Raw genomic sequence first — 44,924 nt, 5'->3', positions numbered from 1 at the left:
CTCTATTTGCTGGGAAGTTAAATGATTTTTTGCTGGCATTATTCCATTTTTTGACTGAATTCGGCTTTTTATTATACCCTATTTAAATGCTGAACAGCTTATTGTCGGTGGCGAAACACATCTATACATTGCTAACCAGGAAAAGCCTATTTTTAGTAAAATTCTCAATCCTGGAGAACTTTTATTAGTCAATGACCATGAATTTCTCCACTATACTGCTCCTATTAAACCAGAGATTGATGGTCAGGGCACAAGAGATGTTTTTGTCCTAACTTCTCCTAGTTTGCTTGCTAATTAATAGTATTAAATAATAGAACCAAAGATAAACATATATAACTATTTGTGTTTATCTTTGGTTTTAATTTTCAACTACTGTAATTCATTAAATGAAGTTGGATTTTGACATTTTTACAGATTATTTGACTGACTCAAATCCTACCAATAATTTTAGTTAACTTTGGCAGGAAGCCAATCATCATGTGTGGCTTGGTCAATATTTGGGGATTGAATACACACGAAATAACATTGTCCCTCGCCTTGTACAGTAAAACCATGAGCAACATTCGTGGGATTGTAAACTCTATCTCCAGCATTAATAGGAAACCATTTACCCTTACCTGCTGCTATACCCATACTATCTGACTCTGAAACTGGCGACCAATTCTCTTCTACCAAAGCGTAAGCATTAACTGGGTTAGGAAAACCTTCCACTTCTCCAAGTATTGGGCACAAAGCATGGGCTATTGGATGAACATGTACAGAACCAGGGTAATTACTTTTAATGCGAACTATGGAAATTTCTAGTGCCTCTGGTGCTAGGTTGTATTGTTCTATAAACGGCTGCAATATGTCTTTGCGTACCAAGGTTTTTTCAAATCCATGATAATCTTTTTTTGTTGACCAATCAAATACGTCTGGGCCTGGTTTTCTCCTTAATATATTGATAAATTCATCGGTAATTCTTTCTAAAAGGTCGTTTGATACTTTTGATATCTTTTGAGTTGGCTTTCTAGAACTAATACTTGTCATTGTTTTGACTCCTCAAATTTATTTATTAACAGTTATTTGTCTTATTTTCACGCTTAATGTTAGCAACGGATGAGCTAGTGATTATCGCAAGTATTCATCCGCAGTTGCATTTAATAGTATTAGCGATCGCACAGAAGATAAGACGCGATCGCTTCTCCGTCTTCTTCACTTGATACGGGTTATTTACTCACATTTTATCTTAAAAATTTCCGACCGTGTATTGACTGAAATACCTTAATATGATATTGATTTTTCCCAAGGCTCAGGTCGCAGAAGTTTTTTCAGAGAGTTTGATAACTTTTGCGATCGCGCTGTGCAACGCCTGATACTTAGTTCAAGTTATTAACATAGGAAATAAGCTAGAGTCACGGTGAATACTTACCATAGCCATAACTGACTGAGTTAGGTGAATCACAGCTATGAATAATGAATTTTATAATCGAGGCTTGGAAAAAGCTAAGCAAAAAGACTACGCTGGCGCAATTGAGGAATTTAATCGTGCTTTACAGCAGATACCCTACTTTCCTGAGGCTTATTTTCAGAGAGGGTTGGCATATTATGACTCAGGGGCAATTCTCCAAGCTGTGTCTGATTACACCGAAGTCATCAAGCTAAATCCTGAAAATATGGAAGCATACTACTCTCGCGCCTTGGCTAGGGTGGCATTAAAAAATTTGCCAGGGGCGTTGGAAGATGTTGAACGTGCAATTCGCCTGAATTCTCATTATGCCGCAGCTTATAGTTTGCGGGGGATGGTACGCCGCAAACAAGGGTATATTCATGATGCGATCGCTAATTTTAAACAAGCCGCAGAATTGTATCTCGCACAACAGGATAAAGAAAATTGTCGTCTGTGTTTAGAAAGAATTAAACAACTACAATCACCAGCAGCAAAACCAGCGGTTGAGCAGATTAGTTCGCCTAGCGTCACTATCACATCCCAAAAGGAATATTTTCGGCAACTATTAGAGAAGGCAGAAAAGGGAGATACCCAAGAAGCGATCGCAGATTTAAACTGGGTATTAAAAGCCGATCCTCAAGATGCACAAGCTTATTGCTGTCGGGGGGTAGTGCGTTGCAAAATGGGTAACTATCAAGACGCGATCGCTGATTTTAATCAAGCCATTAAATTAAATTTTATCGATGCTATTGTTTATCGTAACCGAGGTAAAGCCCGCTGTGCCTTAGGCGATTATCAAGGTGCGATCGCTGATTATAACTCTGCACTGCAAATTGAACCCGAAGATGCCTTAGTCTATGTTGCTAGAGGTAATGCTTATCGTGCCACCAGCAACTATCTTGGTGCAATTACTGACTATTCCCAAGCCATACAAATTAATCCCCAAGATGCCCAAGCTTACTATAATCGGGGTATTGCCCATACTCATTTAGAAGAAATGCAGCCGGCTATTGCCGATTATCAAAAAGCTGCAAGTCTGTTTCTCGAAAAAGAAGATTGGGATAACTATCAAATAGTTCTAGATAGTCTGAATAAAATTCAAAAGTCATTCCCAGAAAATACAAACCAGAAATATAATCTTCTCCGCCAGCGATTATTACACCTAGTTGGTGGACAATGGGAAATAGCCCAAAGATTAATTGAGCAAAAGAAAGACTACTATCCGCAAATGCCCCAAGAGTGGTATTTGCAAAAAGTGATAGCCGATTTAGAACGCGATCGCGGAATTTAATAGCATTGCCAGAATCCGAAAAAACCAGGTATTCTTACTTTTGGGTTAGATGTACCCTAAATATTTTTTTATTACGGCAACAAGCTGCCATATTTAGTGAATGCGATTTTTTTCCCGGTTTTTAACTACATTCATTGCAGTATTGCTACTACCTATTCTCATGGTTTCCGCGCAAAATCCTACTGTTAATCCTGGAGAGAACCTTGTTACTGATGGTATTCCCCCAATACCTGCATCTATAGCCGAAACAGTAGATCGTTATACCCAGTTTCGTGCTGCTAGCCTTGCTAGTTGGCATCCTAGTCGCCGGGAAATGTTGATTTCCACCCGCTTTGGTGATGTTCCCCAAATACACTTAGTCAAATTTCCCCTAGGGAGTCGCCAGCAGTTAACATTTTTTCCAGAACGAGTGGGAGGTGGAAGTTTTCAGCCGACTGCGGGAAGTTATTTTGTCTTTAGTAAAGATACTGGTGGTAATGAATTTAACCAAAATTACCATTATGAATTAGCCACGGGGGAAATTACCCTGTTGACTGATGGGAAGTCGAAAAACAGTCGGGGTGTGTGGTCAAATCAGGGCGAACGCATGATCTACACTTCCACTAGACGCACGGGTAAAGATAATGATTTTTACATTATAGATCCGCAAAATCCGAAAAGCGATCGCCTGTTAGCACAGGTTGAAGGCGGCGGTTGGGGTGGTTTAGACTGGTCGCCAAGCGATGGGCAATTTTTGGCACTGGAATATATTTCTGTCAATGAAAGTTATCTGTGGTTAATTGACACTCAATCAGGTGAGAAGAAATTAATTACACCTAAGGGTGGTAAAGAAAAAGTCGCCTATTATGGTGGCTTATTTAGTAAAGATGGTAAGGGTTTGTATGTCATCACTGACCGCGACTTTGAATTTTCCCGCTTGGCATACGTTGACTTAGCTACATTAAAACATACATACCTCACAAGTAATATCCCTTGGAACGTTGAAGACTTCGACCTTTCCTATGATGGTAAACTTATTGCCTTTGTCACTAATGAAGACGGGGCTAGTGTATTACATCTGTTAGAAACAGCCACAGGTAAAGAAAAACCACTGCCAAAGTTACCAGTAGGTAATATATATGGAGTCAATTGGCATCGCAATAACCAAGATTTAGGCTTTACTTTAGTATCGTCCCGCACACCCGCTGATGTTTACTCCTTAAATATTCTCACCAACAAAATCGAACGCTGGACAGAAAGCGAGACAGGCGGCTTAAAGACAGATAATTTCCCCGAAGCCCAACTCATCCGCTGGAAGAGTTTCGATGATAGAACTATCTCTGGCTTTTTGTATCGTCCCCCTGGTAAGTTTAAAGGTAAGCACCCAGTCATTATTGATATTCATGGAGGCCCTGAAGGCCAATCTCGTCCATCATTCTTGGGTCGGAGTAACTACTATCTCAATGAATTAGGTGTGGCGATACTCTATCCTAATGTCAGGGGTTCGACTGGTTACGGTAAAACCTTCTTAAAGTTAGACAATGGCTATAAACGAGAAGACTCTGTCAAAGATATCGGTGCATTATTAGACTGGATTGCTACCCAACCAGACTTAGATAAAGACCGGATTTTAGTTACAGGCGGAAGCTACGGTGGTTATATGTCCTTAGCCGTTGCCACTAAATATAGCAATCTCATCCGTGCTTCTATTGATATAGTTGGTATTTCTAACTTCGTCACTTTCCTTGAAAAAACCGAAGGTTATCGGCGTGATTTGCGACGAGTAGAATACGGTGATGAACGCGATCCCAAAATGCGAGAATTTTTGCTGAAAATTTCCCCTGTGAATAATGCCAGTAGCATTAAGAAGCCGCTATTCGTGATTCACGGTAAAAATGACCCCCGCGTTCCTCTCAATGAAGCCGAACAAATTGTAGCAATAGTTAAAAATAATCAAGTTCCAGTCTGGTATTTGATGGCTAAGGATGAAGGACACGGTTTTAGCAAAAAGAAGAACATCGACTTCCAATTCTACGCAACTGTGATGTTTATCAAAGAATTTCTGTGAATTTTTTTGAACAATTCTTGACATTTAGCATTTATCAAAAATGTAGTCCGTAATCTTTCCCAATGGATGACCAATGATTAATTATCATTGGTCATTTTTCTATATTCCCTATTTTATTACTATAGATTACTTGTCAATTAATCATGACAAGAAAGCAGAATGGTTAAAAAAGCGATCGCAATTTTTAACCTTAAATTAATCTTTGATTTTTCCCACACTTTCATATAGCAATTCATCAATTACTGATAAATCGACTAACTTTTTCCTAGTTATTGCTAATTTATAAAAGTGACTTCATGTTAAAATCCAAAAAATACTGAATTTTCTTTTCCTAATTAATTTCTGAGGATTAGATAATCAATAAATTCACTCGGTGCAACGAAATATATATCAGGGGCAATTAGATATGCAAAATTTCAGAGATATTGAGTATCTTAACTTGACTTAAAATTAGGAATTTTGGTGTAACAAAAAACACCTGAATAATTGATATAAATACACTTTCAGCAGTTTTAGCGAGGAATAGCAATAGCTGCTGAAAGCAAGTAACACTCTAATTGAAAGTCAACACAAAAACGATAATGATACACCAGCAATCTTTACTAATTCTTATTAAATCTGACTACTTAAGTATATATAATTATCTATATTCTCTGTAAAAAATTATTATCATCAGAGACTGAATTGTACGTAATGTTGATGGGGCGATATACAAATTTAACCAGAATATACAGAGGTAAGTGTTGTTAATTAATAACATAATATCTCAATTTTGCACCCCAGACAACAATGAATTACTTACACACTTTTAGTGATAGCAGATATATATTTATATGGTTAGTGTATTGCTGGTCGATGACCAAAATTGTATTAGAAGATACTTGGAAGCTCTACTAGATCCAGTTTTGGATTTACAGGTAATAGCTAAGACTCCAAAAGGAAAAAATCCGATTGAGCAAGTAGCCACTTTACAGCCTGATATAGTCCTGATAGATATAGATACACTCCGCCTAGATGGAGTGCGGGTAACTCAGACTATCTGTCAGCGATTTCCACTAGTTAAAGTCCTGTTGTTAAGTAGTGACGATCGCGACGAATATATCCATGAAGCCTTGGATGCAGGAGCAATGGGCTATCTGCTCAAAGATGCATCGGCTGAAGAATTTCGCGATTCCATGCGTTTTTTTTGTGAAAGTTATAGTGAGTTAGAAGCTCATTTTCCAGAAGAGTCACTGGTGAAAGTTCCTGTAGCTAGCTCAGTCTCTGCAAACTCAGCTTATGGAGAATCTACAGTTAAACTTCCTGTAGCAGAAAGAAAATTCGCCTTACCAGCAGATCATCCATCTGATTTGAAGTCAGTCGGAAAATTAACCCTACTACCAAGCAAGCAAAAAGAGGTTCCTAGTGAAGTCCATCCACCATCACCTAAACAAATAGGTTGGCAGCAATTATTCATCTTACTCATGATTGCTGTAGGCGGAACAACTGGTATATATCTGATCCGCCAAGCCTTGAGAACGCCGCTACCATCTTTGAGTCATTTGCAACAGCAATCAGCCTTGATGGGTACGGAATTTAGCGGTAAAGTGAAGCCCGCAAAGATAGTCAAAATCGCCGCTTCTAGCCCTTCAATCGTAGAAAAGATTAATATCAATATTGGCGATCGCATACAACTCAATCAACCCCTCATGCTGGTAAAAAATCCAGAGGGTGACAGGGAAATTGAACAAATTTTGCAGCAACGCCAAAGCCTGCTACAACAAGAACAAACAGCACTCCAACAACAGCAGGCAGCGCAACAAAAAGTATTGATCTGGGAACAGAAAATTAGCGATATCAAGCAGAACGAAACCCCTCTAGCGGAAAAGATAGCCGATGCAGATTTAGAGCTATCCTTATCGCAGAGCGAAGCTGATAAACTACCTTTACCCCAAAGACAAGATTCGGTAGAAAGAACCAAAGCCATTTACGAAAGAGCGCAATCACGAGTGCGTCGGTTTAGACAATTATATCAACAAGGCGCGATCGCCAAAGATCAGTTTGAGCAAGCAGAAGCAGATATGAAAGTCGCTAAAGCAGATTATCAAGTAGCTATAACTGCTGCGGCTACTGCAAACGATTTAGAACGCGCCAAAAAGCAGAAATCTCAGTTACAGCGTCAAGTTTCCCTAGAACAACAAAAACTCAAGCGCCAAGAACTAGAGCAACAATTAAAAAATCTGCGTTTAGAATCGCAACAAGCCACCGAACGATTAAAATTAATTCGGCAACAAGCAACTCAGCTATTCCAACGACAAATGCCATCGACAAATACCATAGTCAAGGCAACAACATCAGGCGTAGTGGTACAAGTACCAGTGAAAATAGGCGATCAAATCTTTACTGGCAATCCCCTATTAGAATTGGCTCAACTTAAGTACCTCAACGTGGAAGTATTGGTGAATGCACGCATCATTAATGCTCTACGTCCAGGTCAAAAAGCCACTGTGAAAGTCGGTGTCGGTAAAACTGCGCAGAAATTTACAGGAAAAATCATCACGATTAATCCTATACCCGCAGAGAATATGAATCACAGTGTTGAGATCCAGTTTGAAAATCCTGAAGATGCTTTACTAGTGGGGCAAATGGCATCTATCCAGTTTTTAAAAGAGTAATATTGATGAAGAAACTCTCTGTATTATTAACTACGGAAGGGACGTATCCGTATCATAAAGGTGGTGTTAGTACCTGGTGCGATGTTTTAATCAGCCAACTACCAGAGATAGATTTTCATGTATTTGCGATCGCGGCTAATCCATACCTAGAGTTACGCTATAAATTGCCTGATAATATCAAGCAACTAGTCAAAGTACCCTTGTGGGGTACAGAAGACCCTGTAGAATACTCTTGGCGCTTTCCCTTTTCTCAAGCCTTCAAAAGCAAAATCGCCACTAACAACAGAGTAATTTCCAGCCAATTTATCCCTTTATTTGAGAGTTTTTTAACAGCCATCCTCTTTGGCCAAGCAGATATTGAAAAATTAGGCTACCTCATCCTAGCTATTTATAAATATTTTCAGCGTTATGACTACCACAAAACAATGGAGTCAAAACAGGTATGGTCAACTTTTCAACAATTAACCTCTACTCATTGGCATCCTTTAGTAAATCCTAGCACCGTCACCCTTCTAGAACAGACGGAGGCCATGCGCCTACTTTATCGGTTTCTCATCCCTATTCATCTTCCTGTCCCCAAAACAGATATTACCCATGCTTCATCTGCTGGTTTTTGTAGCTTACCTTGTGTCATTGCCAAGTTAGAACGAGGCACGCCTTACTTGCTAACAGAACATGGTATCAATATCCGAGAGCAGTATCTCAACTTAAACCGCAGTATTCCCTCCCTCTTTGTACGACAATTTTTATATCGCTTAATGGGAGCCGTAGTTAAAGTTAACTACCACTACGCCGATCAAGTTTCTCCCGTGTGCGAATACAATGCTCGTTGGGAGCGTTGGTGGGGTATACCTGACCATAAAATCAAGGTAATTTATAACGGAGCCGATCCGAATATTTATCATCCTACCCCGCCAGTGAAAAAAGAACGTCCTCAAGTCATGAACATGGGCTTGATTTTCCCCCTCAAAGGACAACTAGATTTGATCGCCGCAGCTGCTATTGTCCGCGAGAAAATCCCCAATGTGGAATTTCGCTTCTATGGTCGTCCTTCCGATGAAAAGTATTTTGCCCAATGTCAAGAACTGGTTCGCACCCATAAATTAGAAGAAAATATTAACTTTGCCGGATTCACCAGCGAACCTTGGCGCGCATACAGTGAAGCCGATGTGGTGGCGATGTCGAGTATTTCCGAAGGTTTCCCTTACGCGCTTATTGAAGCTATGCTTTCGGGTGCTACCATTGTTTCTACTGATGTGGGTGGCGTGAGCGAAGCATTAGATAATACAGGATTGATGGTACAAGCCCATCGCCCACAAGCCCTAGCTGCGGCGATTTTACAGCTACTTGAATTACCTGAAGAAGAAAGGCGAAAATTCGGTCAGCGAGCCTATGAACGCGCCATAAAGCTATTTACACAGCAAAAATTCTTAGATGCCCACCTAGATACTTATTATCATCTCACACAGGGAGTAAGAAAAGACACAACACCCAAAAAAGAATTGGCGATCGCATCTTCTAAGTAAATTCTAAGTAAACAAGTGCAACAACCGCAGTTTTCCCTCTGCTCACTTCGACTTCTCTGCGAGACGCTACGCGAACTTTCAGTAAGCAGAGTCGAAATAACAAAACGTAAATAGACTTCAACCTCTTACCAATGAGAAATAACACCTCCCGCCAGCTATCTTTAATTCCACGTAAATTAATTATGAGTACTTTATTGACAGCTTCTTTAGCTTGTAGTGCCATCAAGCAAGAAACTGCCACTGCGCAAACCAAAATTCTCATTCCTCTCTATTCTTACCCTACTTGGTATAATCCCCCTACCTATACCTGGCCGAAAGTCGCTGCGGCTGCTAGTCAAGTACCAATTACTGCAATTATTAATCCCAATAATGGCCCCGATAATGGCCCACCAAACAGAGATTATAAAAGAGGTATTCAAGACCTCAAACAAGGAGGTGTAACAATCCTGGGTTATGTAGCGACAAATTATGGTAAGCGCAATATTAATGAAGTCAAAGCTGATATTGATATCTACGCTACCCATTTTCATCTTGATGGAATTTTTTTAGATGAAGCTGCAAGTAGCCCAGATAAGCTCAACTACTACCAGGAAATTTACAAACACATTAAAACTCAGCCTAAACTGCAAATGGTTGTACTCAACCAAGGGACTCAAACCGATCCAGGTTACCTAACTCGACCGGCTGGTGATAATTTAGTAATTTTTGAAAATTATTCAAAGGCTTGGAATCAATACCAACTTCAGTCCTATGTCAAAAATTATGAGCCGAAACATTTTTCCTGTTTAATTCACACCGTTCCTGATGCAGCAACAATGAAACAACATATCAATCAAGCTGTGGCACGCAATATCCAATATATCTATGTCACGGATGATAGTCCAGATAATCCTGACAAAGATCCTTGGAACAGCTTACCCTCTTATTGGGAAGAGGAAGTAAATCATATCCGTTCTTTAAATCAAAAAGTTCAGAGGTCTTCAGGAAGCTGAACTTGATAGATTCTCAAGTCCCGATCTTCATAATAAATAGCCACATCTTGTGGATGGAGGTGACGATAAGTTTCACACATCTGCAATGCCGTAAATTCTAGGCTTGCACGCCCTGCGGATGAACGATAATGACGATAGGTAGGGTCAGATAAAACCGAATAGGGAAGTGTTTGATTTTCACTAATTCCCGTCGCCAAGGGTCGTTTTTCCACCACAATAAACATATTTGCTACGGAATAACGAAAGTGAAAATCAGAATTGCTAACTTTAGCAGCATACTTCTCGACAAATAAACCCAGATCCTCATACCAACCCGCACCATAACTTTCTGCTAGTTGTTCCACGGGGGCGACAATCATCCAGCGCTTAATGGGAAATCTGACTCTTAATTCTAGGGTTTTACGTGCAGCCATCTCATATTCTAGATAGGTAATTTTAGGCGGATTTGGCAACAAAAAATTAACTGCGATCGCAAATACCAAAATCAAGCAGATAATCTCAGACCACAAACCCAATACCAAACTCAGCAACCAGATGATGGGGATTAACGCCAATCCCCAAAGCCAGCTAAGTCCTATGGGTAGGGTGAGTAAAAAACTGTTTTCCCATCCTAAGGGATTTTCCGGCAAAGCATAGACTAAAGCCAAGACTATCCAACTGGTAGTAATAATAGTCAATGCTAATCTCCCGCCAGCGAAAAAGCTCATTCCGCCGATCAATGCCAAAATTAACAAGGTTGGTTTTGCGATCGCTACAATCGTCAAGCAACAAACTGTATCAATCACAGCATCTCGACGGTGTGAACTTCTCGATGCTTCCCAACCTCGTGCTAATCCTAAAACTAGAAATATCGCGCCTATTTCTAAGTTACCCCCAGCCCATTGACGAATTAAGGAGGAATTTAAACTTTCTGTCACCGTTGTCAGCCATTGTTGTAACCATAGCGGCGTCACCTGAGATAATTCTAGATGAGAAGTGAACAGATAAGCCCCTAAGCTATACATAGCACCAAAGGCTGCTGTTCTATTTTGAGAAATTACGCCCAGACTATAGCCAACACTTAGCACCAACACACAACCTAACAGGGGGTTGAGAAAGCGAATAACTTGCATAGCATCAATCGCCCCTAACAGAGATAAGACACTCCCTAAAGTAGACAACATGGGAAAAGAGTGAATTTGTCCCGGCCAATCCCCAGCGATAATTTGTCTGGTAGCTAGTAACACCCCATAACTATCAGGATTACCAAACCGTAGTTCTCGTAAGGGATGCTCAAACCGCAATAATACAGCAAAGGTCAGGATCACTGTGATTAGTAGAACCTCTAGGATATTTCGTGAAAGTGCGATCGCGATTAATTTCTCCACCATCGCTAATTCTTCTTTCCCAAACTGGAGAATTCTCTGCCAACCCTGACGAATTTTTGGTAAAAAGCCTTGATCGAGCGCATCTAAAACAATACATCCTACCCTCTGGCTTATCAGATGCAACTGTTTTTTAACACGCCAATTATGGTGATGTAACCAGCGCAGTAAAAAACAACCACCATATAAAAATACCAGCGTAAACCAGCTAAACAAATGCAACGCACTCAGTAGCCAAACCCCAAATAAAGTAACTAACACTATTCGCGAGCAGCTACCAACTATTCGACTATCCCAAGATATTTTATCTGAAAAAATAAAAACTTTGCTGGGGAGCCAAATAAAGACCATTACAAACAACATCACTACCCATATAGTAGTGAGTACATCAAAAATAAAAGTTTGCAGAAATATCACAATTATTTACATTAATCTATATGGAAATTTCACCAGCCTAAAATCAGTTAACAGTAAATTTGAATGTCACAGCGCCCAATGTCCAAATTTAGGCTAGTATTGGCACCTGAATGATTATAAATTGATTAGTCAATAATATTAATAAAGCTATCATGAAAACCGATGAAAAAATCCTTTCATAATAGTTTTTTAAATTTACCAGAGTCTTACTATGTTGGCGATATAGCTTGATTACAACATGCTAATTAGCTGTTCAAAGGCAAGCCATCACAAAAAAATGAGGAAAATCTGAAGAAAGTTAAGTTAGTATTTTTACTGCTCTTAACGAATACTTTATAGATAGTTTATTGATTCTTTATATGAATTGTAATATCTTAAATAGCGGCAATTGATATTATGAAAACTGCCAAGCCTAATTTTAATAGAACTTGCTTAAACAATACTTAACCTAGTTCAATGTTCTCCTAAAATTAGGAAATAATGATGCTGAAAAGTAATAGCATAAAATCAACAAAATTATTGTGAAGAACAGAATATTTTTTTTTTGCTGAGCAATAACATATAATTTGCATTTTCAACACAAAATCAAAAAACAAACATTGAAAAATTTACCTGTAGTTTATGGTCTAATAAGTATTTACGTAAGACAATAAAGGTATGATATCAACCAAATTAATAATTAATCTCAAATTGTCGTAAAATTGCAATTTCTTGCTCAAAACTTGCTACTAGAACCTGAAATTCTAGAGATGCACTAAAAAACTCTAAATACTCTAAGTGATTGGTTGAGAATCTGCTGTTAAAACAAAATTTTGGCATAGAAGACAAACAATTTGCCTTCTAGCCAAATTTTTGATGCATAAACAGAAAAATTTATTTATTGGTTTTAAAAATTATGTTTACTTTCATTCAGGTAAAAAACAATGTCTAAAAAAGTATTAGTCACTGGAGGCGCAGGTTATATCGGCTCCCATACCGTCCGTCAACTAGGAGAAGCTGGTTATGATGTAGTGGTTTATGACAATCTCTCTAGTGGTTCTGCTGCATCGGTCATCTATGGAGAATTAGTTATTGGTAGCCTTGACGATCAAAAACTATTAGCTCAAACTTTTAGTCAACATAAATTTGATGCAGTCTTGCATTTTGCAGCCTATCTATCTGTACCGGAATCAATAGTAAAACCTCTGGATTACTATAAGAATAATACTTGTAATACGCTGAATTTATTACATTGTTGTCAATTATTCGATGTTAAAAAAATAATTTTTTCTAGTACGGCTGCGGTTTACGGTCAACCTGATGAAAATCTCGTCACAGAGTTATCATCGACCAAACCGATGAACCCCTATGGTCGCTCCAAACTCATGAGCGAACAAATTATCCAAGACTTTGCGCAAGCATCAGAATTAAAGTACGTAATCTTGCGTTACTTTAATGTCGCTGGTGCAGATACTACAGGAAAGTTAGGTCAATCTGCAAAGAAAGCCGAACACTTAATTAAAGTAGCTTGTGATGCAGCTTTAGGTCGTCGTCCCTCCGTCAGTATCTTTGGGACAGACTTTCCCACTCCAGATGGAACTGGAATTAGAGATTACATTCATGTAGAAGATTTAGCTACAGCCCATGTAGATGCATTGCGCTATCTAGAAGCAGGAAATGAGAGTCAAATATTCAACTGTGGCTATGGCCAAGGCTATAGCGTGCGGGAAGTTTTAAAGATGGTGCAGAAAATCTCTGGAGTAGACTTTCCTGTAATAGAAAACCAACGCCGCACAGGAGATCCAGCTTGTGTGGTTGCAAGTTCTGATAAAATTCGCAATATTTTAGGTTGGGAACCGAAATATAACAGTTTAGCAACCATTGTCTCTACAGCTTTAAACTGGGAGAAAAAATTAATTGCTTTGGCTACATTAGAAAAACAGCTAGCACAAGAGAATTTCCGGCTAGGTGCGCTATTGCTAGAAAGCAACAATATTTCAGCTACTCAATTAACACAAGCTTTACAAGAGCAAGCACTTACTCAGCAAAAATTAGGGGAAATATTAGTACAAAAATCAATTATTTCCCCACAAATGCTAGAGAAATTTTTGCTAGAGCAAACTTGGAGAAGACAAGGAATTTGGTTACAAGTATAAGAGGGTAAACCCATTCAGATTTATTCTGACTTGTTAATCACTTGCCAATATAGAAATTTGATTATTTTTTGGAAAAATTGAATATTTACAGTTTGATTTGGTGTTTAAAATACCTAAAAAATCCAGATGTGTTAGCTAAAAGGACTGTAAATGAATATATTTCAAAAATTATATATCAATTCTATAAACACAATTTTTGCAACATCTACCTTTTGGAGAATGAAATACAATGCCTAACGAACTATCTGTGATCGATTTGGAAGAATTGCTGAAAAGAGCAATAAATAATATTAGTGAATTCTTTTCATCTGCTGATTATTCACAAAAAATGAATTTAGCATTTGGTGAAAACTGGGATCAAGAAAAAGCTCAAAAAGTAATTAATGAAATCATCAATTATTCCAGCTTACCCACCATTAAAATGGTTAGCTCAAAGGATATTAATGGTGGACAAGGAGCTTTTGGTATTTTCAATAATACGGTTTATTTATCAAAAGCACTGTTAAACGCTCCCGCCAAAGGTGTTGATGTACTAATAGAAGAACTCGGACACTATATAGATTCGCAAATAAATATCCAAGATGCACAGGGCGATGAAGGTGCAATTTTTTCAGCCCTAGTTCAAGGTAAAGAGTTAACGCCAACTCAACTAGCAGCATTGAAAAGCAAAGATGATACTACAACAGTCATCATCAATGGTCAAAGCAGAACACTAGAACAAGCAGCAGCACAGTACGGAAATATCAGCCTAGACGGAAACTTACAAGATTGGACAGCAAGTGAGAGATTAGATTTCTTACCTGGAACAGGAGTACAAGGAGTTGAAATCTATGGAAAGTATGCAGTTGATCTCAATGTAGGTGATGCCTATGTTTTCGCCTTAAAGACAGATGACCTGGCAATAGGTACGTTCACAACATTATGGCTGAATACAGATAGGAATTCCACGACAGGCTATCAAGTAAATGGTCAATTTGGGGGCGCAGAGTATAACGTCAACTTCGCAGCAGACGGGCTTCCCTATCTTTACACAGGAGCAGATGGAGAAAATTATCTTACACCATTAGACTATGGCTTTAGTCCAGATAAAAAAATAGTCGAATTTGCTGTGCCAATATCGTTGCTCAATGGGGCACCACAAGCAATTGACATTATAGGGGATATTAATAACACGGCATTTATACCGGGAGATTATGCTACCCAAAAATACACAGTATATGGGGCACAAAATCTACCAACAAGAACAGATTTGAGTAAAAAGGTAGGGATAGTTTTTTCCGCAACTACGGCGAAACAATTTTTTAGCGAAACAGCATATCACCAACTGTTCTTGTCGATGCAAAGCCAAGCGATGCAGGCAGGCATTCCCTTTGATATTCTCACAGAGGATGACTTAACTGATATCAATAAACTTGTCAATTATGATTCGCTAATATTTCCCTACTTTGCAAATGTACCCCTGGCGAAACTAGATGCCATTCAAGAGACACTAACACAGGCAGTTTATCAATATAACATTGGTCTAATTACCGCCGGAAATTTCTTAACTAACGATGAAAACGGTAATGCTTTACCCGGAAATTCCTATACCCGGATGGAGCAGTTGTTGAATCTCAAAAGAATTGGTGGTAGCACCACACCGGTTAATGGTGTTCTCAACGCTGAAATTACTACTCATCCAGTTATGCAAGGATACAATCCGGATGAGGTAATTCGCAATTACAATAACATTACCTATGACACTTATGGTGATGTTGACCCTAATGATAATAAAACACCCATAGTTCTCGCAGATTTTCTGGTAAATGGGCAGAAAGAAAATGCTGTGTTAGCGACACAAACCGGAGGCAGAAATGTCCACTTTAGTACTCCGGGATTCATGGCGGATAACAATTTATTGTGGAAAGCATTGCAATGGGCTGTTCTGGATGAGAAACCCAAAGTCGCGTTAAATATGAGTCGGGATGCGAGTATTTTTATTTCTCGCAATGACATGGATCAGTCTCAAGAAGCTGATGATGTGAATCCAAATGGAAATACTCCAGGAGTTTACGATAAACTGCTGCCAATTCTGGAGCAATGGAAAAATGACTATAACTTTGTAGGGTCATACTACATTAACGTCGGTAACAATCCAGCAAATGGGCAATTTACTGATTGGACTGTTTCCAAGCCTTACTATGACCAAATCCTGGCTCTACAAAACGAAATTGGTACCCACTCTTACACTCACCCAGAAGACACAAATCAGAGTACATATAAAGAAAATAATGCGTCGGCTCCTGTAAGTCCCACTCTTACTGATGCACAATATGCTACCAAGTTAGAGTTTGAATTTAACCAATCACAATTAGTCATTGAGCAACAATTAGGAATTACCGTTACAGGTGCAGCGATTCCCGGAGCGCCAGAAGGTATAGGAGTTTCCAAAGAGCTTCAGAAATACTTATCCTATGTTTCTGGTGGTTATGCAAGTGTGGGTGCGGGTTATCCTAATGCTTTTGGCTTTTTGTTTCCGGAGAATAAGGATTATGTTTATCTTGCGCCGAACATGTCCTTTGATTTTTCGCTGGTGCAGTTTCGCCAGTTAACACCACAACAAGCGGAAGCAGAATGGCTCAAAGAATATACTGGCTTAACCAATCACGCAGCCCAAGCCATCATCCATTTTCCTTGGCATGATTATGGCCCTACAGAGTGGGATACAGATCCAACGGATAACTCAGGCTCGCCTTACACTCAGGCAATGTTTACTAATTTCATTGCCAGAGCATACAACGATAATACAGAGTTTATTACGGCTGAGGAGTTAAGCCAGCGCATTAGAACTTTTGAGAAATCACAATTAACTCTTGATTATCCCAGTGCAAATACTATTACTGCTACTGTTGCCGGAGTTACTGATGTAGGCGCTTTTGGTTTGAATATCGATCCCTCTCAAACAATCAAAAGTGTTAATGGTTGGTATGCCTACGATAAAGATACGGTATTTTTACCACGTAATGGCGGTCGATATACCATCAATTTGGGTACAACTCAAGATGATGTGACTCGGATTATTGACCTACCAATGCGTGCCGAATTAACTTCAGTTGTTGGTAATGGTACAGATTTAGAATTTTCATTCTTTGGTGAAGGTAAAGTTGTCTTAGATATCAAAAATCCCGGTGCATTGAGCGTAATAACCGAAGGTGCAAGCAGTACGACTCGTAACGGTGAGATTGTCGAGATGACTTTTAACGATCTTGCCCAACATACTGGTAGGGTGAGATTAGTTGTAGATGCGCCACCAACTGTTGCTAACCCAATTGCTGATGTCAGAGTACCTGAGGATGCAGCAGATACTGTAATTGATTTAAGTAACGTCTTCGCAGATATTGATAACCCTCTTACTGGCATTACCAAGACAGTTAAAGCTAATAGCAATAGTGGCTTAGTTAATGCCAGCATTGTTAACAATAATTTGACTCTGGATTATCTACCTAACCAATTTGGGACTGCGACAATTACTATTACTGGTACATCTAATGGCAAAACTGTTGATGATACCTTTACAGTCAATGTTGATGCTGTAGATGATGCACCAATTGTAGTTGCACCAATTGCCGATGTTGTGGTTAATCAAGGTTCTGCTAACAACATTATCAATTTAAGCGGTGTATTTAATGATATTGACAACCCTCAAGCAGCGATTACTAAGTCGATTGTCGGCAATAGCAATAACACCTTGGTGAATGCCTCGATTGTGGGTAATTCTTTAACATTGCAATATTTACCCAATCAATTTGGTAATGCACAAGTGACTGTGCGTGGTACATCTAATGGTTTAACTGTTGATGATACTTTTAGCGTCACTGTTAATCCAGTAGGGAATGTGATTAACGGTAACTCTTTCGGTAACTTCCTTACAGGTACTTTAGGTAGAGATATCATTAACGGATTTGGCGGTAATGACACTATCAATCCGAGCGGGGGTAATGATGTTGTTTATGGTGGCGATGGCAATGATACTGTTTTGGCAAGTTCAGGGAATGATGCGATTTTTGGAGATTCTGGTAACGATACGTTATACGGTGGCTCAAATAACGATACCCTGACTGGTGGTAAAGGTAATGACCGATTATTTGGTGACGGAGACATTGACACTCTAATTGGTGTCAACCCCAACGATACTTTAGCTGGAGCAGGAGAAATTGATACCTTAACTGGTGGTTTTGGAGCTGATTTATTTGTTCTGGGTGATAGAACTAAGGCTTACTACAATGATGGTAATAATTTAAGTTCTGGCACAGGCGATTATGCGCTCATTGAAGACTTCAGTACCTTTGATGGTGATAAAATTCAACTCTATGGTAGTGCCGCTAATTATAGCCTCAGTAATGGATTATTTAGTTTCTCATTGGGCTTCTATAGCGCACTTTACTTAGAAAATGGCAGTCAAGATGAGCTAATTGGAGTAATTGATGGATGGAATAATCTGAGTCTTACTAGTAGCAGTTTCAGCTATGTAAGCTAAGAAATATTTAGCTTTGAATTCGCGCCAATTTGTGAGATAAAAATAATCTTAAGGGCACAATATTTTGTGCCCTTAATAGTGTTCTTCAGATTTGATGTAAATATAAAATTATGATTTCGCAAGATGATAAACTATTTGAGTTAGTTAGCGCTATTGAAGAAATAAGTTCTGCACCTGCTGATTTTTGGCAAGTTACGGCAATTATAGAATCCTTAGGTTATACAGATAGAGTTCTTCAGCAGGAATTTGGTTTTAGTGATGCTTTATCTTTGGGTAAGTATGTTTATGAAAATCATAACTTTTCTTTAGCAGCGAAAGTCACCAAACCGCAGAAAAAGATTTGGCGTAATCTTCTGAAAGAGATGCAAATATTTATTGAGCAATTTTCCCAAAGTTTTGTTTTTGCTCTACCGTTGCTGTTGATATTACTTTTAGAATCTCTCCACATAGATAATCAATCTCAACTATTACCGCCGGAACTGGCTTCATTAATTACTCTCGCAACTATGGCAAGTCTGACTATTAGTGGTGGATTTGTACAAATGATTAGCCGGAGGGGAGAATTTTATCTAAAATTGGGCGAACCGATGCAAGCTCGAAGAGTTTGTTTGCCGATTATTTATTTAGGTGCAGCTACTAGTATTATTGTAGGTTTATTAGGGCTATGGTTTGGGTTTTATCAAGGTCAGTTTGCTGATGAATATTTAATACTGGCTGCTTTATATTATCTGGTTTTGAGTTTACTTTGGATGCTATTAGCAGCTTTGGGGATTCAGTTACGCTGGTGTACACCATTAATTATGTTGGGGTTAAGCATACTATTTGTGTTTTTAAGGGTTTGGGTGAATTTAGATGCCCTAACTGCCCAAATTATTAGTATGTTTGCCACTTTATTAGTAGTAGTTTGCTTAGTTGGTTTTAGATTTGGTAAAGATAAAAAAACAGGTCAGAGTAGTGGCGCGAAAGTTCCCTTACCTCGCTTGAGTGCGTTGGTATATTTATTAGCTCCTTATTTCTTTTATGGTATAGCTTATTTTAGTTTTATTTTTGGCGATCGCATGGTGGCAGGTTGGGCTGTCAATCCGGCTTCTGGGCTAGTTTTTGCGATAAATGCTGACTATCAACAGGCGATGGATTTAGCTTTGGTAAATTTTCTGTTACTGGTGCCACTGGTAGAATATTTGAGTTACCGATTTATGCGTTACTGGTTTGGTAATTCAAAAAACTTAAATGTGGAAAAACTTGCTAAATTCTCGCAAAAAATATTGTATCGCTACTGGTTAACTGTTGGTTTAACTGTGATATTTTTTGGGCTATGCGTGTCTAGTTCATTTCTATTTCTCAAACCCGCAACATGGAGCGTACAGACAACTTTACAGTCTTTATTTGGCTGCTTAGGTTATTTATTTTTTGTCATCGGTTTATTGAATGCAATATTGCTGTTTAGTCTAAATCAAGCAGCTATGGTAGTTAAAAGTATTATCCCTGCTTTGCTAGTTAATTTGACTTTGGGCTATATTTTAGCAAATGTCATTAGTCCAGATTGTGCGGTAATTGGTTTAGTCACGGCTGCTGTGTTGTTTATGCTGCGCTCCACTTATAAGGTTTTGCAGGCGATGAAACAACCAGACTATATCTATTATGTTGCTGGATATTAAGGAGGGTAAAGCTTAGGGGCTAGGGGGTGAGGATTTTTATAGGTGCATTGTAAGTGCGATCGTCAAAGACGTTACCCTTCAACGCAGTCGATACCGCAGGGTATACATCGCACATGGGGATGTATGTTAATAAAAATACTTGGCTAAACATTTATCAAGTGCTACCGTCTACAGGTGATATTGGATTTGAAGGGATTCTCCAAAATGAAGTGTAGACGAAAATTAGCTTATGGAAAGAAATCACTGATTAGTTTCAGTTTAATATCTGTGGTGCTTGCGCCATATTCGGCTATATTTGCCACACCACCGAGAACTCCAGATCAAACTGTAAATTGTGAGATTTTAGTTGTGGGTGGTGGACTTTCTGGTGCTGCGACAGCTTATGAGGGTTTGCTAGCTGGAAGGAATGTATGTTTGACAGAAATTACCGACTGGCTAGGGGGACAAATTTCTGCACAAGGAACTTCTGCGTTAGACGAACGCCCTACCCAGCGATCGCGTCAATTCTATTCTCGCGGTTATCTGGAATTGCGCAACCGCATTGAGCGTAAGTATGGTGAACTTAACCCTGGGGATTGTTGGGTGAGTGATTCTTGTTTTCTCCCCCGTGATGCACACAACATTTTAGCTCAGATGCTCAAAGATGCAGAAAAAAGGGGGAAAGGTAAATTACAATGGTTCCCCACCACGGTAATTAAGGATTTAGAAATTAGCGCTGATGGCAAACTAATTAATAGTGCGATCGCGATTCAACATCAACCAGTCAAAGGTGCAGCACCCCTCAATACTTATCCTTTGTCTCAAACCATTGAAGATGCTTATACCTACGCCAATTCATCACGCCTAACTAAAACTATTATCCGGTTTGTACCGCAGCAAAATCCCAAAACAGCTACAAAAAATTGGTATGTTGTAGATGCCAGCGAAACTGGGGAAATTATTGGTTTGGCTGATGTTCCCTACCGCTTAGGTATTGATGCACGTTCCTACTTAGAACCTTCTGCATCTAGCACGGAAAATGACCCCTATTGTACTCAGGGTTTTACTTACACCTTTGCAATGGAAGCGACTAAGGATGCGCAACCGCAAACTATGCCTTCCTATTATCCCCAATACGCCCCATATTTCAGCTATGAATTGCAGCGGTTGGCAAATTTTGACCTAGTTTTTACCTATCGTCGCATTTGGAGTCCGAAGAAAGGACAGCCAGCAAAGTTTGGCGGTGTTAATTTTACTGCTTCTCAGCCTGGGGATATCTCCATGCAAAACTGGACTTGGGGCAATGATTACCGTCCGGGAACTGCTGCTGATAATTTAATTTATACTCGCCAACAGTTGCAAAGTAGTGGACAGTTGCAACCCGGTGGCTGGATGGGGGGACTGAGCACAGATGCTTTACGTAAAGGTGAAGAAAATGCTCTTGCCTATTATTATTGGCTAGTGGCGGGAACCACAGATTCTCAATTAGGGGATGGGGTGAAACAGCCGCAACCAAATCACCGCCTGTTATCAGGAATAAATTCCCCAATGGGGACGGTGTCTGGTTTATCGAAATATCCTTATATGCGGGAAGGAAGGCGGATTATTGGTCGTCCTAGTTGGGGACAAGCTTCTGGCTTTGGGATTTGGGAAATTGATATTTCTCGCCGCAACTATAATGATGAATATTATCGTAACACCCTGCCCGCAGATATGTATCGGCAGTTAAGAGCAGCACTAGCAGGTTTAGAGGCGACTTCGGTACTGACTGGGCAAATTGACCCAAACAAAGCTTTACGACGGACTCGTTCTACGATCTTTCCGGACTCTGTAGGTATCGGTCACTACGCAATTGACTTCCATCCTTGCATGACACAAAGCCCACCGGAAACACCTGGGAATACAGAACGTGCTGGGGAAAGACGCGGCGCAGGTCAGGCTTATCCCTTCCAAATTGCCCTCAGAGCCATGATTCCCCAGAAAATTGACAATTTAATTGTCGGCGGTAAAAGTATTGCAACTAGCCATATTGCAGCGGCGGCTTATCGAGTACATTCCTTTGAATGGTCTGCTGGTGCGGCTGCGGGGACTGTTGTGGCTTTTGCTTTGAAAAATGCGATCGCACCTTATCAATTAGTAGACGATTTACCCAAATACGAACCGCAATTAGAAGCGCTAAAACGTCTTTTAAAGGAAAATGGCAATCCTACTGCTTTTCCTGATACTTCTATTTTTAACCAAAATTGGGAAGATTGGAAGTAGTTGGTAAATTTATAAAGTCCGCTGCGGCGGACTTTATTTTCAGTTAATAGCGTCCATCAACTGCTAACTTTTGTAGCCAATTCTGAGCTTCTGCGTATAGTTTGAATTGACTTTCATCAGCGCGAAACTCTGGAGTATGTACCATTCTTTTTCCATTTACCAATTTGGTACCGTGATATTTGTGTAGTAATTCATGAAATAAAACAAACTCGGTCACAAACTCAGGTATTCTGCCATCATCGAGAGTTAAACTCATGACTACTCTATCTCTGGCTGGTTCATAATGTCCAAATTTACGATAAGTATTAATTTTGCTCCATACTAGGCGCGGTTTCGCAAGATTTGCCGCAAAATATTCTTTATTTAATTTGGTAAATAAATTATCTAAATTATAAAATTTACCTTGGGGATTTTCGGAAATTACTTCAGCTATTAAATCCACCATTAGCAGTACGCTACTATATTCTTCGGAAGTTGCAAAAGAACGAATAAGTTGTGTATGTGCTTGACTTTTAGCAAAAAGTGCTGATTTTACCACAGCATGTAAAACTTCATCTGGTGCATTAATAAACCCTTCGCCAATTACCAAATCGGCAAAGGTGCTTGATTTTCTTCCTTTATATAATCCTGCCAAATTCGTAAATTTAATCTTGAATTGGATGCACTCTTGTTGATGTTTTTTAAACATTTCTTGAGCGATATGTCGCACCCGATAAGTACTTTTGATGTGAAGTTGCAGATTTTGTTCATATGTTAAAAACTTCATCCATGAGTAGATTTGGCGGGATGTTTGATTTAGGTTAGCTGGTGTTGCTTGATGATGAGAACAGAAATTTTCAATTGTGGCGACTGTTTTGACTAAATCCTGATTTATTTGTGCGATTGCAATCGAGTTTGGGTTAGGGATTGAGGCTAAATTAAAAATGTTCTCTAAAATAGTATCTTGTTGTATTTTGATATTTTTAATACTGATATTTGCTACTGGAGTTTGATCAACTTCGGTAGAAACAACGGGTAAATTATCCAAATCAATACTTTTGAGAAAAAAATAAGCTTCGCGAGAACGTTTTGGTAGCTGGTGAGGGGTAATTTTCCCTTGATTGCATAATTTCTCAATTGTTTCTACTGAGGTTTTAATTAATGTTTGAAAGTCAGCAACTTTTTGATTAGATAACCCATTCTGCAATTCTTTTTGTACTGTTTGAGCAGTTTTAAGAATTCCGCGAATTTTAATCATGCTAATTTCTGCTTTTATTTCCAGCTAGAAGACAAAGCACCATTGACTGGTTTATTTTCAGTCTCAATGCTTCATTGCTTACTCATTTTAGTATTTTTCGTCAACAAATTCGATTTATTCTTGTCTGCTCAGGGAACAACCGGGAGTTGAATACTGACTGTAGTTCCTGTTAATGGCTGAGACTGAATACATAACTTACCATGATGAGCGTTAACAATACGTTTGCTAATCGCTAGTCCTAATCCTGTACCTTCAGGTTTTGTGGAAAAGAATGGTTGAAAAAGCTGGGATAGGATTTCCGGTGAAATAGGATTTCCGTCATTATGGACATTAATTATAACTGCATCATGGCGGGAAGTATCTATTGATAATTTAACAAGATCTCCGGCTTGAACTGCTTCACAAGCATTGCGGATAATGTTAATTAAAACTTGTTTGAGCTTATCGCGATCGCCTGCTATTTTTACTGTCGATAATGCTGGAGTAAATTCAATTTTTTTGTCTCTAGCTTCAGGCATTTCACTAGTTGTCAGCAGCCAATCATCAATAAATTCATTAACATTTAATTCCCGCAGTTGTAATACTTGAGGTTTGGCATAAAGCAAAATTTCACTTAATAGACGTTCTAGCCGACTAGCTTCACTGAGTGCTAATTCTAAACGCTCCTGTGCAGCTTCAGCGAGGATAGTTTTTTTAAAGTACTTTAATCCCATGATTACGGTAGTTAAGGGATTACGAATTTCATGGACAATTATCGAAGAAAATTCACCAATTGCGGCTAATCTTTCCTGCTCTAATAGTTTAGCTTGGGCTGCTTGTAACTCTGCTGTACGTTTTTCAACTTCAGCTTCTAATATTTGATTAAATTTACATTGTTGCTGATAAAGATGATAGTGGTCAATTGCTGTAGCTGCACGTTCAGCAAATAGTTCTACAATTTTAATTTCATCATTAGTAAATTCACGCACCTGGCGATGAAAAGAGCAAATTGTCCCAAAGACTTGACCTTCAGTAGTTTGTAAAGGTATTCCTAAATATGCTCGATAACCTGGTGCTGGTCTACCATATTCTGGATGAGCAATTGCATCTTCAACAGCTAATGTGCGCTTAATTTGCATGACTGTACCAGTCAACTGACCGTGTAATGCATAAACATGGGGCGCATCTTGAGCCATTTCTATACTACTTGCTAGTATAGTTTCAAATCCTGCTTGACAATAGGTAACAACTGTCCAATCTATTCCTATTAGTTCGCTAACTCCGCAGGCGATGTTATGCAAATAGGAATTGAGTTCGCCAGTGCGATAGTTTAATGAGGATAAAAGTTCTATTATCCGTTGTTCGCGTTGCCATTTTTGGTTTTGCAACAATGTTACACAATCCTTGCCTTTGCTCATGGATGCTTGATACATGGTTTAGCAAAAATAATTTCAAAAAATTGAATGATAAATTCTGTATCTAATCAAGAAACTTTGATTATCAAACTTAAAAATTTCCATTCAGAAATTTTTAAGTTTAGCTATTGCAACATTAATTTGATAAAAAGATTCTACTAGAGATAGGTGATGTTCGTATACAACAATATTATGAAATTTTCCTTAAATCAACCTAAAATTTAGTCAACATCTGCTGAAAAATTAAATTTTGCTGAGAATGTCCTGAGAAACTGATAGCCGAAATATCAGTTTTATCGACGTTAATTTTTAGATGGATATAATTTGCTGCAACTGAATTCAAGCAAGAATTATTTATAGACAAAGCTCAAGCACAACTGAATAGTGCTGAATTAGCAAATAATGGAGATTATACTAAATTATGAAATTAGCAAACTTATTTATATTAACTACTACTACTTTGACGATTGCTGGGTGTGTTGGACAAGTAGCTAAGCAGCAGGCTGTTGTTAATGCATCTGTTCCTGTATCTTTGACTCCAGCACAGTCTTTAAATAAGTCAGTCGTTGCGCAAAATTCTCTTGCTATTCAGTCGGGTTCATTTGTTTCCGGCGAACACAAAACTCAAGGTACAGTCAGGATTACCACCAAAGAAGGTAAATCTACTTTAGAACTTGGACAGTCGTTTAAAACTTCTGATTCCGGCCCGGATTTAGTAGTAATTTTGCATCGTTCAGATAATGTGATTGGTTCAACTCAGCCACCTTCTTATCCCTTAAAGAAGGGTGATTATGTAATTCTGGCTCCCTTACAAAAATATAGCGGCGTTCAAAGTTATATTATTCCTACTAATATTAATTTAGCTGATTATAAATCAGTTGGTATTTTGTGTCGTAAGTATAATGCTACTTTTGGTGCGGCGAAGTTGAGTAGTTAAGATTATTTGGGGATAAAGATATTATGCTAGATTCGTCTTTATTTATTCCGACGATTCTGGGGACTCCGCGTAAAGGTCGTCAAAGTGAATATGTGGCGAGATTTTTGGTTGAGCAGATAGCTGCGCGCGATCGCCTGTATACTGAATTGATTGATATTAAAAATATCGCCATCCCTACTGATGATGCAGGCGAATCCATCAAAGACCCTCAGTTTTCTGCCACTATAGAACGTGCAGATGGATTAATCATCGTCGTACCAGAATACAATCACGGCTATCCAGGTTTACTCAAGCACGTACTGGATACCTGCTTAAAAGAATATATCCATAAACCTGTTGGACTGTGTGGAGTTTCCTCTGGTTCCTTTGGCGGTACCAGGGTAATCCAAAATCTCTTACCTGTAATGCGGGAATTGGGTTTAGTAACGATTTTTTACGACCTAAATTTTGCCAACGTGCAGCAATTATTTGATGAGTCAGGAAATTTAATTGATAAATCAACTTACATTCGCCGCATGGAAAGGTTTATGGATGAGTTAGTTTGGATGTCAAAAGTCTTGAAATATGGTAGAGAAACAGTTAGCAAATAAAGTGTGAGGTCATAAAAATGACATTTAATTTAACAAGAGTAGTGCAGCAATCCGGACAAGGTGATTCATACTGGGTGCTGGGAGATTTGTACACTTTTAAAGCAGTGGGCGAAGATACTGGACAAACCTATGCTTTAGTAGAAATTATCATGCAACCACAGAGTGGGACACCACCGCATATTCACAGTCACGAGAACGAATCTTTTTATATTCAAGAGGGAGAATTGGAAGTTCAGCTAGGGGAGGAGATAGTGGTAGCAACGCCTGGTACTTTTCTCCATTCTCCCAAAGGTCAACTCCACAGGTTGATAAATAATACTACCCAGCCTGTCAAGTTGCTGTGCTGGGTAGCGCCTGCTGGTGCAGAAAAATTTTTCATGGAAATCGGTGTACCCGCGATAGATATTAAGCACTCACCCACTGTTAGTCCCGCAGATATTGAAAAAGTTATAGCTACTGCTCCCAAATATGGTTTGCAGATTATTTTGCCGCCTTCACAATAATGCTGCATCTAAATTTCTTAATTGCAAATTGGGATTACAAGTTCATAACCGCTTGCTATCTCTTGTAATCAGTTTCCAACCTTCTGCTTGACCGATGATTTTTACAGAGTTGAGACGCAAACTTTTGTAAGCCGATTCATTGATGAGGAAATAAGATTGCCCCTTGTAGTGCCAATAGTATTCTAATTCTCCTAAGGTAGCGGGAGTAATTTTGCGATCGCTATAAAAATCTAAGGAAGGACGGCTGTAGGGAAATGAAGTGTAAATTTGTTTAACGCTCGGATTTGCCTGTAATATCATGCTGGCAACGGGTTTGACTGGGTAAGCATTCCCTAATTCCCACACCCAATAGTTGGTTTTCATCAACAACAGTAGGGAAATATAAGTTCCCCAAAAGAGAATCTTCAGGAATTGTCCATCACCTCGTTCTGCGTAAATGGCTGCTAGGGTCATAGTTAAGGCAACCGCTGCGCTAATTACTTGTAAGTCTGTTTTTGGCGTTGCACCAGCACTAAAAAAAATACTCCCCGCAGAACCAGCTAAAGCCATTAAGGATAACCCCGCAATCCACGACCGAGGATAGGATGTGAGTAAGGGTAAGTTTTCTGTTTCTGTGATTTGCGCACCTAAGGCTAAAGCTAAACCCGGATAAATGGGTAATAAGTACCAGTGAAGTTTGCTACCCATACCAAGAATAATCACCAGGTAAACGCCAATCCATACCAATACGAGTTTTGCCCAGCTAAGATTGCGATTTTCCCAGGTTAAACGTAAGCTTTGGGGTACAAACAGTAGCCAAGGCCATGCACACAGGGCAATTTCTTGGAAATGAAACCAGGAGAGTTGAAAATTGTCTTTTAAACCGATGCCAATTTGATTGATGGTTGGATTGATAAAAGCCATCTTGAGAAAAGTATGCCCGTAATGTAGAAGCTGGGCACCATACCAACAAAAGGCTGGTAAAATACCGATGCCAATAGCTATCCACAGATAGTAACAAGTGAGCAGTCGTGGTGTGTCCCACAATAAAAATACAACTGCGATCGCACCTAACAATAAACCAAAAATTCCTTGGGTTAGGCAAATCAAGCCTAGGCCAATACCAATGCCCAAACAGTAACGCAAATCTCGACGCGATCGCAAGACACACAACATCATCACCATCAAAAAGCTGACGACTGCACCATCTAAAATCGCCAACCGTCCGTGACGCACCACAGGTAGCATTGTCAAATAAATCAACGCGCTATAGATAGCTACCCAACGTTGACGGAATATCTCTCGCCCAATGCAATACAGTAAAGGTACGGAACAAGCTGTTAAAATTGCCCCTGGTATCCGCGTACTCCATTCATTCACACCTTTGAGGTGATAAACCCAAGCAACTAGTAAATGCATTAAAGGCGGTTTGTATGGATAAGGTTCACCTCCGAGTGTTGGGTAAAGCCAAGCCATAGAACCTGCTGGGGCACGAAAAATTTCGCGAGCGACTTGTGCCACAATCCCTTCGTCTCCATCGCGCAGTGCAACTCCTCCCAGATTGACGCTAAACAGTAACACTGCTGCCAATAACAAGAAAATTAGCCAGACGCCATCAATCAATCTGTCAACTGTGCGATGTTGTTTTCCTAGATGACCCCAAATAAAGCTTCCTTCTTGCATATTCTATGATAATCATTTTGCTTGCTGGTTTGATTACATAGAGATCAAAGCGAATCTCTCATGTTGCCACCCAGTAATAACCTGTGTGTTTAGCAATTGCTAGATTCCAAATTAACTCATTTTTTCCGAATAGTAATCTTTTTTTTTAAGAAACTTGCCTAAGTTTTTTTACTCTATTTTTATCTAAAATATTTTGCGGCAGAAAGATATAAATCATACAAATATTCTGGTCTGAAGTTCTCTGGGTATCCTGTGTTTGCAACTTTCAAAAGTATCTTCAAAGTCTTTAAATGTTGGATATTTATTGAAGCAACTAGAATATTTTAATGTTTTCTTGTTTCAGGAACTGATAATTACAGTGTTGCAAAGATTAACTGTCAATATCAGTTTATCAATTAAACTTCTCTGACTTGTAGTTTGAAAAACTCAAAATTGGCTAATTTAATTACAAAGTGCAGATTCTATCCATGATAAATCTGGAGCAGGACTTCGGCTCACTTCGACTGCGCTCAGTCAGTGAAGGGATAAGTAGGATAAATAAAAAATGACTTAGTTTCTCTGCCCAATGCCCCATGCCCAATAACAAATAACTTAAAATATAAAAATGATTTGCAAATCCCATTCGGATTGTTGGCGAACAATTTCAATGTGGCGAATAAATTCTCGAAAATAAAATCTGCGTTCGGACTCGGATAAATCTAACCAAAATTGTGGGATAGAAACTGCAACAGCAACGGAACGTAAATTAACTGGTGGTAAAGTAGCTAACTTAGCTTGGAGTGCAGAAATTTCTGTGCGGAGTTTATAAGCTCTTAGGTTTGCTGTTTCTGTATCTAATACTCCGGTTTCTACTAATGGGGGTAATTGAGTAAGTATTTCTTGTTGACGTGCGATCGCATCTACTAAATTATTCTTAATTGCATCTAATTGGGGAAAATTCATTCCCGCTACTGCTTGGGGTAATTCTTGACAAACTTTGCTAATTGTTTTGTGCAAAATTTGCTCATAAGCAATCGCCCGACATTTGGGATTTTGCGGACAGCTAATGGGACGTAAATAAAGATACTCTTTTTCTTGACGATGTTGGGTGACGCGAGTAACTTTCATATGAGATTGACACTGGCTACAGACAACTAAACCCGCCAAAGAACGCGGTGCGCTAGCTGTGCGGGATGGTAAGCGACTATTACGGCGTAAAAGTCGGTCAACTTGGGCGGCTTCTTCCAAAGAAATAATCGCAACGTGGGTATGAGAAATAATCTCCCCATCCAAGTAAGCTGTATTGCCCCGATATACTGGATTAGTTAGCCAGCGCCTCCCTGTGGTGACAGAAATTTTTTTTCCGTATTTTTTGGCTAAATAACGCACAGCACCCCGCAAGGAGCCATAAAGTAAAAATTGGTCAAAAAAATCTTTTACTACCGGGGATGTACTACGGTCAACAATGTATTTATCTTTAGTGCGACGGTATCCGTAGGGTGGCTTACCTGGTGGCGGCGCAGTTGCTAAACGGCTGCGGGCGTGTCCTTGGCGAATACGCCGACTGCGCTGTTGACGTTGAATTTCTTGGAATAATTTCAGCAATTCTGCTCGGAGATTGCCTTTTTCAGACGTGTAGGGCTGTTCTGTAGCAATGATTACTACACCCATTCCTTCTAATTCATTTAAGCGATCGCTTACTTCCTTAACAGTATCACCCAACTCCTCCAAGCGCCGAATTAACAGATAAATTCCGCTTTCAGCTTTGCAGTCAGCTAATAATTGTTGTAATTGCGATCGCGCAGCTTGTCCAAAGGACTCTCGCCCTCCCAAATCGTGGTACACTCGATCCACTTCCCATCCCCAATCATTAGCATCAGGGGGATTTTCTAATAAAGGGTCAGTGTAACTGTAGGCAATGATTTTCATGAGCATTGGGCATGGGGCACATCTTCATATTGAATTATATTGAATTGGTATTAGTAGTTCGGTTTGCTGGACTTTTACTCAAGAGTAAAGTTTCACAAATACATTTGCTCAAGCCACACTATATCTATTAACCCTAAAGTTATGACTACCAACATCATAAACCTCATGCAAGCTGATAAATACCCTTTTGCTCAAGAACTGATTACTGATACGGAAGGTAATATAGCAATCCTAAATGATTTATAAACATTCTCGGCTTTTTCTTCCTCCGCGTCCTTGGCGTCTTCTCTGCGAGACGCTACGCAAAGGCGGTTTTATAAAAAATCCTGTTTGCAACTCAAATCGGATTGCTATATCCGCAAAGTAATCATATGGATTGCAGCTACCATTTTACGCCATTCATTAATTCTCGTAACATCAGATAGCGATTTTCAAAGAATGCGTCAAGTCAGGGAATTTCCTGTAGAAAGTTGGATTTAATTAATTTATTTAATTTACTGAATTTAATTTGCTAGTTACTCATGAACAGCAGATCACAACAGCAAAAAGCAATTACAGCCTTTGGTGATTTTGTGTCTACACCCCTAGACACCTTGCTACAACAGCATCTACAAACACCAACAGAATCAGCAGTTTTAGCTTTATTTCACGATGTCGCTGCAAATGTCCCAGCTTACCAAGCTTTTCTCAAACAACAGGGAATCGATCCCACAACAATCCAGAGTTTAGCGGATTTTCAAAATTTACCCGCGATCGCCAAAAATAATTATATCTCCCGCTATCCCCTCACAGACTTGTGCCGCAATGGGCAATTATCCGAATGCGATATGATAGCCGCTTCTTCCGGTTCCACAGGTAAACCCACATTTTGGCCGCGTTTTTTCAGCGATGAACTGCAAATCGCCACCCGCTTTGAGCAAATTTTTCACGACAGCTTTTATGCAGATACCAAACGCACCTTAGCAGTAGTTTGCTTCACCCTGGGTACATGGGTAGGGGGAATGTTTACCACTAATTGCTGTCGCTATCTGGCGAGTAAAGGTTACCCCATCACAGTCATTACCCCAGGAAATAATAAAACAGAAATCTTCCGGGTAGTTCAGGAACTCGGCGCAGGATTTGACCAAGTTGTCTTATTAGGCTATCCGCCATTTCTGAAAGATGTCATTGATACGGGTATTGCTAATGGCGTGCAATGGCAGCAATATCATATCAAGTTAGTCATGGCGGGAGAAGTCTTCAGTGAAGAATGGCGCAGTTTAGTTGCAGAAAGAATAGGTGCGTCAAATCCCTGTTATGATTTCGCATCCCTTTACGGAACAGCTGACGCAGGTGTATTAGGGAATGAAACACCCTTAAGTATCTGCATTCGCCGTTTCTTAGCTCAAAATCCCGATGCAGCCAAAGCCTTATTTGGTGAATCGCGGCTACCAACCTTGATACAATATGACCCCATCAGCCGCTTTTTTGAAGTTGAGGATCGCACATTACTATTTTCTGGGAATAATGGCATTCCCTTGGTGCGTTATAACATTTTAGATACAGGTGGCATTATTAGTTATGACGCCATGCTGCAATTTTTAGCAACATGGGGATTCGATCCCATCCATCATCCAGATATCTGCATTACATCTCAACCAGCGAGAGGAATTCGTCCCCTACCGTTTGTGTATGTATTTGGACGTTCTAACTTTACAGTTTCTTACTTTGGTGCCAATATCTACCCAGAAAATGTCACAGTCGGCTTAGAGCGATCGCCAATTTCCCAATGGGTAACAGGTAAATTTGTCTTGCAAGTCAAAGAAGATGCAGACAAAAACCGCTTTTTATGCATAGTTGTGGAGTTAGCACCAGGAATTGAAGCTAGTGAAGATAAAAAACAAGCGATCGCATCTTCAATTCTCTCCCAATTGCTGCGCCTCAATAGCGAATTTGCTAATTACGTTCCCCCAGAATATCAAACGCCACAACTTGCATTAGCTCCCACAGGCGATCCAGAATATTTCCCCATAGGCGTTAAGCATCGTTACACCCGTCAATAATCTTACCTATGGCATTGTTGATACAACGATAATAAAGTACATTCCCAAACAAGACGCGGCTGGGCGTAGCAAAGTAAGGCTTTACGCGCTTTGTCTAGTGGTTTAATTATCTCTGGTTTATACCATTGTTGCCAGTATATTTGCTGAAGGTAATCAACTAGCCATAGCTGTGCTTCTGTATCCAAACCCTTATCAATTGTTTTCGCTAACTCCAGCGCTTGACGGTAGGATGATGGTGCTTTTTTCACAGCTTCCAGTAACTCAGGGGGGATAGATTGGAGTTGCTGATAAGATGCGATCGCGCTTCCTGGACTACCTGCGGCTATACTCAACAATGGGGGATTTTGCAAAACCTCTGAATGACCGGATTGAATTAGCACCTGAGCTAAAGCAGATTCATCTAATCGAGAAAAAGGAATGCGTTGACAGCGCGATACCAATGTTGGTAACACAGAATCAGGTGTAGGTGCAATTAAAATTAAAGTCGCCTGTCCTGGTTCCTCCAAAGTTTTTAGTAACGCATTCGCTGCTGCTTCCGCCATAGTTTCTGCTTGTTCCAGCACTACAATATTTCTTGGTGCTTCCAAAGGGGGACGACCAAGAAATTCTGTAATTTGCCGAATTTGCTCTAACCTAATCACAGGCGGTGCTTTCCGCTTCACACCTTTCTCACCTGCTTCTTTGGCTGTGAGTAACTGTCCTTGATATTGGTAAGTTGGCTCTACCCACAATACATCTGGGTGGTTACCTTGCAGCAAGCGATTATGTAAAGACGAAATTAATTTTGTCTCTACAAAACTCGCAAATAGGAATTCAATAAAGCACCGTGCTGCTAAACTCCGTCCCACCCCATCCGGCCCCACAAACAGATAAGCCGGTGCGACACGCTTTTGCTTCACAGCCTGAGTTAATAATTCTATCGCTTGTTGCTGTCCTAAAAGTGGTTGAAATGGGGCATTGGGCATGGGGCATTGGGCATGGGGCATGGGGCATTGGGGAGCCACTGCGTTGGACGGGTTTCCCGGCTTAAAGCAAGTGGCGTCATTGGGCATTGGGCATTGGGCATTGGAAATTTGTTATTTATCTTCCTAGCCTCTAGCCTCTAGTCCCTAGCCCCTATCCTAACAATAGGCGATCGCGCAAAATGCCTTGAATCGTTTGGTGTACAATTTCCTTACTCAAGCTACCATCAATGCGAATAATTCTTTCGGGAAAAGCGGCGGCTAAATCTGCGTATCCTTGCTGTACGCGCTGGTGAAAAGCGATGGTTTCTTGTTCAATTCGGTCTAAAGCTGCTTCTGTGCCACGTTTACGCGCCAATCCGACTTCTACATCCACATCTAACCAGATAGTCAAGTTGCTTTGTAAACCCCCAGTAGCAATATAATTTAGCTGGTCAATTAAACTCATATTTAACCGCCGACCGTAACCTTGATAGGCAATGGTCGATTCCACATAGCGATCGCATAAAATATATTTACCCTGCGCTAAATATGGTTTAAGTTCTTGTTCCACATGTTGCGCTCTATCAGCAGCATATAACAATAATTCTGTCACTTGGGCGATTGGTTTATGATCCACCTTTTCTAGCAACAAGCGGCGCAAATCTAAACCTAATTCTGTTCCCCCTGGTTCTCGCGTCAAGACTACAGAAACACCAAGACTTTGCAACCACGCTTGACAAAGCTGCATTTGGCTTGTCTTACCGCAGCCTTCCACCCCTTCAAATACAATTAATTTGCCACCCATGCTGATAATAAACTTTTTTGCTGACATTTTATTACGCTAGCAGCTTATAAGCGCTTTTACTCCCAGATAAATGGGAACTCTAGATAGTGAAAGAACTAGATTATTCCCAATTCTGTCATCATGTCTAATTGCGATCGCGATCCTGTTAACCCATCTTTGCATGGAAACTTAACTAGAAGCTTAAGTTCAGTTGAAACTTGGGGCTTTGGTCTAACAGGTCATATCCTATGGATAGCAGTAATTCCCGCAATTCATGCAGCATTAGGTTCCCAAGCTATCTTTGTCTGGATTCCGGCTGTTCTGTGCGGGATGTTACTTAACTATCAAATGCAGCATTTAGGATTTCACTTGCAAAATATCGCTGGCGGAACTCCTAATTATGCCAGTCATTTGCTGAAGCGATATCCAGGTTTAGCCCGCTATGCTGCATTGGGATATTATTTCAGTTGGGTATCGGTTTTACCAGTTAACGCCATTGTTTTGACAGATTTAATCGAGGTAAATTTAGCAGCTTTGGGTATTAGCTGTCCTAAGCTACTGTTAGAAATTGGCTTAACCTTACTTCCCTTTGTTTTGGCATTTAGTGGCACTCGTGCCCTGAGTATTCTACATTTATTTTTTGTTATCCCAGCATTTGGTTTACTCCTGATTTTTTCTGCCCAAGGACTTGGCTGGTTAGCTTTCTCATCCGCTAGCCCTGGCTTTTTCCCAGAAGATTTATCCTTAATTAGCTTTGGAGATTGGGCTAAGTGGTTTCTTTACGTTACCTATGCCACTTATGCTTGTGAAACTGCTGCTTCTTTTGTTGCTGACAGCCGTCATCCTCACAAAACTCTCTTCAGTCTCAAAGTTGCTGCTTGGTTAATGTTACCAATTTATTTAGGTGCATCCTGGGTAGTAATGCGTTTAGCTACAGATGCTAACCTCAAAGATAGTGCTTTTTTGAACTTGCTTGCTGCTGCCAAACCCTTTTGGGGAGATGGGTCTGCTTTAATTATCACCTTTTTACTCAGCGCTTCTTGTCTTTTAGCTTGTGCCACAGTTGTTTCTAATTGTTCGCGGATTTTATATCAACTATCACGGGATCATTATATTGCCTCAGTGTTTGCCGTAGTATCTCGGCGGGGTGTATTTGGCCCGGCTTTAGCCTTAACACTAGTACTTAGCCTGGGTTGCTTAATTTGGGGAAATGTCGCCGCCATTGTTGTTGTTGGTAACGTTGGCTGGTTTATCTCGATCATGGCGGTACATCTAGGAATCTGGTTACAACGGGATAAACCACAAGTGTTATTTCCGCGAATTACATTAGGTATTTTACTGGTAGAAGTAGCAATTTTGTTCGTCGGTGGTTTAGCTTGGGGATGGCGAGAATTTATTATGGGGTTATTGCTGCCCCTAGGAATTATTAGTATTGATGCTATAGTTAACAGCGTTGCGTTTCCACCTTTTCGTCCCCTTTGGTGGATGAAATATGAGCGATCGCGTCCGGCGATAATTATCAAAGATTCTGTAATGCTTCAGGTAAGCATCCTGATTTTTCTGTTGTGTAGCACTGTTACCATCGGTTGGGTATTTGGTTTTCAGCTGAATCAAACGACAAATCGGGAAGGCGAAAATCTATTTGTTGTCTTACTAATGACTATTGCTTTTGTAGGAGTTGCGATCGCCTGTTGGACAAGTTTACCCCAAGTAGTGGCGATCGCTGAAGCCAGAGAAGCCGCTGAACATCTATTTACAATTGCTCAAGATGCTATTCTCGTCACAGATGAACAAGGGATTATCAACCAAGCAAACCCCGCCACAGAATTATTATTTAATATTAATCCATCTGATTTGTTAGGAAAACACCTTAACAAATTGCTACCGGAATTAGCTGCAAATCCCCAACAATGGGCAAAACGCAGCGAACAAATTTTCACCCACAACACCAAGAGCAAAATTTTAGAAATAGCAATTTCCGATCGTCCCCATCAATATTTTCAAGAATACATTGTCATTCTCCACGACATCACCAAGCGTAAACAAGCAGAAGAGATATTACGCAATTCTGAAGCAGAATTAAAAGCAGAAGCCCAACAATTAGCTAGCCAACTAGTACAAAGTGAAAAAATGTCTAGCTTAGGCCAGTTAGTAGCCGGAGTTGCCCATGAAATTAATAATCCAGTTAATTTTATCTCTGGAAACCTTACCCCCGCTAATGAATATCTCCGAGACTTACTAAAATTACTAGAACTTTACCAACAGCATTATCCCCAACCCGTCCCAGAAATTAAAATTCATGCAAAACAAATTGATATTGACTTTATCATTAGCGATTTACCCCGCTTACTAAATTCCATGAAAGTTGGTGCTGATAGAATCACAGAAATTGTGCTTTCTCTGCGCAATTTTTCTCGCTTAGATGAGTCAGATATGAAAGTAGTAAATATTCATGAAGGTATCGATAGTACTTTAATGATTCTGGCGCATCGCTTCAAAGCTAATGACAAACGTCCAGAAATAAAAGTTGTTAAAGAATACCACGATCTTCCCTTTATAGAATGCTATCCAGGACAACTGAATCAAGTATTGATGAACATTTTGGCTAATGCTATTGATGCTTTAGAAGATGCATTTTTTACGCAACCTAAACCTCAAAATTTGCGAATTAATATTACAACTTTATTAACCAAATATCAAAATATCTTAATAAAGATTAGCGATAATGGTTGCGGAATTCCCGAAATTATACAACAGCGATTATTTGAACCTTTCTTTACCACCAAGCCTATTGGGAAAGGAACTGGTTTAGGTTTATCTATTAGTTATAAAATCATTACTGAAAAACATCATGGTACATTAAAGTGTAACTCTGTTATGGGCAAAGGTACAGAGTTTACAATTGAAATTCCTATACATCAAAAATAAACAAAAAATAATTTATTGCTGCGATCGCTATTGGGCGATCGCCTGCAAAATACACACATCTCGTCGGGGTTTAGCAGTAATCATACGTGTCAACTTAAGCTAAAAGCTATATACGGCGAGTGTTGTACAAAAACCCTCGCCCTCATCCCCTAACCCCTTCTCCCCCAGGAGAAGGGGAACTAAATCTCTTGCTCCCCTCTCCTTCAGGGAGAGGGGCTGGGGGTGAGGGCAAAACCTTGCAACCAAGAGGGTTTCACGTTAAGTTGACACCAATGAGCAGTAATAAACCCTGCAAAATCAATTGATTATTGACTATTGAAAACCTACCCTTTATCTATTGGCGATCGCTATTGACAAAACCTGATTCAATTTACCACTGCGATAACCTTCTAAATCTAAGGTTACATAGATAAACCCAAACTCTTGAAAAGCAGAGACTACTTGCGGTAAATCCGTAGTTAACACAAACTCTTTAATTTGTTCTGGCGGTAATTCAATCCTGGCTGTATCGCCTTCCGAACGCACCCGCAAATTCTTTAACCCCAGCTTGCGCAAGTAAATTTCTGCTCTTCCTACACGTTGTAACTTCGCAACAGTAATCTCTTCACCATAGGGAAAGCGGGAACTCAGACAAGGTTGCGCTGGTTTATCCCACCAAGGTAAACTCAGTTCTTGGGAAAGCTGGCGGACTTCCATTTTACTCACACCAACTTCTGCTAAAGGCGATCGCGCACCTCTTTCTTTCGCTGCTTGAATTCCTGGGCGATAATCGTGTAAATCGTCGGCGTTAACTCCATCTACCACGTATGGATAACCCAACTCTCTAGCTAAAGGTTTGAGAGTGTCGTGTAACTCGCTTTTGCAGAAATAGCAGCGATTGACAGGGTTTGAGGTGTAATTGGGATTGTCCATTTCGTTTGTCTGGACAATTTGATGAGGAATCCCAATAGTTGCCGCTTGAATTTTCGCATCTTCCAATTCTTCCGGCAATAGCGAAGGAGAAACAGCCGTCACAGCCAAAGCGCGATCGCCTAAAACATCATAAGCAATCTTAGCAACCAAAGTACTATCAACACCCCCAGAGTAAGCAATTAGCGCCTGCTCCATTTCCGCAAAGATAGCTTTTAGCCGCTCAAGTTTTTCTATTATTGTCATTTTTCTAGCCTACCGCAATCCTATAGCACCCAACAAATTCTATTCTAGTCACTGGTAACCCGTAACCAGCGAGTGGTCTATTGATAGAGAATTACGAATCAGGTACGAGGAAGACGCGGGAAAACGACGAATAAAAAATGGCTAATTACAACTATGTCATACACCATACAATAGTTTTACTTAGCAAAGGTCAAGAGTGTTTTATTCACGGCTCAGAAGTTGAGATTAATGCTGCAATCGCTTCTAAATCCAATCCTGTAACTCTCGCCACCTGTTCCACCGTCATTCCACCAGCCAGTAAATTACGCGCCGTTTGCAACAACTGCGCCTCAGCCCTATCTGCTCGTTGGCGTTCCTGTTCAGCCCGTTGATATTCCTATTCTTCAGGAGTTGGTAATAATTCGCCGTCCAAAGTCGCCCAGCGTAACCAAGTCGCCTCAATCCCTTTATAATTTCCTTGCCAACGCTGCAAAGCTAACCCTAAGGATTCACTGACCAATTGATTGCGGTCATTTGTCACTAAAGGTTGGTAAACTCTCTGTTGAATCGAAAAACCCGCCCAATCATCTGGGTTAAACGGGTCATACCAGAAATATTCTGGCACGCGCATTTGATTTTGATAAATCAGCTTTTTCTCATTCTTATCTGCGGTGGCTGTACTTTCGGAAAGCAACTCAATTACAACATCTGGTGCTTTCCCTTCTTCCCAAACTACCCAACTTTTGCGTTCACCTTTGGGGACACCCAACACCACAAAAAAGTCTGGGCCTTTAAAGTCTTTGTTTCGCACCTGCGCCAGACTGTAGTAAACAAACATATTACCGCCTACAAACCCATCTTCTCGGTGCGATAACCAAGGAATTAAGGCATCTATCAGCAAGTCCATTTGAGCTTTATGCCTTGCACTTTCCATTGGGACACCATCATCATAGGGAAGTTCTGCTTGAGTAGGGGGAATTTCAATCAAAGGCGCAGGTAGAGTTGTTTCTGACATGGCTGTTCACCAATGGGGTAGCCCGCAGCAAATATATCTATGGTACTGGATTGTTAATCTAACTGAGTCTCTCAAGATATTTTACAAAAAATAAACTTAGAAACAGGCGATCGCAACTCACTTCTTCCATCTCAACCCAAATTCTCTTAACAAACCTGGAGTCTTTGCAAGCACGATCGCTAATTGAAACAACAGCAGCTACTTTTTCCCTTCATCCCTTAGTGATGGAATATGTTAATTTTCAGCTTATTCCCGAAAATAATCCCCAAATTAAACATAATCTTTTGCTTGAGCAAAAGCATCAACTCCAAATAGCCAGTTAACTAGTAATTAATTAGGAATTACTCAGGTTTACTATATTTTGCTACTAAATTAGCTAATAAAGGTAAATCAATCGGTTTAGAGATATAGTCATTCACGCCAGCAGCAAGACAAGTATCGCGATCGCCTGTCATTGCCATTGCTGTTTGGGCAATAATGGGAATTTCACTATACTGCTGATTTTCTCTCAGTTGGCGCACTAAGTTCAGACCGCTATCATCCGGGAGATTCACATCCATCAAAATTACTGCTGGTGTGAGAGTTTCCAAAAATTCCCACATTTCCGCAGCATTTTTCGCCCAAGTCACTTGATAGCCTAATTTTTCTAAATAAATCTGCATCAATTTGGCGTTGTTTAAGTCATTTTCTACTAGCAAAATGTCGATAAAAGAGCTAGGAGCATGAATAATCGGTGGTAAAGCCGATAAATCAGACACTTCACCTTCAATTCCTTCTAAATCCCCAACAGGATTAAGAGGAAGGATAATTGTAAAACGCGAACCGCGATTTAGCTCCGATTCAACTTCCACAGAACCACCGTGAACTTCTGCGAGTTTACGCGTCACTGCTAAACCTAAACCAGTACCTTCATGACGAGCGACTATGGAGTTAGAAATTTGGAAGTAGGGTTGAAACAGTTTTGCCTGGTCTTCTGGAGAAATACCAGCACCAGTATCCCAAACTGTAAAATGGACAAAACTACCTTTAGCCAAAACTCTTAAACCAACACTGCCTGTAGTTGTAAACTTAAGCGCGTTGAATAGTAAATTCAACAACATTTGTTTCAACCTTAAAGAGTCGGCTACGAGAGTTGTGACATTGGGGTCTATATCTAACAGCAGCTTTAAACCTTTATTGGCAGCTTTTTCCTTCACTAATGCCATCACATTCCGGCATAGTGTCGGCACATTGACAATTCCCCACTCAACTTCTAGCTGATTGGCTTCAATTTTAGAAAGATCCAAAATATCATTGATGAGCGCTAGCAGGTGCTTACCGCTCGATTGAATAATATTTAAATATTCTTGATGACGTTCTTTTGTAGGATCGTAACTCTGAGCTAACAACAGGTGAGTGAACCCGATAATTGAACTTAGCGGGGTGCGGATTTCGTGACTGGTATTAGCCAAAAACTGATTTTTTAGTTGATTAGTACGTTCCAATTCTCGATTAGAACTACTCAAATATTGCGACTTTTGTTGCCAAGATTGAAGTTGTTTGAGCTGTGCTAAGGCGACATTACAGTAATTGACGGCTCGTGCTACCAATTGCGGCTTCATTTGCGCTTCTAAGGCTTTGGTGGGATCTCCATCCAATCTCTTAGAAGCTGTGGCAATAATTAGCCAAGCAATCATTCCCCCAGAATCATCGCTCAACTGCCAAGCGCTTGGCGGTTGTTGATGCTCTAGGTGCTGTAAATCTTCAAGTTCTATCGGCTCATCTAATCTTAAGCGTAGCTTTTTACCTTTTTTAGAAATAGTTTCTAAATGTGGAAGTTGTGATCGCCGGGATGACGATGGAGAAACATAACAGACTCTACCAGTTATTTCTTGCGGTTGGAACAGAGCGATCGCCACCTTACTGCTGTTTAAAGCATGGTTGAGATCGTTGACCAAAATTTGGAAAATTTCTGCTTCTGTGCTTCTTTGCTGTGGCAAAGTATTACAAGCAGAAAGCAGGCAATCGTTGAGATCGCTTTGCAACTGGTTCAAGCTACGCTCTAGCCACAACTCGGTGCTAAGTTGCTGGATTGTGGTCAAAAGTGTTGGAGTTGCATCTATCGGAGAGTTCTGTTCTGGTAAGCTTGAATACTGCTGCATGGTCAACTAGACCGCTGAACAAGTTTAGCTTCGCACAAGAGTGCGAACAGGATTTCATGTATACTAGCGCACATTTGTTTTTATTTATAAAGCATAACCTATAGTGCCTAATAGTGTCGAATGTGACGAAGATCCCACAATTTAATGTACGAAATCACTCACCCTGGAATTTCTTAAGATCAACTTAAGACTTATGGATACACAAATTTTTCAATTAATTATCAACGGAATTGCTGTGGGAAGTATTATTGCTCTCGCCGCAGTTGGACTTACCCTCACCTATGGGATTTTACGGTTGTCAAATTTCGCCCACGGTGATTTTCTGACTTTGGGAGCTTATCTAACCCTGTTAGTGAATACCACAGGTATAAATATTTGGTTGTCAATGATAATAGCCGCAGCGGGGACAGTCTTAACAATGCTGTTATCCGAAAAATTGCTGTGGTCAAGAATGCGCAATTTGCGTGCTACTTCCACTACCCTGATTATTATATCTATCGGACTGGCCTTATTTTTACGTAATGGCATTATTCTCATCTGGGGTGGTAAAAACCAAAATTACAATTTACCTGTAACCCCAGCTTTAGATGTTTTAGGTTTAAAAGTACCGCAAAATCAGTTATTGGTACTGGGTTTAGCCGTGCTAGCAATTTTGGCACTGCACTACCTATTACAAAACACAAAAATCGGCAAAGCGATGCGAGCCGTTGCCGATGATTTGGATTTAGCCAGAGTTTCCGGGATTAATGTAGATCGAGTAATTTTTTGGACTTGGCTAATTGCGGGCACGCTGACATCCTTAGGGGGCAGTATGTACGGGCTAATTACGGCTGTGCGCCCCAATATGGGATGGTTTTTGATATTGCCCTTATTTGCTTCCGTAATTTTGGGGGGAATTGGTAACCCTTATGGTGCGATCGCCGCAGCTTTTATCATTGGCATAGCTCAAGAAATCAGCACCCCTTTACTAGGTTCTCAATATAAACAAGGTGTAGCGCTGTTGATCATGATTTTGGTGCTGCTCATTCGTCCCAAAGGTTTATTCAAAGGAACGATTTGAGCAGCACCATTCAGCTTCTAATTACTGGATGATATTGAAATAGTAAGCGGCAACTAAGAAGTTGATCGCTAACAAAAACAATGCCCAACCAGTACGGAAGGGGTACGGAGGTTTAGCGCCACTGTCAGCCACAGGGGAATTAGCAGTTTTATCAGCCATTAGTCTGTTCTCCTAAATTTCAGGACTTTTTAAGACATACCAAACAGATGTCCCTCTTGCCCAGATTCTTTAAAAATATTTGTGTATGGGTGTTGGGCATTGGGCATTGGGCATTGATTATTTCCCTTGTCCTTTGTCCTCCTGCCCCCTGCCTCATTCCCCTTCTCCAGCATGGTAGGAACTGCGCACCAAGGGCGCGGAACGGACATGGCTGAATCCCATCTGCCATGCTTGCTTGCCGAGTTCGTCAAATTCTGCGGGAGTCCAGTATTTTTGTACTGGTAGATGTTCTAAAGATGGTCGCATGTATTGACCAATCGTCAGGCGATCGCATCCTACGGCACGTAAATCGGCCATTGTTTCTAGAACTTCATCCACGGTTTCCCCATGTCCTAGCATTAACCCTGATTTAGTAGGGATTGAGGAATTAAGTTCTTTGACCATTGCGAGTACATGCAAAGAGCGATCGTACTTGGCTCCCCGGCGCACTGGCCCGGTTAAACGTCGCACTGTCTCAATATTATGGTTAAAGCAAGCTGGCTTCGCCTTGACAACCATCGCTATGCGTTGGCGTTGTTCTTCTTCCCCAGCCCCAGCACCACCCCAAAAATCTGGCGTTAGCACTTCAATTTGCGTTTTTGGGTTCAACTGGCGAATAGTTTCCATTGTTTGGACAAAATGCCCTGCTCCCTGATCTGCTAGGTCATCACGGGCGACAGAAGTCAGCACGACATAACGTAATCCCAAAAGCTGCACTGCTTCTGCCACCTTTTGCGCTTCTTCTGGGTCAATAGGCATTGGTGCATGACCTTTATCTACTTGACAAAATCCACAAGAACGAGTACAAGTAGGGCCCATTAGTAAAAAAGTTGCAGTTTTTTGGGCATAACATTCCCCACGATTGGGGCAACGTCCTTCTTCGCAAATTGTGTGAATTTGGCGCTGCTTAATAATGCGTTGTACGGTAGAGATTTCACTGGCTTTGCCGATTGGACGACGCAGCCAGCTGGGCATAGCCATAATTTCTGACTTGAGTTGGGCTTGTTGTGACGAAGTCATAGAAATCCAAGCAAGATCCGAAGGTACTTTGGGGCAAGTTTCCTATGCTTTAAGGCAAGGTAAAAGCCTTAAATATCACCATGACACAATTTTTAAAGAATATAAGCAGAAGTTTTTTCCAACACATCAGGTTACATCATCTTATCCCGGAATATACTATCCCCCAATCACAAGAAATTTTGGATATAGTGGGATAATTCTCAAGGTCAATCGGCAATATTGCCATATCCATCCATAGTTTTTGTTAGAGTAATCAGTCGTGGCAAGTAATAAAATCTTAGTTATTGATGACACCACAGTCGTCAGAGTAAAAGTACGAGAAATGTTGCCTCCTGGCAATTTCGAGGTTGTAGAAGCGAAAGACGGGATGGAAGGACTCAATTACATCCTGCAAGAAAAATTTAGCTTGATCATGTTAGATTTTCTTTTACCCAAAATGAGTGGTTGGGAAGTTTTCCAACATATTCAATCCCAACCTGAGTTAAGGAAAATTCCCTTAGTCATGATGTCTGGGCGTAAGGAAGAGGTAACGGAGAAAATTCCCGAACCCTTTGAATATTTTGAATTTCTGGGTAAGCCCTTCGATCAAAAGCAACTCATCGGGGCGATTAAATCCGCAATGACAAAAGCTAAACAGGTACGCCCAGAACCTACTTTGGTTGGAGCAGGTGCGACTGTTCATCATGCTTCAGCACCGATTGCTAGTAATGCTAATGGTGCGACTGTTAATACTGGTAATGGAGCAGTTAAACCTGCTGTTGCGGAATCATCTGCTTCTGCTGCGGAAATTGAATTGCTCAATGAAAAGATTGCCAAGATGCAAGCAGAAATTGATAGTTTGAAGAAACAGCTAACTCAAGTTGTGACGTTTATTAAACAGAAAATCAAGTAGCATTTGAGGGAACTATGGGTAACATTTTTTAGTAGAAAAAGTTACCAAATAATTCTGAATAGCTATTGCCGTTACTGTATAGTAGCAAGATACTTTATGGAATATTAATTTGTATTTATATTCCTTATTTGTGAAAGTTTTTCATTGCTTTTTAACTTGGCAATAATGTTGTATGTATTGTGTGATTTACCACATGACTATCTAGTTGAAAAATAGATGCAGTGATTTTATGATAAAAAGATACAAACCCCAAAAACTTTGGGGT

General features: G+C 40.1%; 31 protein-coding genes and 2 pseudogenes. 20 read left to right on the top strand and 13 right to left on the bottom strand.

Going from position 1 to position 44,924, the window contains the following annotated elements:
• Positions 1 to 100 precede the first annotated feature (100 nt).
• A pseudogene (locus H6G41_RS19850) lies at positions 101 to 298 on the top strand (2OG-Fe dioxygenase family protein); the annotation flags it as partial.
• A gap of 149 nt (positions 299 to 447) precedes the next feature.
• Here H6G41_RS19850 and H6G41_RS19845 read toward each other — a convergent pair.
• On the bottom strand, positions 448 to 1,029 hold the full coding sequence (locus H6G41_RS19845; RefSeq protein WP_190747897.1) for a hypothetical protein: 582 nt from the start codon (positions 1,027 to 1,029) through the stop codon (positions 448 to 450).
• Positions 1,030 to 1,448: 419 nt separating this feature from the next.
• On the opposite strand from H6G41_RS19845, the gene H6G41_RS19840 reads away from it, so the two are divergent.
• The 6 genes from H6G41_RS19840 to H6G41_RS19820 all read left to right on the top strand — a co-directional run bounded on the left by H6G41_RS19840 (position 1,449) and on the right by H6G41_RS19820 (position 9,939).
• On the top strand, positions 1,449 to 2,720 hold the full coding sequence (locus tag H6G41_RS19840; protein ID WP_190747896.1) for a tetratricopeptide repeat protein: 1,272 nt from the start codon (positions 1,449 to 1,451) through the stop codon (positions 2,718 to 2,720).
• A gap of 100 nt (positions 2,721 to 2,820) precedes the next feature.
• Positions 2,821 to 4,767 (top strand): S9 family peptidase, encoded by a 1,947-nt coding sequence (locus H6G41_RS19835; protein WP_190747895.1) that lies wholly within the window; start codon positions 2,821 to 2,823, stop codon positions 4,765 to 4,767.
• Between the two features lie 73 nt (positions 4,768 to 4,840).
• Complete coding sequence (locus H6G41_RS35810) at positions 4,841 to 4,966, top strand: hypothetical protein (protein ID WP_277878160.1); 126 nt, start codon at positions 4,841 to 4,843, stop codon at positions 4,964 to 4,966.
• Between the two features lie 634 nt (positions 4,967 to 5,600).
• Positions 5,601 to 7,421 carry a response regulator gene (locus H6G41_RS19830; protein ID WP_190747894.1) on the top strand — a complete coding sequence of 607 codons (1,821 nt, stop codon included), beginning with the start codon at positions 5,601 to 5,603 and terminating at the stop codon, positions 7,419 to 7,421.
• A 5-nt stretch (positions 7,422 to 7,426) separates the two neighbouring features.
• The gene (gene pelF / locus H6G41_RS19825) at positions 7,427 to 8,947 is read left to right on the top strand and encodes a GT4 family glycosyltransferase PelF (RefSeq protein WP_190747893.1); all 1,521 of its coding nucleotides are present in this window, start codon (positions 7,427 to 7,429) and stop codon (positions 8,945 to 8,947) included.
• A gap of 131 nt (positions 8,948 to 9,078) precedes the next feature.
• Positions 9,079 to 9,939 (top strand): spherulation-specific family 4 protein, encoded by an 861-nt coding sequence (locus H6G41_RS19820; RefSeq protein WP_199316225.1) that lies wholly within the window; start codon positions 9,079 to 9,081, stop codon positions 9,937 to 9,939.
• Here H6G41_RS19820 and H6G41_RS19815 read toward each other — a convergent pair.
• Complete coding sequence (locus H6G41_RS19815) at positions 9,918 to 11,564, bottom strand: hypothetical protein (RefSeq protein WP_190747891.1); 1,647 nt, start codon at positions 11,562 to 11,564, stop codon at positions 9,918 to 9,920. The genes H6G41_RS19820 and H6G41_RS19815 overlap by 22 nt on opposite strands.
• Before the next feature lie 1,079 nt (positions 11,565 to 12,643).
• On the opposite strand from H6G41_RS19815, the gene galE reads away from it, so the two are divergent.
• The 5 genes from galE (at position 12,644) to H6G41_RS19790 (ending at position 22,270) form a co-directional block, all read left to right on the top strand.
• Positions 12,644 to 13,855, top strand: a complete 1,212-nt coding sequence (gene galE, locus H6G41_RS19810; RefSeq protein ID WP_190747890.1) for a UDP-glucose 4-epimerase GalE — start codon at positions 12,644 to 12,646, stop codon at positions 13,853 to 13,855.
• Positions 13,856 to 14,084: 229 nt separating this feature from the next.
• Positions 14,085 to 18,371, top strand: coding sequence for a polysaccharide deacetylase (locus H6G41_RS19805; protein WP_190747889.1), 4,287 nt, complete (start codon positions 14,085 to 14,087; stop codon positions 18,369 to 18,371).
• Between the two features lie 110 nt (positions 18,372 to 18,481).
• The gene (locus H6G41_RS19800; RefSeq protein WP_190747888.1) at positions 18,482 to 20,029 is read left to right on the top strand and encodes a hypothetical protein; all 1,548 of its coding nucleotides are present in this window, start codon (positions 18,482 to 18,484) and stop codon (positions 20,027 to 20,029) included.
• Positions 20,030 to 20,082: 53 nt separating this feature from the next.
• On the top strand, positions 20,083 to 20,244 hold the full coding sequence (locus H6G41_RS19795) for a hypothetical protein (protein WP_190747887.1): 162 nt from the start codon (positions 20,083 to 20,085) through the stop codon (positions 20,242 to 20,244).
• Positions 20,234 to 22,270, top strand: a complete 2,037-nt coding sequence (locus H6G41_RS19790; RefSeq protein ID WP_190747886.1) for an FAD-dependent oxidoreductase — start codon at positions 20,234 to 20,236, stop codon at positions 22,268 to 22,270. Before H6G41_RS19795 ends, H6G41_RS19790 begins: the two co-directional genes overlap by 11 nt.
• A gap of 43 nt (positions 22,271 to 22,313) precedes the next feature.
• On the opposite strand, the gene H6G41_RS19785 is transcribed toward H6G41_RS19790, so the two are convergent.
• Complete coding sequence (locus H6G41_RS19785) at positions 22,314 to 23,507, bottom strand: SprT-like domain-containing protein (RefSeq protein ID WP_242037983.1); 1,194 nt, start codon at positions 23,505 to 23,507, stop codon at positions 22,314 to 22,316.
• A 128-nt stretch (positions 23,508 to 23,635) separates the two neighbouring features.
• Positions 23,636 to 24,904 (bottom strand): ATP-binding protein, encoded by a 1,269-nt coding sequence (locus tag H6G41_RS19780; RefSeq protein WP_242037982.1) that lies wholly within the window; start codon positions 24,902 to 24,904, stop codon positions 23,636 to 23,638.
• Between the two features lie 418 nt (positions 24,905 to 25,322).
• On the opposite strand from H6G41_RS19780, the gene H6G41_RS19775 reads away from it, so the two are divergent.
• Genes H6G41_RS19775 through H6G41_RS19765 form a run of 3 tightly spaced genes read left to right on the top strand, consistent with a single transcriptional unit; the run spans position 25,323 to position 26,931 of the window.
• Entirely contained in the window at positions 25,323 to 25,838 is a 516-nt protein-coding gene (locus tag H6G41_RS19775) for a DM13 domain-containing protein (protein WP_190747884.1), read from the top strand.
• 23 nt (positions 25,839 to 25,861) lie between these two features.
• Complete coding sequence (locus H6G41_RS19770) at positions 25,862 to 26,428, top strand: NADPH-dependent FMN reductase (protein ID WP_190747883.1); 567 nt, start codon at positions 25,862 to 25,864, stop codon at positions 26,426 to 26,428.
• A 17-nt stretch (positions 26,429 to 26,445) separates the two neighbouring features.
• On the top strand, positions 26,446 to 26,931 hold the full coding sequence (locus tag H6G41_RS19765) for a cupin domain-containing protein (RefSeq protein ID WP_190747882.1): 486 nt from the start codon (positions 26,446 to 26,448) through the stop codon (positions 26,929 to 26,931).
• Between the two features lie 42 nt (positions 26,932 to 26,973).
• Here H6G41_RS19765 and H6G41_RS19760 read toward each other — a convergent pair whose 3' ends face one another.
• Complete coding sequence (locus tag H6G41_RS19760) at positions 26,974 to 28,593, bottom strand: glycosyltransferase family 39 protein (RefSeq protein ID WP_190747881.1); 1,620 nt, start codon at positions 28,591 to 28,593, stop codon at positions 26,974 to 26,976.
• Positions 28,594 to 29,184: 591 nt separating this feature from the next.
• Positions 29,185 to 30,501, bottom strand: coding sequence for a recombinase family protein (locus tag H6G41_RS19755; RefSeq protein ID WP_190747904.1), 1,317 nt, complete (start codon positions 30,499 to 30,501; stop codon positions 29,185 to 29,187).
• Between the two features lie 521 nt (positions 30,502 to 31,022).
• Here H6G41_RS19755 and H6G41_RS19750 point away from each other — a divergent pair.
• Positions 31,023 to 32,543, top strand: a complete 1,521-nt coding sequence (locus H6G41_RS19750) for a phenylacetate--CoA ligase family protein (RefSeq protein ID WP_190747880.1) — start codon at positions 31,023 to 31,025, stop codon at positions 32,541 to 32,543.
• A gap of 2 nt (positions 32,544 to 32,545) precedes the next feature.
• Here the strand turns inward: H6G41_RS19750 and holB are convergent, their stop codons facing one another.
• Both holB and tmk read right to left on the bottom strand, forming a co-directional pair.
• Positions 32,546 to 33,508 (bottom strand): DNA polymerase III subunit delta', encoded by a 963-nt coding sequence (gene holB, locus H6G41_RS19745; protein ID WP_190747879.1) that lies wholly within the window; start codon positions 33,506 to 33,508, stop codon positions 32,546 to 32,548.
• A gap of 151 nt (positions 33,509 to 33,659) precedes the next feature.
• Positions 33,660 to 34,292 carry a dTMP kinase gene (gene tmk, locus H6G41_RS19740; protein ID WP_190747903.1) on the bottom strand — a complete coding sequence of 211 codons (633 nt, stop codon included), beginning with the start codon at positions 34,290 to 34,292 and terminating at the stop codon, positions 33,660 to 33,662.
• 120 nt (positions 34,293 to 34,412) lie between these two features.
• Here tmk and H6G41_RS19735 point away from each other — a divergent pair, with 120 nt between their 5' ends.
• Positions 34,413 to 37,199: an ATP-binding protein gene (locus H6G41_RS19735; protein WP_190747878.1), complete on the top strand. Its 2,787-nt coding sequence runs from the start codon at positions 34,413 to 34,415 to the stop codon at positions 37,197 to 37,199.
• Positions 37,200 to 37,529: 330 nt separating this feature from the next.
• Here H6G41_RS19735 and larE read toward each other — a convergent pair whose 3' ends face one another.
• Together larE and H6G41_RS19725 are read right to left on the bottom strand one after the other, a co-directional pair.
• Complete coding sequence (gene larE, locus H6G41_RS19730; protein WP_190747877.1) at positions 37,530 to 38,354, bottom strand: ATP-dependent sacrificial sulfur transferase LarE; 825 nt, start codon at positions 38,352 to 38,354, stop codon at positions 37,530 to 37,532.
• A gap of 205 nt (positions 38,355 to 38,559) precedes the next feature.
• Positions 38,560 to 39,348: pseudogene (locus tag H6G41_RS19725) on the bottom strand (Uma2 family endonuclease).
• Positions 39,349 to 39,512: 164 nt separating this feature from the next.
• Between H6G41_RS19725 and H6G41_RS19720 the strand changes: the two are divergent.
• Complete coding sequence (locus H6G41_RS19720; RefSeq protein ID WP_190747876.1) at positions 39,513 to 39,671, top strand: hypothetical protein; 159 nt, start codon at positions 39,513 to 39,515, stop codon at positions 39,669 to 39,671.
• A gap of 18 nt (positions 39,672 to 39,689) precedes the next feature.
• Here the strand turns inward: H6G41_RS19720 and hrmK are convergent, their stop codons facing one another.
• Positions 39,690 to 41,489 (bottom strand): hybrid histidine kinase/response regulator HrmK, encoded by a 1,800-nt coding sequence (hrmK, locus tag H6G41_RS19715; protein WP_190747875.1) that lies wholly within the window; start codon positions 41,487 to 41,489, stop codon positions 39,690 to 39,692.
• Between the two features lie 193 nt (positions 41,490 to 41,682).
• Here hrmK and H6G41_RS19710 point away from each other — a divergent pair, with 193 nt between their 5' ends.
• A complete protein-coding gene (locus H6G41_RS19710; protein ID WP_190747874.1) occupies positions 41,683 to 42,549 on the top strand; it encodes a branched-chain amino acid ABC transporter permease in 867 nt (288 codons plus the stop codon).
• A gap of 21 nt (positions 42,550 to 42,570) precedes the next feature.
• Here the strand turns inward: H6G41_RS19710 and H6G41_RS19705 are convergent, their stop codons facing one another.
• The gene (locus H6G41_RS19705; RefSeq protein WP_096596945.1) at positions 42,571 to 42,708 is read right to left on the bottom strand and encodes a photosystem I protein PsaX; all 138 of its coding nucleotides are present in this window, start codon (positions 42,706 to 42,708) and stop codon (positions 42,571 to 42,573) included.
• 153 nt (positions 42,709 to 42,861) lie between these two features.
• The gene (gene lipA / locus H6G41_RS19700; RefSeq protein ID WP_190747873.1) at positions 42,862 to 43,767 is read right to left on the bottom strand and encodes a lipoyl synthase; all 906 of its coding nucleotides are present in this window, start codon (positions 43,765 to 43,767) and stop codon (positions 42,862 to 42,864) included.
• A gap of 259 nt (positions 43,768 to 44,026) precedes the next feature.
• On the opposite strand from lipA, the gene H6G41_RS19695 reads away from it, so the two are divergent.
• Positions 44,027 to 44,659, top strand: a complete 633-nt coding sequence (locus H6G41_RS19695) for a PleD family two-component system response regulator (protein WP_190747872.1) — start codon at positions 44,027 to 44,029, stop codon at positions 44,657 to 44,659.
• Positions 44,660 to 44,924 lie beyond the last annotated feature (265 nt).

The sequence above is a fragment of the Tolypothrix sp. FACHB-123 genome (assembly GCF_014697075.1).
Taxonomy (GTDB): domain Bacteria; phylum Cyanobacteriota; class Cyanobacteriia; order Cyanobacteriales; family Nostocaceae; genus Aulosira.
Note: the sequence above shows the minus strand (reverse complement) of the source record. Positions and strands in the feature narration are given on the sequence as shown.

Excerpts from the sequence above, each read along its gene's own strand:
- larE (WP_190747877.1), bottom strand. The coding sequence starts at position 38,354 with ATGACAATAATAGAAAAACTTGAGCGGCTAAAAGCTATCTTTGCGGAA.
- H6G41_RS19845 (WP_190747897.1), bottom strand. The coding sequence starts at position 1,029 with ATGACAAGTATTAGTTCTAGAAAGCCAACTCAAAAGATATCAAAAGTA.
- H6G41_RS19770 (WP_190747883.1), top strand. The coding sequence starts at position 25,862 with ATGCTAGATTCGTCTTTATTTATTCCGACGATTCTGGGGACTCCGCGT.
- H6G41_RS19760 (WP_190747881.1), bottom strand. The coding sequence starts at position 28,593 with ATGCAAGAAGGAAGCTTTATTTGGGGTCATCTAGGAAAACAACATCGC.
- H6G41_RS19755 (WP_190747904.1), bottom strand. The coding sequence starts at position 30,501 with ATGAAAATCATTGCCTACAGTTACACTGACCCTTTATTAGAAAATCCC.
- H6G41_RS19805 (WP_190747889.1), top strand. The coding sequence starts at position 14,085 with ATGCCTAACGAACTATCTGTGATCGATTTGGAAGAATTGCTGAAAAGA.
- galE (WP_190747890.1), top strand. The coding sequence starts at position 12,644 with ATGTCTAAAAAAGTATTAGTCACTGGAGGCGCAGGTTATATCGGCTCC.
- tmk (WP_190747903.1), bottom strand. The coding sequence starts at position 34,292 with ATGGGTGGCAAATTAATTGTATTTGAAGGGGTGGAAGGCTGCGGTAAG.
- H6G41_RS19775 (WP_190747884.1), top strand. The coding sequence starts at position 25,323 with ATGAAATTAGCAAACTTATTTATATTAACTACTACTACTTTGACGATT.
- holB (WP_190747879.1), bottom strand. The coding sequence starts at position 33,508 with ATGCCCAATGCCCCATTTCAACCACTTTTAGGACAGCAACAAGCGATA.
- pelF (WP_190747893.1), top strand. The coding sequence starts at position 7,427 with ATGAAGAAACTCTCTGTATTATTAACTACGGAAGGGACGTATCCGTAT.
- H6G41_RS19750 (WP_190747880.1), top strand. The coding sequence starts at position 31,023 with ATGAACAGCAGATCACAACAGCAAAAAGCAATTACAGCCTTTGGTGAT.
- H6G41_RS19800 (WP_190747888.1), top strand. The coding sequence starts at position 18,482 with ATGATTTCGCAAGATGATAAACTATTTGAGTTAGTTAGCGCTATTGAA.
- H6G41_RS19830 (WP_190747894.1), top strand. The coding sequence starts at position 5,601 with ATGGTTAGTGTATTGCTGGTCGATGACCAAAATTGTATTAGAAGATAC.
- H6G41_RS19735 (WP_190747878.1), top strand. The coding sequence starts at position 34,413 with ATGTCTAATTGCGATCGCGATCCTGTTAACCCATCTTTGCATGGAAAC.
- hrmK (WP_190747875.1), bottom strand. The coding sequence starts at position 41,489 with ATGCAGCAGTATTCAAGCTTACCAGAACAGAACTCTCCGATAGATGCA.
- H6G41_RS19790 (WP_190747886.1), top strand. The coding sequence starts at position 20,234 with ATGAAGTGTAGACGAAAATTAGCTTATGGAAAGAAATCACTGATTAGT.
- H6G41_RS19820 (WP_199316225.1), top strand. The coding sequence starts at position 9,079 with ATGAGAAATAACACCTCCCGCCAGCTATCTTTAATTCCACGTAAATTA.
- H6G41_RS19765 (WP_190747882.1), top strand. The coding sequence starts at position 26,446 with ATGACATTTAATTTAACAAGAGTAGTGCAGCAATCCGGACAAGGTGAT.
- H6G41_RS19840 (WP_190747896.1), top strand. The coding sequence starts at position 1,449 with ATGAATAATGAATTTTATAATCGAGGCTTGGAAAAAGCTAAGCAAAAA.
- H6G41_RS19710 (WP_190747874.1), top strand. The coding sequence starts at position 41,683 with ATGGATACACAAATTTTTCAATTAATTATCAACGGAATTGCTGTGGGA.
- H6G41_RS19705 (WP_096596945.1), bottom strand. The coding sequence starts at position 42,708 with ATGGCTGATAAAACTGCTAATTCCCCTGTGGCTGACAGTGGCGCTAAA.
- H6G41_RS19835 (WP_190747895.1), top strand. The coding sequence starts at position 2,821 with ATGCGATTTTTTTCCCGGTTTTTAACTACATTCATTGCAGTATTGCTA.
- H6G41_RS35810 (WP_277878160.1), top strand. The coding sequence starts at position 4,841 with ATGATTAATTATCATTGGTCATTTTTCTATATTCCCTATTTTATTACT.
- lipA (WP_190747873.1), bottom strand. The coding sequence starts at position 43,767 with ATGACTTCGTCACAACAAGCCCAACTCAAGTCAGAAATTATGGCTATG.
- H6G41_RS19780 (WP_242037982.1), bottom strand. The coding sequence starts at position 24,904 with ATGAGCAAAGGCAAGGATTGTGTAACATTGTTGCAAAACCAAAAATGG.
- H6G41_RS19785 (WP_242037983.1), bottom strand. The coding sequence starts at position 23,507 with ATGATTAAAATTCGCGGAATTCTTAAAACTGCTCAAACAGTACAAAAA.